This is a genomic window from Xanthobacter cornucopiae (assembly GCF_043195065.2).
Classification (GTDB): domain Bacteria; phylum Pseudomonadota; class Alphaproteobacteria; order Rhizobiales; family Xanthobacteraceae; genus Xanthobacter.
The window spans coordinates 2,912,478-2,968,042 of the sequence record NZ_CM195531.1; the positions used below are offsets into that span (position 1 = coordinate 2,912,478).

At 70.0% G+C, this 55,565-nt stretch carries 52 protein-coding genes and 2 pseudogenes (2 of these 54 cut by a window edge); 24 read left to right on the forward strand and 30 right to left on the reverse strand.

Annotated elements, in window-relative coordinates:
- Nucleotides 1-2,651: the 3' portion of a heavy metal translocating P-type ATPase gene (locus V5F53_RS12810; protein WP_393997960.1), read on the forward strand. Its footprint begins 208 nt before the window's first position; the window shows 2,651 of its 2,859 coding nt (coding positions 209-2,859); its start codon lies off the left edge, out of view; its stop codon occupies nucleotides 2,649-2,651.
- A 254-nt stretch (nucleotides 2,652-2,905) separates the two neighbouring features.
- Here the strand turns inward: V5F53_RS12810 and hemW are convergent, their stop codons facing one another.
- The 3 genes from hemW to rph are packed head-to-tail and all read right to left on the reverse strand — an operon-like array spanning nucleotide 2,906 to nucleotide 5,465.
- On the reverse strand, nucleotides 2,906-4,120 hold the full coding sequence (gene hemW, locus V5F53_RS12815; protein ID WP_393997959.1) for a radical SAM family heme chaperone HemW: 1,215 nt from the start codon (nucleotides 4,118-4,120) through the stop codon (nucleotides 2,906-2,908).
- Nucleotides 4,117-4,752, reverse strand: a complete 636-nt coding sequence (rdgB, locus tag V5F53_RS12820) for an RdgB/HAM1 family non-canonical purine NTP pyrophosphatase (RefSeq protein WP_393997958.1) — start codon at nucleotides 4,750-4,752, stop codon at nucleotides 4,117-4,119. Before rdgB ends, hemW begins: the two co-directional genes overlap by 4 nt.
- On the reverse strand, nucleotides 4,749-5,465 hold the full coding sequence (gene rph, locus V5F53_RS12825; protein WP_393997957.1) for a ribonuclease PH: 717 nt from the start codon (nucleotides 5,463-5,465) through the stop codon (nucleotides 4,749-4,751). Before rph ends, rdgB begins: the two co-directional genes overlap by 4 nt.
- Before the next feature lie 261 nt (nucleotides 5,466-5,726).
- Here rph and hrcA point away from each other — a divergent pair, with 261 nt between their 5' ends.
- The gene (hrcA, locus tag V5F53_RS12830; RefSeq protein WP_393997956.1) at nucleotides 5,727-6,827 is read left to right on the forward strand and encodes a heat-inducible transcriptional repressor HrcA; all 1,101 of its coding nucleotides are present in this window, start codon (nucleotides 5,727-5,729) and stop codon (nucleotides 6,825-6,827) included.
- Nucleotides 6,828-6,941: 114 nt separating this feature from the next.
- A complete protein-coding gene (gene grpE / locus V5F53_RS12835) occupies nucleotides 6,942-7,568 on the forward strand; it encodes a nucleotide exchange factor GrpE (protein WP_393997955.1) in 627 nt (208 codons plus the stop codon).
- Nucleotides 7,569-7,763: 195 nt separating this feature from the next.
- On the opposite strand, the gene V5F53_RS12840 is transcribed toward grpE, so the two are convergent.
- Together V5F53_RS12840 and efp are read right to left on the reverse strand one after the other, a co-directional pair.
- On the reverse strand, nucleotides 7,764-8,174 hold the full coding sequence (locus V5F53_RS12840; protein ID WP_393997954.1) for a response regulator: 411 nt from the start codon (nucleotides 8,172-8,174) through the stop codon (nucleotides 7,764-7,766).
- 262 nt (nucleotides 8,175-8,436) lie between these two features.
- Nucleotides 8,437-9,006, reverse strand: a complete 570-nt coding sequence (gene efp, locus V5F53_RS12845) for an elongation factor P (RefSeq protein ID WP_393997953.1) — start codon at nucleotides 9,004-9,006, stop codon at nucleotides 8,437-8,439.
- Nucleotides 9,007-9,218: 212 nt separating this feature from the next.
- Here efp and epmA point away from each other — a divergent pair, with 212 nt between their 5' ends.
- The gene (epmA, locus tag V5F53_RS12850; protein ID WP_509213011.1) at nucleotides 9,219-10,208 is read left to right on the forward strand and encodes an EF-P lysine aminoacylase EpmA; all 990 of its coding nucleotides are present in this window, start codon (nucleotides 9,219-9,221) and stop codon (nucleotides 10,206-10,208) included.
- A gap of 41 nt (nucleotides 10,209-10,249) precedes the next feature.
- Here the strand turns inward: epmA and V5F53_RS12855 are convergent, their stop codons facing one another.
- The 8 genes from V5F53_RS12855 to V5F53_RS12890 form a co-directional block, all read right to left on the reverse strand.
- Nucleotides 10,250-10,552, reverse strand: a complete 303-nt coding sequence (locus tag V5F53_RS12855) for an STAS domain-containing protein (protein WP_393997951.1) — start codon at nucleotides 10,550-10,552, stop codon at nucleotides 10,250-10,252.
- Nucleotides 10,542-12,179, reverse strand: coding sequence for a Na/Pi symporter (locus tag V5F53_RS12860; RefSeq protein ID WP_393997950.1), 1,638 nt, complete (start codon nucleotides 12,177-12,179; stop codon nucleotides 10,542-10,544). Before V5F53_RS12860 ends, V5F53_RS12855 begins: the two co-directional genes overlap by 11 nt.
- Before the next feature lie 220 nt (nucleotides 12,180-12,399).
- A complete protein-coding gene (locus V5F53_RS12865) occupies nucleotides 12,400-12,849 on the reverse strand; it encodes an ATP-binding protein (protein ID WP_393997949.1) in 450 nt (149 codons plus the stop codon).
- A 9-nt stretch (nucleotides 12,850-12,858) separates the two neighbouring features.
- Entirely contained in the window at nucleotides 12,859-13,221 is a 363-nt protein-coding gene (locus V5F53_RS12870) for an STAS domain-containing protein (RefSeq protein ID WP_393997948.1), read from the reverse strand.
- A gap of 230 nt (nucleotides 13,222-13,451) precedes the next feature.
- Nucleotides 13,452-14,135, reverse strand: coding sequence for a GNAT family protein (locus V5F53_RS12875; protein WP_393997947.1), 684 nt, complete (start codon nucleotides 14,133-14,135; stop codon nucleotides 13,452-13,454).
- Nucleotides 14,132-15,148, reverse strand: coding sequence for an ABC transporter substrate-binding protein (locus V5F53_RS12880; RefSeq protein ID WP_393997946.1), 1,017 nt, complete (start codon nucleotides 15,146-15,148; stop codon nucleotides 14,132-14,134). The genes V5F53_RS12875 and V5F53_RS12880 overlap by 4 nt, the downstream gene beginning before the upstream one ends.
- On the reverse strand, nucleotides 15,148-17,136 hold the full coding sequence (locus tag V5F53_RS12885) for an MFS transporter (RefSeq protein ID WP_393997945.1): 1,989 nt from the start codon (nucleotides 17,134-17,136) through the stop codon (nucleotides 15,148-15,150). The genes V5F53_RS12880 and V5F53_RS12885 overlap by 1 nt, the downstream gene beginning before the upstream one ends.
- Nucleotides 17,133-17,825 carry a hypothetical protein gene (locus tag V5F53_RS12890; RefSeq protein WP_393997944.1) on the reverse strand — a complete coding sequence of 231 codons (693 nt, stop codon included), beginning with the start codon at nucleotides 17,823-17,825 and terminating at the stop codon, nucleotides 17,133-17,135. The genes V5F53_RS12885 and V5F53_RS12890 overlap by 4 nt, the downstream gene beginning before the upstream one ends.
- A 162-nt stretch (nucleotides 17,826-17,987) precedes the next feature.
- On the opposite strand from V5F53_RS12890, the gene V5F53_RS12895 reads away from it, so the two are divergent.
- The 4 genes from V5F53_RS12895 to V5F53_RS12910 all read left to right on the forward strand — a co-directional run bounded on the left by V5F53_RS12895 (nucleotide 17,988) and on the right by V5F53_RS12910 (nucleotide 23,036).
- Nucleotides 17,988-18,734, forward strand: a complete 747-nt coding sequence (locus V5F53_RS12895) for a hypothetical protein (RefSeq protein WP_393997943.1) — start codon at nucleotides 17,988-17,990, stop codon at nucleotides 18,732-18,734.
- Nucleotides 18,724-19,638, forward strand: coding sequence for a hypothetical protein (locus tag V5F53_RS12900; RefSeq protein ID WP_393997942.1), 915 nt, complete (start codon nucleotides 18,724-18,726; stop codon nucleotides 19,636-19,638). The genes V5F53_RS12895 and V5F53_RS12900 overlap by 11 nt, the downstream gene beginning before the upstream one ends.
- Nucleotides 19,638-21,692, forward strand: coding sequence for a SpoIIE family protein phosphatase (locus V5F53_RS12905; RefSeq protein ID WP_393997941.1), 2,055 nt, complete (start codon nucleotides 19,638-19,640; stop codon nucleotides 21,690-21,692). Before V5F53_RS12900 ends, V5F53_RS12905 begins: the two co-directional genes overlap by 1 nt.
- A gap of 111 nt (nucleotides 21,693-21,803) precedes the next feature.
- Nucleotides 21,804-23,036: an MFS transporter gene (locus tag V5F53_RS12910; protein WP_393997940.1), complete on the forward strand. Its 1,233-nt coding sequence runs from the start codon at nucleotides 21,804-21,806 to the stop codon at nucleotides 23,034-23,036.
- Nucleotides 23,037-23,471: 435 nt separating this feature from the next.
- Here the strand turns inward: V5F53_RS12910 and V5F53_RS12915 are convergent, their stop codons facing one another.
- Nucleotides 23,472-24,923: an FAD-binding oxidoreductase gene (locus tag V5F53_RS12915; protein WP_393997939.1), complete on the reverse strand. Its 1,452-nt coding sequence runs from the start codon at nucleotides 24,921-24,923 to the stop codon at nucleotides 23,472-23,474.
- 158 nt (nucleotides 24,924-25,081) lie between these two features.
- Here V5F53_RS12915 and V5F53_RS12920 point away from each other — a divergent pair, with 158 nt between their 5' ends.
- The gene (locus V5F53_RS12920) at nucleotides 25,082-25,507 is read left to right on the forward strand and encodes an OsmC family protein (RefSeq protein WP_393997938.1); all 426 of its coding nucleotides are present in this window, start codon (nucleotides 25,082-25,084) and stop codon (nucleotides 25,505-25,507) included.
- Between the two features lie 74 nt (nucleotides 25,508-25,581).
- A complete protein-coding gene (gene rimM, locus V5F53_RS12925) occupies nucleotides 25,582-26,133 on the forward strand; it encodes a ribosome maturation factor RimM (RefSeq protein ID WP_393997937.1) in 552 nt (183 codons plus the stop codon).
- 266 nt (nucleotides 26,134-26,399) lie between these two features.
- Here rimM and ahcY read toward each other — a convergent pair whose 3' ends face one another.
- On the reverse strand, nucleotides 26,400-27,797 hold the full coding sequence (gene ahcY / locus V5F53_RS12930) for an adenosylhomocysteinase (protein ID WP_393997936.1): 1,398 nt from the start codon (nucleotides 27,795-27,797) through the stop codon (nucleotides 26,400-26,402).
- Nucleotides 27,798-28,368: 571 nt separating this feature from the next.
- Here ahcY and V5F53_RS12935 point away from each other — a divergent pair.
- Nucleotides 28,369-28,956, forward strand: coding sequence for a CarD family transcriptional regulator (locus tag V5F53_RS12935; protein WP_393997935.1), 588 nt, complete (start codon nucleotides 28,369-28,371; stop codon nucleotides 28,954-28,956).
- A gap of 139 nt (nucleotides 28,957-29,095) precedes the next feature.
- Entirely contained in the window at nucleotides 29,096-29,290 is a 195-nt protein-coding gene (locus V5F53_RS12940; RefSeq protein WP_393997934.1) for a hypothetical protein, read from the forward strand.
- Nucleotides 29,291-29,380: 90 nt separating this feature from the next.
- Here V5F53_RS12940 and V5F53_RS12945 read toward each other — a convergent pair whose 3' ends face one another.
- Nucleotides 29,381-30,988, reverse strand: a complete 1,608-nt coding sequence (locus V5F53_RS12945) for a gamma-glutamyltransferase family protein (RefSeq protein ID WP_393997933.1) — start codon at nucleotides 30,986-30,988, stop codon at nucleotides 29,381-29,383.
- Between the two features lie 203 nt (nucleotides 30,989-31,191).
- On the opposite strand from V5F53_RS12945, the gene V5F53_RS12950 reads away from it, so the two are divergent.
- Nucleotides 31,192-31,437 (forward strand): hypothetical protein, encoded by a 246-nt coding sequence (locus V5F53_RS12950; protein ID WP_393997932.1) that lies wholly within the window; start codon nucleotides 31,192-31,194, stop codon nucleotides 31,435-31,437.
- 6 nt (nucleotides 31,438-31,443) lie between these two features.
- Here V5F53_RS12950 and V5F53_RS12955 read toward each other — a convergent pair whose 3' ends face one another.
- A complete protein-coding gene (locus tag V5F53_RS12955; RefSeq protein ID WP_393997931.1) occupies nucleotides 31,444-32,091 on the reverse strand; it encodes a nitroreductase family protein in 648 nt (215 codons plus the stop codon).
- A gap of 577 nt (nucleotides 32,092-32,668) precedes the next feature.
- Between V5F53_RS12955 and V5F53_RS12960 the strand changes: the two genes are divergently transcribed.
- The 3 genes and pseudogenes from V5F53_RS12960 to V5F53_RS12970 all read left to right on the forward strand — a co-directional run.
- Nucleotides 32,669-33,343, forward strand: a complete 675-nt coding sequence (locus V5F53_RS12960; protein WP_393997930.1) for a cold-shock protein — start codon at nucleotides 32,669-32,671, stop codon at nucleotides 33,341-33,343.
- A gap of 340 nt (nucleotides 33,344-33,683) precedes the next feature.
- Nucleotides 33,684-33,875: a hypothetical protein gene (locus tag V5F53_RS12965; protein ID WP_393997929.1), complete on the forward strand. Its 192-nt coding sequence runs from the start codon at nucleotides 33,684-33,686 to the stop codon at nucleotides 33,873-33,875.
- Between the two features lie 1,118 nt (nucleotides 33,876-34,993).
- A pseudogene (locus tag V5F53_RS12970) lies at nucleotides 34,994-35,245 on the forward strand (alpha/beta hydrolase); the annotation flags it as partial.
- Nucleotides 35,246-35,558: 313 nt separating this feature from the next.
- On the opposite strand, the gene V5F53_RS12975 reads toward V5F53_RS12970, so the two are convergent.
- The 6 genes and pseudogenes from V5F53_RS12975 to V5F53_RS13000 form a co-directional block, all read right to left on the reverse strand.
- Nucleotides 35,559-35,807: a transposase gene (locus V5F53_RS12975; protein ID WP_393997927.1), complete on the reverse strand. Its 249-nt coding sequence runs from the start codon at nucleotides 35,805-35,807 to the stop codon at nucleotides 35,559-35,561.
- A gap of 388 nt (nucleotides 35,808-36,195) precedes the next feature.
- A pseudogene (locus V5F53_RS12980) lies at nucleotides 36,196-36,869 on the reverse strand (IS5 family transposase); the annotation flags it as partial.
- A 269-nt stretch (nucleotides 36,870-37,138) separates the two neighbouring features.
- Complete coding sequence (gene yihA / locus V5F53_RS12985) at nucleotides 37,139-37,801, reverse strand: ribosome biogenesis GTP-binding protein YihA/YsxC (RefSeq protein WP_393997926.1); 663 nt, start codon at nucleotides 37,799-37,801, stop codon at nucleotides 37,139-37,141.
- A 66-nt stretch (nucleotides 37,802-37,867) separates the two neighbouring features.
- Nucleotides 37,868-39,256 (reverse strand): ATP-binding protein, encoded by a 1,389-nt coding sequence (locus V5F53_RS12990; RefSeq protein ID WP_393997925.1) that lies wholly within the window; start codon nucleotides 39,254-39,256, stop codon nucleotides 37,868-37,870.
- Nucleotides 39,253-39,975 carry a response regulator gene (locus V5F53_RS12995; RefSeq protein ID WP_393997924.1) on the reverse strand — a complete coding sequence of 241 codons (723 nt, stop codon included), beginning with the start codon at nucleotides 39,973-39,975 and terminating at the stop codon, nucleotides 39,253-39,255. Before V5F53_RS12995 ends, V5F53_RS12990 begins: the two co-directional genes overlap by 4 nt.
- Before the next feature lie 171 nt (nucleotides 39,976-40,146).
- Nucleotides 40,147-40,707 carry a MarR family winged helix-turn-helix transcriptional regulator gene (locus tag V5F53_RS13000; RefSeq protein ID WP_393997923.1) on the reverse strand — a complete coding sequence of 187 codons (561 nt, stop codon included), beginning with the start codon at nucleotides 40,705-40,707 and terminating at the stop codon, nucleotides 40,147-40,149.
- Nucleotides 40,708-40,953: 246 nt separating this feature from the next.
- On the opposite strand from V5F53_RS13000, the gene V5F53_RS13005 reads away from it, so the two are divergent.
- Entirely contained in the window at nucleotides 40,954-41,847 is an 894-nt protein-coding gene (locus V5F53_RS13005; protein ID WP_393997922.1) for a branched-chain amino acid aminotransferase, read from the forward strand.
- Between the two features lie 162 nt (nucleotides 41,848-42,009).
- Here V5F53_RS13005 and V5F53_RS13010 read toward each other — a convergent pair whose 3' ends face one another.
- The 3 genes from V5F53_RS13010 to V5F53_RS13020 all read right to left on the reverse strand — a co-directional run bounded on the left by V5F53_RS13010 (nucleotide 42,010) and on the right by V5F53_RS13020 (nucleotide 43,761).
- Complete coding sequence (locus V5F53_RS13010; protein WP_393997981.1) at nucleotides 42,010-42,726, reverse strand: SDR family NAD(P)-dependent oxidoreductase; 717 nt, start codon at nucleotides 42,724-42,726, stop codon at nucleotides 42,010-42,012.
- A 343-nt stretch (nucleotides 42,727-43,069) separates the two neighbouring features.
- The gene (locus V5F53_RS13015; RefSeq protein ID WP_393997921.1) at nucleotides 43,070-43,534 is read right to left on the reverse strand and encodes a hypothetical protein; all 465 of its coding nucleotides are present in this window, start codon (nucleotides 43,532-43,534) and stop codon (nucleotides 43,070-43,072) included.
- Entirely contained in the window at nucleotides 43,531-43,761 is a 231-nt protein-coding gene (locus tag V5F53_RS13020) for a hypothetical protein (protein ID WP_393997920.1), read from the reverse strand. Before V5F53_RS13020 ends, V5F53_RS13015 begins: the two co-directional genes overlap by 4 nt.
- Before the next feature lie 197 nt (nucleotides 43,762-43,958).
- Here V5F53_RS13020 and V5F53_RS13025 point away from each other — a divergent pair, with 197 nt between their 5' ends.
- Together V5F53_RS13025 and V5F53_RS13030 are read left to right on the forward strand one after the other, a co-directional pair.
- Nucleotides 43,959-44,585 (forward strand): 2-hydroxychromene-2-carboxylate isomerase, encoded by a 627-nt coding sequence (locus V5F53_RS13025; protein ID WP_393997919.1) that lies wholly within the window; start codon nucleotides 43,959-43,961, stop codon nucleotides 44,583-44,585.
- A gap of 204 nt (nucleotides 44,586-44,789) precedes the next feature.
- Entirely contained in the window at nucleotides 44,790-45,239 is a 450-nt protein-coding gene (locus V5F53_RS13030) for a hypothetical protein (RefSeq protein ID WP_393997918.1), read from the forward strand.
- Nucleotides 45,240-45,525: 286 nt separating this feature from the next.
- Here V5F53_RS13030 and V5F53_RS13035 read toward each other — a convergent pair whose 3' ends face one another.
- The gene (locus V5F53_RS13035) at nucleotides 45,526-47,118 is read right to left on the reverse strand and encodes a B12-binding domain-containing radical SAM protein (protein WP_393997917.1); all 1,593 of its coding nucleotides are present in this window, start codon (nucleotides 47,116-47,118) and stop codon (nucleotides 45,526-45,528) included.
- Nucleotides 47,119-47,232: 114 nt separating this feature from the next.
- The gene (locus tag V5F53_RS13040) at nucleotides 47,233-48,189 is read right to left on the reverse strand and encodes an alpha/beta hydrolase (protein WP_393997916.1); all 957 of its coding nucleotides are present in this window, start codon (nucleotides 48,187-48,189) and stop codon (nucleotides 47,233-47,235) included.
- A gap of 130 nt (nucleotides 48,190-48,319) precedes the next feature.
- Here V5F53_RS13040 and V5F53_RS13045 point away from each other — a divergent pair, with 130 nt between their 5' ends.
- From V5F53_RS13045 to V5F53_RS13065, 5 genes are all read left to right on the forward strand, one after another.
- Nucleotides 48,320-48,787, forward strand: coding sequence for a secondary thiamine-phosphate synthase enzyme YjbQ (locus V5F53_RS13045; protein ID WP_393997915.1), 468 nt, complete (start codon nucleotides 48,320-48,322; stop codon nucleotides 48,785-48,787).
- Nucleotides 48,788-48,932: 145 nt separating this feature from the next.
- Nucleotides 48,933-49,601, forward strand: a complete 669-nt coding sequence (locus V5F53_RS13050) for a response regulator transcription factor (RefSeq protein WP_393997914.1) — start codon at nucleotides 48,933-48,935, stop codon at nucleotides 49,599-49,601.
- A gap of 219 nt (nucleotides 49,602-49,820) precedes the next feature.
- Nucleotides 49,821-51,182, forward strand: coding sequence for an AmpG family muropeptide MFS transporter (locus tag V5F53_RS13055; protein ID WP_393997913.1), 1,362 nt, complete (start codon nucleotides 49,821-49,823; stop codon nucleotides 51,180-51,182).
- Between the two features lie 252 nt (nucleotides 51,183-51,434).
- On the forward strand, nucleotides 51,435-52,478 hold the full coding sequence (locus V5F53_RS13060; protein ID WP_393997912.1) for a sulfate ABC transporter substrate-binding protein: 1,044 nt from the start codon (nucleotides 51,435-51,437) through the stop codon (nucleotides 52,476-52,478).
- A gap of 248 nt (nucleotides 52,479-52,726) precedes the next feature.
- Nucleotides 52,727-53,095, forward strand: coding sequence for a (2Fe-2S) ferredoxin domain-containing protein (locus V5F53_RS13065; protein ID WP_393997911.1), 369 nt, complete (start codon nucleotides 52,727-52,729; stop codon nucleotides 53,093-53,095).
- A gap of 550 nt (nucleotides 53,096-53,645) precedes the next feature.
- Here the strand turns inward: V5F53_RS13065 and leuB are convergent.
- A complete protein-coding gene (leuB, locus tag V5F53_RS13070) occupies nucleotides 53,646-54,758 on the reverse strand; it encodes a 3-isopropylmalate dehydrogenase (RefSeq protein WP_393997910.1) in 1,113 nt (370 codons plus the stop codon).
- Between the two features lie 262 nt (nucleotides 54,759-55,020).
- Nucleotides 55,021-55,565, reverse strand: partial view of an aromatic amino acid exporter YddG gene (yddG, locus tag V5F53_RS13075; protein ID WP_393997909.1) — the 3' portion only. It continues 319 nt past the right edge of the window; 545 of the gene's 864 nt are visible here — the last part of the coding sequence; its start codon lies beyond the right edge, outside the window — the gene reads right to left on this strand; its stop codon occupies nucleotides 55,021-55,023.

The window sequence follows — 55,565 nt, forward strand, 5'->3', positions numbered from 1 at the left end:
AGACCTATGTGTTCTGCTGCGAGGGCTGCAAGCAGACCTTCGACGCCGACCCCGCACGCGCCCTCGCCAATACCCCACCGCCGCTCGCCCTGCCGCCCCGGCCCGCCAAGTCTGCGGTCATCGCGCCTGCGGCGGGCGATGACCCGGCTGCCGCCGCCTGCTGCGGTGGACACGATCACGCAGGACACGCCCCCGCGTCGTCCGCCCCCCCGGCCAAGGTCAAGGACCCGGTCTGCGGCATGGACGTGGACCCCGCGCCGGAGGCCGGCAAGCCCTTCAACCTTTACAACGGCCGGTCGTTCCATTTCTGCTGCAACGGCTGCAAGGCCAAGTTCGAGGCCAATCCCGAGCCGTATCTCGCCCCGGTCGTCGATCCGGTCTGCGGCATGACGGTGGAGCCCGCCGGCGCGAAATACGCCGCCCGCCACGCCGGCAAGACCTATTTCTTCTGTTCCGCGTCCTGCGAGACCAAGTTCAAGGCCGATCCGGCGGTCTACACCGGCGAGAAGGCGCCACCGCCGCCGGCCTCCGTGCCGGAGGGCACCATCTACACCTGCCCCATGGACCCGGAAATCCGGCAGGTGGGCCCCGGCATCTGCCCCATCTGCGGCATGGCGCTGGAGCCGGAGATCGTCACCCTGGACGAGGGACCCAACCACGAGCTTGCCGACATGACGCGGCGGTTCTGGATCGGCTTGGCGCTGACCCTGCCGGTGTTCGTGCTGGAGATGGGCCAGCACCTCGCCGGCCTGCACCTGCTGCCGCAGCAGACCTCCAATTATGTGCAGGTGCTGTTCGCCACGCCGGTGGTGCTGTGGGTGGGCTGGCCCTTCCTCGTGCGCGCGGCGCTCTCGCTGAAGACACGCTATTTCAACATGTTCACCCTCATCGGCATGGGCACGGGGGTGGCTTATCTCTATTCGCTGGTGGCCACCTTCCTGCCCGGCCTGTTCCCGCCCGAATTCCACACCCATGACGGCGGCGTGCCGGTCTATTTCGAGGCGGCGGCGGTCATCACCGTGCTGGTGGCGCTCGGCCAGGTGCTGGAGCTCAAAGCCCGCGACCAAACCTCCGGCGCCATCAAGGCGCTGCTGTCGCTCGCTCCCAAGACCGCCCTCGTCATCCGCGCCGACGGTACCGACGCCGAAATCGCCCTGGAGCTGGTGGCCCCCGGCAATGCCCTGCGCGTGCGGCCCGGCGAGAAGGTGCCGGTTGACGGCACCGTCACCGAAGGCCGCGCGGTGGTCGACGAAAGCCTCGTCACCGGCGAATCCATGCCGGTGTCCAAGGACGTGGGCGAGAAGGTCATCGGCGGCACGGTCAATTCCTCCGGCGCCTTCGTGATGCGCGCCGACAAGGTGGGCCGCGAGACCGTGCTCGCGCAGATCGTGCAGATGGTGGCCGCCGCCCAGCGCTCGCGCGCACCCATCCAGCGCCTCGCCGACCAGGTTTCCGGCTGGTTCGTGCCGGCGGTGGTGGCCGCCGCCGCCGTCGCCTTCGCGGTGTGGCTGGCGGTGGGGCCGGAGCCGAGCCTCACCTTCGCTCTCATGGCCGCGGTGTCGGTGCTCATCATCGCCTGCCCCTGCGCGCTCGGGCTTGCCACCCCCATGTCGATCATGGTGGGCGTGGGCCGCGGCGCCCAGCTCGGGGTGCTGGTGAAGAACGCCGAGGCGCTGGAGCGCATGGAGAAGGTGGACGTGGTGGTGGTGGACAAGACCGGCACCCTCACCGTGGGCAAGCCCAGGGTGGCGGCGGTGCAGCCCCTGCGCGGCTTCGAGGCCGCCGACGTGCTGCGCCTCGCCGCCAGCCTGGAGCGCGCCAGCGAGCATCCGCTCGCCACCGCCCTGTTGGCCGAGGCCAAGGCCCGCAACCTGCCCCTCGCCGCGCCCACGCAGGTGGAAAGCCCCGCCGGCAAGGGCATCAGCGGCCAGGTGGACGGCCACGCCGTGGTCATCGGCCACGCCGCCTTCCTGGGCGAACATGCCGTGCCCACCGACCACCTCACCGCCGCCGCCGAACGCCACCAGCAGGACGGCGCCACCGCCGTGATGGTGGCGGTGGACGGGCGCGCCGCCGGCGTCATCGCCATCGCCGATCCGGTAAAGGAAACCACCGACGCCGCCCTGAAGCGCCTCGCCCGCGAGGGCGTGCGCGTGGTGATGCTGACCGGGGACAACCGCACCACGGCCCTCGCCGTGGCCAAGCAGCTGGGCATCACCGAGGTGGAAGCCGAAGTGCTACCCGCCCACAAGGCGGCCGTGGTGGAGCGCCTGCGCAAGGACGGCCACGTGGTGGCCATGGCCGGCGACGGCGTGAACGACGCCCCGGCCCTGGCGGTCGCCGACGTGGGCATCGCCATGGGCACCGGCACCGACATCGCCATGGAAAGCGCCGGCATCACCCTGCTCAAGGGCGACCTGTTGGGCATCTCCCACGCCCGCGCGCTGTCGAAGGCCACCATGTCCAACATCCGCCGGAACCTGGTGTTCGCCTTCCTCTACAATGCCGCCGGGGTTCCCATCGCCGCCGGCATTCTCTATCCGGTGCTCGGGCTCCTGCTCTCGCCCATGGTGGCGGCGGCGGCCATGGCCCTGTCGTCGGTGAGCGTCATCACCAACGCCCTGCTGCTGCGGGCGTGGCGGCCCCACTGAGGAGCGCCACCGGCGCGGCCGGAACGGAAGCGGGGCGGCAACATCGGCGCGCGGACCGCGCCCGGCAGGAGGTGGCCGGGCGGCGGTGCCGGGAAGGACCCTCCCCCTGCCGCGCACCGCTGAGCGGAGCCGCCCCCTTCGCCCGCGCCCATGCCCCCCCGCGCGCCGTGCGACCCCGAAGCGCAACGCGACGCGACGGCGAAGCACCCCCCGGGTGGGCGCGGCCATCGGCACCGGGCCGGAAGCCACCGGCTTCAGTTCCCCTCCGCCAGCGCCGCAATCACCGCGTTGAGCACCGGGAAGCCAGCCTCCGTCACCGCCAGCCGCGCGCCCGCACGCCGCACCATTCCCATCTCCGCCAACGCCGCGATGCGGGGCTCGGCGAGGGGGCGGCCGACGAGGCGGGCGTGGCGATCAAGGTCCACCCCCTCCTTCAGGCGCAGGCCCATCAGCAGCATCTCGTCCGCCTGCTCGGGGCGGGTCAGCGGCTCGTCGGTGACGATGCCGTGGCCGTTCCGCTCCACCGCCGCCAGCCAGGCGTCGGGCATGCGCTCCACATAGGTGGCGCGGCGCACGCCATCGACCGCGATCCGCCCGTGGGCACCGGGGCCGATGCCGGCATAGGTGCCGTAGCGCCAATAGACGAGATTGTGCCGCGCCTCCTCGCCAGCGCGGGCATGGTTGGAAATCTCATAGGCGGGAAGGCCAGCCGCCGCCGTCACCTCCTGCGTCACGTCCCACAGCGCACGGGACAGGTCGTCGTCGGGCAGCAGCAGCTTGCCGGCGCCATAGAGGCGCTCGAACGGCGTCCCCGGCTCGATGGTGAGCTGGTAGAGCGACAGATGGGAACAGCCCTCGGCCAGCGCCCGCCGCAGCTCCCGCGCCCACGCGTCCGGGGTCTGGCGGGGGCGGGCGTAGATGAGATCGAACGACACCCGCTCGAAGGCGGCGCGGGCGATGGCCACGGCGGCCAACGCCTCGTCCACCGTATGCATGCGGCCGAGGCCCTTCAGGTCGCCGTCCTCCAGCGCCTGCACGCCCAGCGATACCCGGTTGACCCCCGCCGCCCGATAGCCATGGAAGCGCGTGGCCTCCACCGAGGTGGGGTTAGCCTCCAGCGTCACCTCGGCGCCGGCGGCGAGCGGCCATGCCGCATCGATGGCCTCGAGAATGCCCGCCACCGTCTGCGGCGTCATCAGCGAGGGGGTGCCGCCGCCGAAGAAGACCGTATCCGCCCGCCGCGGCCCGGTGAGGGCCCGCATGTGGGCAATCTCGCGCCGGTAGGCCGCCAGGAAGCGCGCCTGGTCGGGCTCCGCCTTCCGCACATGCGAATTGAAATCGCAATAGGGGCACTTGGCGAGGCAGAACGGCCAATGCACATAGACGCCGAAGCCGCCCTCCGCGTCCGCCCCCGCTGCATCCGCGGCGCGCGCGGCGGGCGGCGCCGGCGTATTCGCGTCCGCGCTCACGCCCTCAGCACCGCCTGCGACAGCTTCAGGAACGCCCGCGCCCGGTGCGACAGGCCGAAGCCCTTGGGCGGCATGGCATGCTTCTCGTCCGCCGTCATCTCGGCGAACGTGCGGGCGTGGTCCTCGGGCACGAACATGGGATCGTAGCCGAAGCCCTTGGCGCCGCGCCGTGGCCACACCAGCGTGCCTTCGACCACACCTTGGAACTCCTCCAGGTGTCCGTCCGGCCAGGCGATGCACAAGGCGGAAACAAAGCGGGCGCGGCGCTGCTCGGGCCGGGTCGCGCCCACCTTCTGCAGTTCCGCCTCCACCTTCTCCATGGCCGCCTCGAAGTCGCGGTCCGGCCCCGCCCAGCGGGCGGTGTGGATGCCCGGCGCGCCGCCGAGCGCGTCGATCACCAGCCCCGAATCGTCGGCGAAGGCGGGGAGCCCGGTCGCCTGGGCGGCCGCCTCCGCCTTCAGCCGGGCGTTGCCCTCGAAGGTCTCGGCGGTCTCCTCCGGCTCGGCCAGGCCCAATTCGCCGGCGGACACCGCATCCACCCCGTGCGGCGCCAGCAGCATGCGCATCTCGATGAGCTTGCCGGGATTGTGGGTGGCGACCACCAGCCGCCCGGTGAGAAGGCGATGGGTCATCCGGCGATGGCCTGCTTCTGCAGCGCCACCAGCTGGTCGACGCCGCCCTTGGCCAGCCCCAGCAGCGCCAGCAGCTCATCCTGGGAGAAGGGGGTTTTCTCGGCGGTGCCCTGGATCTCGACGATGCCGCCGGTACCGGTCATGACGAAATTGGCGTCGGTCTCGGCCACCGAATCCTCGGCATAGTCGAGGTCGAGCACCGGCGTGCCCTCATAAATGCCGCACGACACCGCCGCCACGTGCTGCCGAAGCGGCATCTCCTTGATCATGGAGCGCGCGCGCATCCAGGCGAGGCAATCGTAGAGGGCGATCCAGGCGCCGGTGATGGAGGCGGTGCGGGTGCCGCCGTCGGCCTGGATGACGTCGCAATCAATGGTGATCTGCTTCTCGCCCATGGCCACGAGGTCGGTGACCGAGCGCAGCGAGCGGCCGATCAGCCGCTGGATCTCCTGGGTGCGTCCGGAGGGGCGCCCGGTGGTGGATTCGCGCCGGGTGCGATCGTGGGTGGCGCGCGGCAGCATGGAATATTCGGCGGTGACCCAGCCCCGGCCCTGCCCCTTCAGCCACGGCGGCAGGCGCTCTTCCAGGGTGGCGGACACCAGCACATGGGTGTCGCCGAACTTGACGAGGCAGGAGCCCTCCGCGTGGCGCATCACGCCCCGTTCAAAGGAAACGGCGCGCATTTCGTTGCTCGCGCGTTTGCTGGGGCGCATGGTGTCTTCCTTCAGGTACGAATGCTTTCGGGCGCTCCTTTTAGGGGGCGCGGGGGCGAAACCGCAAGGGCGCGGGCGCAACAGCACTGGCACACCGCCGCACCCGCCGCGCCAACGGGCTTGAAGCCGACGGCGGAAGGCGACACATAATAAGCCACCGCCGCAGCGGCAGGCGCGCGCGGCAGGTGCGCGCGGCAGGTGCGCGCGGCAGGTGCGCGCGACTGGCCCGAAGGAAGGCCACAAGGAAGGCGAGTGTTCCCCGTGGCGATCGACCCCCTCCTGTCCATCGGTTCCGGCGCGCTGGCGCAGATCGACGCGCGGGCGCGCGAAATCTTCCGCCAGATCGTGGAAAGCTATCTGGCGACCGGCGAGCCGGTGGGCTCGCGCAACCTGTCCCGCCTCATTCCCATGACGCTGTCGCCGGCCTCGGTGCGCAACGTGATGGCCGACCTGGAGGCGGCCGGCCTCATCTATGCCCCCCACACCAGCGCCGGACGCCTGCCCACGGAACGCGGCCTGCGCTTCTTCGTCGATGCGCTGATGGAGGTGGGCGCCGTCAACGAGCGCGACCGCACCAATATCGAGACGCAGGTGATGGCCGCCGCCAAGAACACCACCGTGGAAGGGGTGCTGAAGGAGGCCTCCGGGCTGCTCTCGGGCCTCGCCCGGGGCGCCGGGGTGGTGACCGCCACCAAGACCGACCCGCGCCTGAAGCACGTGGAGTTCGTCACCCTCGATCCCGGCCGGGCGCTGGTGATCCTGGTCTCCGAGGACGGGCAGGTGGAGAACCGCGCGGTGGCGCTGCCGCCGGGCCTGCCGGCCTCCGCCCTGGCCGAGGCCACCAACTTCCTCAATGCCCACATTCTCGGACGCACCCTGAGCGAGGCGCGGGCGGAGATGGAAAACCTCCTGGCCGAGCTGCGGCGCGACCTCGACGCCCTCACCGCGCGGGTGGTGGAGGAGGGGCTCGCCTCCTGGTCCGGCGACGAGCCGGCCGAGCGCAAACTGATCGTGCGCGGGCAGGCCAAGCTGCTGGAGGACCTCCACGCCCTGGAGGACCTGGAGCGCATCCGCCTGCTGTTCGACGATTTCGAGGCCAAGAGCGAGGTGGTGGACCTGCTGGGCCGCGCCGAGGAGGCGCAGGCGCTGCGCATCTTCATCGGCTCCGAGAACCGCCTGTTCTCCCTGTCCGGCTCCTCGACCATCGTCGCCCCCTATCGCGACGGCCAGGGCCGGGTGGTGGGCGTGCTGGGCGTGATCGGCCCGACCCGGCTCAACTACGGGCGCATCGTGCCCATGGTGGACTACACCGCACGCCTGGTGAGCCGGGTGCTGGGCGCGCCGGGCGGCGACAGCGCCTGAGGGGACCACATCTGATCGCGCAGGCTTGATTTTTGCGCGGCGGGCTCCGATATGCCGTGTGACTCACGGCAGGCCCCATCGGGGGCGTAAATCCAGCCAAAAAGGAAAGACCGGATGAGCGAGCAGACGCGCGCGCCCGAGACCGGCGACGGGATCGAGGACACGGCCTTCAACCCGGCGGGGACGCCGGATGCCGCCGAAGCCAATGGACAGCCCTCGCTCCAGGCGGAAAAAGAGCGCCTGGAAGCGGAGATCGCCGGGCTGAAGGACAAGTACCTGCGCGCCTTCGCCGAGGCGGAGAACGTGCGCCGCCGCGCCGACAAGGAGATCGCCGACGCCAAGGTCTATGGCATCGCCTCCTTCGCCCGCGACATCCTGACCGTGGCCGACGATCTCTCCCGCGCCCTGGTGGCGGTGGACGACGAGACCAAGGACAAGGCGGAAGGTCCGGTGAAGGCGCTGCTGGAAGGCATCGAGATCACCGAGCGCGGCCTCGGCCAGGCGCTGGAAAAGCACAAGATCCGCCGCATCGAGCCGCGCGGCGAGAAGTTCGACCCCAACCTGCATCAGGCCATGTTCGAGGTGCCGGACCCCTCGGTGCCGGCCGGCACGGTGGTGCAGGTGGTGCAGGCCGGCTACGTCATCGGCGAGCGGGTGCTGCGCCCGGCCCTGGTGGGCGTGGCCCGCGGCGGCCCGAAGGCCGAGGCCCCGGTCGAGGCCAAGCCCCAGGACGAGGCCTGACGACACCCCGACGGGCAGGATCGGCGCCCGGCGCGAACCCTGGCAGGGCTCGCGCCGGAGGGCGACGGGCGCCGCCGGAGGCCCTCGCCCGCGCAGTGGCCCTCCGGGCCTTCGCGGGGCGATATGATGGAACCCGACAAGGCCCCGCTCATGCGGCCGTGCACGGGATGGAACGGGTGTGAGCTCCGGGACGGTTCAAGCCCGGTCCCGGGCCGCCGCGAGGGTGCCGAAACCCGCGAACCGCGCCGGCTCAGACGTGCGCGCCGGATGGTCCAGCACTTTGGCAAGGGCGGCGGCGACGATGGAGCCCGTAAATGGCTTCGACACCCGCGGCCGGTCGGCGAACTCGCGCGGCATGCGCTCGCGACCGGTGAAGGCGGAGCAGAAAACGAAGGGCACGGCCCGCGCCGCCAGCACCGCGGCGGCGGGAAACACGGTTTCTCCACCCAGGGCGACATCGAGCAGCGCCGCGTCCAGCTCTTCCCGGCGGGCCGCCGCCATGGCCGCCGACAGGCTGGCCACCGGCCCCACCACCTCGCATCCCAGCGCCCGCAGATCGCCGCCCAGCCCCAGGGCCACCAGGAACTCGTCTTCGACGACAAGCACCCGCAATCCTGAAAGATCCATCGCCCCATGCCTTTTGCCGGCCCTCCGGCGGCGCGGGCGCATCCGGGGGCATCTCATCGACCTTGGACGGTATCCGCCGACGAAGATCATTCGTCAGCGGGCTGTGGACCGGCTTCGGCCGTTTTCCCGATGAACGGGCGGCGATGGCGAAAGTTCCCTCCACCTTTAGGCGAAGGATGCCGCCCGGCACGACATGGCGCGCCGGCGCGGCGGAGGCGGATGCGGCGGGAGGGCGACCTCCTCAGTCCTTGGCGCGCTCCACATAGGAGGCGTCGGCGGTCATGATGACCACGCGGGTGCCGGCGGCAATGTGCGGCGGCACCATGGTGCGCACGCCATTGGAGAGCCTGGCCGGCTTGTAGGACGAGGAGGCGGTCTGCCCCTTCACGGTCGGCTCGGTGTCCACGATCTCCAGCGTCACCCGCGCCGGCAGCTCGATGGCGATGGGGTTGCCGTTATGGGTGGAGAGCATGCATTCCATGCCTTCCTGCAGATAGACCGCCAGGTCGCCCATCACGTCCTTGGGGACCGTGACCTGCTCGAAATTCTCGGGATTCATGAAGGTGTAGCCCTCCGAATCCTCATACAGGAAGGTATGGGGGCGATCTTCCACGAAGGCGCGCTCCACCTGCTCGGTGGTGCGATAACGCTCCGAGATCTTCACGCCATCGGAAATCCGGCGCATGTCGAGCTGCGTGACCGGCGTGCCCTTGCCGGGATGGATGTTCTCGGCGGTGAGCACCACATAGAGCTTGTCGTCGATATCGACCACATTGCCTTTGCGCAGGGAGCTGGCGATGACCTTGACCACGTCGCGTCTTCCTTGAACTTCACGCGGCGGCGTGCCGCTTATCTTCGTCGGGCCGCACCATACCCATCTTCGCGCCGAGCGCCACCCTCGCGGCGGGGTTTCGGGCGCGCAAACCCATTTGCGAAGGACGTTTCTCCGTGAAATTGGTATCTGGTTCCGGCCAAAGTCCCTGGTGGGACCGCGAGGTCCATGCCGATCGGCGCCCCTTCCTCATGGCGCGGAGCCGGATCACGGCCGCCACCCGGGCCTTTTTCCTCGACCGCGACTTCGTCGAGGTGGAAACGCCGGTGCTCCAGGTGTCGCCGGGCAATGAAGCGCACCTGCACGCCTTCGCCACCGAGCTGATCGCGCCCGATGGACGCCGCGCCACGCTGCACCTGCGCACCTCGCCGGAATTCACCGCCAAGAAGCTGCTGGCCGCGGGCGAGCCGCGCCTGTTCGAGCTGGCCCGCGTGTTCCGCAATGGCGAGCGCGGCCCGGCGCACCATCCCGAATTCACCATGCTGGAGTGGTACCGGGCAGGCGTTTCCTATGCCCAGCTCATGACCGACTGCACCGAGCTGCTGCGGCTGGCCGCCCACGTCGGTGGCGTCGATGGCTTCACCTATCGCGGCAGCGTGTGCGATCCGTTCGCAGAGCCGGAACGGCTGACCCTCACGGAGGCCTTCGCGCGGCATGCCGGCATCGATCTGCCCGCGACCCTGCCCGCGCCCGGCGCCCCCGCCGATCCGGCGGCGCTGGCGGCGGCGGCGCGGGCGGCGGGCATCCGCGTGGCCGCCGACGACGGCTGGGCGGACATCTTCTCGAAAGTGCTGGTGGAGCGCGTCGAGCCCCATCTCGGCCGGGGCCGACCCACCTTCCTGTGCGACTACCCCTTGAGCGAGGCGGCACTGGCGCGGCCGAAGCCGGACGATCCCCGCTTCGCCGAGCGGTTCGAGCTGTATGCGTGCGGCCTGGAGCTGGCTAACGCCTTCGGCGAGCTGACCGATCCCGAGGAGCAGCGCCGGCGCTTCGACCATGAGATGGCGCTCAAGGAGCGCCTCTATGGCGAACGCTATCCGCTGGACGAGGACTTTCTCGCGGCGCTGGGACAGATGCCGGACGCGGCGGGCTGCGCCATGGGCTTCGACCGGCTGGTGATGCTGGCGGCGGGCGCCCGGCGAATCGAGGACGTACTGTGGGCGCCGGTGGCGATGCCCTGAGCACGACCACCGGGAAGGTTGCCGGCGCGGCCGCGCGCCGGTCAGGAAATCTCGAACAGGGTCGAGAAGCCGGAGATGTCGAACACCTCGCGGATCTGCGGCTGGAGGGAGGTGAGAGCCAGCCGCCGCTTGGCGTTGCGCATGGCCTTGCCGGCCACCAGCAGGGCCCTGAGGCCGGAGGAGGAGACATAGTCCACCCCGGCGAGATTGACGACGATGGGACCGCCGGTCACGGAGACCACTTCCATCAGGCTGGTCTCGAACGGCTTGGCATTGGGGGTGTCGAGCCGCCCGGCCACCTTCAGGTGCACCTCGCCATCAACCTGTTCACGCTCAATGTGCATGGATGTCTTTCCGCTCCGCGGACACCGTTTGGTCCCCCGGCTTATCGTCATTCGCCGCAGGGCGCAACGCCACGGCGATCCGGCGGATCAGCCAGGTGGCGCGCTCGAACAGGCTGGTGGCGAGCAGGAGGCGCCGTGCATCCTCGCCGCTCCCCAGCGAGGCGCCCACCAGGCCCCGGCGGATGCGGTTGAGCAACTCGCTGCGATCGGCGGTGAGGGCGGCGATCACCTCATAGTCGTCGGGATTGTCGGCGTCGGCCAGGGACAGCACGATCGTCCGCAGCGATTCGGACAGGTTGAAGGCGAGCTGCGGCACCGCGTCGTAGCTTTCCACCACCTCCGCGAGATCATGCAGCGTGTCCTGCAGCAGGCGGATCAGCTCCATCAGCCCCTGCTGGCCGAGGGCGATGTCGAGGCTCTCGCGTTCCATGGCGCGGCCGATGAGATCGGACAGGAACTGGTCGGTGGCGGCGGCGATGGCGGCGGCGCCGCGCCACAGGGCAAGCCGCTCGCCGGCGCCTCCGGCCTCGGCCATGTCCAGATCCGGCAGCAGCGTCGGCAGCAGCTGGATCAGCCGGCGGATCTCCCGGTCCGACAGATCGAGGGCGGTGGCGGGCGCCTCCAGCGCGCGGTCGTGGATGTAGCGGGGCCGGGAGGCCCCATCCTCCAGGGTGGGCGGACTGAAGTGGATGGCCACCGCCTCGGTCCAGCCGCGCGCCATGGCCACCGGCACCGCGCCGGCCACCTGCAGGGCCAGGAACAGCAGCGAGATGGCGACCGAGGCCTGCCCTCCACCGAGGCCGGCGAGCCCGCCCTCCGGATCGGCCCCCGCCAGCGCCACGCCCCCCCAGAGCGCCAGCATCAGCAGGCAGCCCAGGCCCTTGACCAGGATATGGACATAGCACAGCTGCCGGCCGGTGCCCTCCAGCCCGCCGGCGGCGATGAGCGTGGCGAGCCCGGAGCCGAGGTTCGCCCCCACCACCACGAAGAAGGCGGTGTCGAGCCCCATCATCCCCGACTGGAGCAGCGCCAGCACCAGGATGGTAGGCGTGGACGAGGACTGGCTGAGCGCCGCCGCCGCGAGCCCGGCAGCGAAGCCGACCAGCGGCGCCAGCCCGACATCGAGCCCCCCGGCCAGGGCCGACAGCGCCGCCGGGTCCAGAGCACGCGGCCCCTGCTTGATGAAATCGAGGCCCAGCAGGGCGAGCGCGAGGCCGAGGGCGACCCCCATCCATTCCCGGCCCGGCGGGCGGCGGTCGAGCCGGAACTGAAAGCCGAAGCCCACCAGCGCCAGGAAATACAGCACCACCAGCCGAAAATCGAAGGCGGCGACGAACACCAGCGCCGCGGTGCCCACGTTGCCGCCCGCCACCACGGCGATGGCATCCCGCGTGGTCAGCACCCCGCCCCGTACCAGATTGCCGCAGATGATGGCCACGGCATTGCTCGACTGGGTGGCCGCCCCGGCGAGGCTCCCCGACAGCAGACCCGCCACGGGCGAACGGGTGGCGCCGCGCAGCAGCCGGCGCACGCCCCGGCCGGTCGCCTGCTGGAGGTGGGAGGACAACAGCTTGAGACCGACGAACAGCAGCCCGAGGCCGGCGAGGATTTCCGCCAAGATCGTCATGGAATCATCCTGGAACTCACCATCGGCGGACGCGGGGCCCAGCATCGCCCGCGTGCGCGCGCCCCGGCGACGGCCCGCCGCGGAACGCGTGCGGGCCCGGGCGCAACGCGCGCAGGGTCTTTGAAACGGCGCTGAACTAAAGGGCGGTGCTTAGCACCCACTCATGTCAGGCATGCGACAGCGCCCAGGGACCGGGACATCGAGGCACACCGCCGCGCGCCTACGGCGCGGCCGGCGCCGCCACCAGGGTCAGCTGGTTCTCGTTGCCCTCGCGCCGATAGGCGAGGCTTTCCAGGAAATGGCGCATCAGCTGCACCCCATGGCCGCCGATCCGGGCCTCCTCGATGCTGTCCACCGCCTCGGGCTCGGCGATGGTGGTGGGATCGAAGGGGATGCCGTTGTCGATCAGACGCAGCGCCACCCGTCCCGCCGCCAGCCGGTGCGCCTCCAGGCGGATGGCGGGATCGTCGGTGGCGCTCGAGAAGCCGTAGGAGATGACGTTGGTGAGCGCCTCCTCCAGGCTCAGCTCAAGGCCGAATCGCATGGCGCCGGGCCAGCCTTCCCGCTCGGCCAGATCGGCCAGCCAGGACGTCGCCCGGGAGATGGAGGCGATGTCCGCGCCGACCCGCAGCGCAGAAATCAGGGTATCGGCTGCGGGGGGCGTGGTCATGGCCGCCGGTCAGGTCGCCGTGCCGCCGGTCGCGATCGTGCCCACCTCGGCCAGCGCCGCCTCGCGCGAGGGCACCAGGGCGATGAGCTGGTCGACGCCGGTCGAGCGCAGCACGCGCTCCACCTGCGGGTCGCAGCCGCACAGCAGCATGCTGCCGTTTCGCCGGCTGAGCGCCTTGGCATTGGCCAACAGCAGGCGGATGCCGATCGAGGCGACGAACGGTGTGTCCGACAGGTCCACCACCACCACGCGCGCCTTGCTCGCCTGCGCGCCGAACTCGCCTTCCACCTGCGCAGCTCCGGCGATGTCGAGCCTGCCGCTCAGGCAGACGAGCAGGACGTCCGGCGCCAACGATGAGGTCTCGATCTTCATGTCCGCGGTTCTCTCGAACTTGGGGCCACCCAGGTTGGACCACCCGGATTTGAGCCACCGCGCATCAACCGGCGCGGCGGTGTGGCTTCCCGCTTACCCCGCGCGGCGCAATCTAGAGCATTTCGCCGCGCCGAAGAACCGCAAAAAGCGCTAGGGCGTTGCCCCGGCGCGTTTTCCCGGCCGAAAGGTCAGGAGCCCTGCCGCGTTGACCGCCCCGCGCGGGGCCACCTTCAGGCACCGGGCGGGCGCGGGCGCGCGAACAGGACGCCAGGCTCGCCGCCCGGCAGGACCGCGCGCGCATAGCCCCGCCAGCCATCGGCGAACAGCGTCTGCTGGCGGGGAAAGTCGCGCGGATCGACCACCACGGCCGTGTCGGGGTCGTGGTCGGCGGCGGCGCGCACCATCACATAGCGCGCATAGCCGCCGAAGAAGCGCTCGATGCCGACGATGGGAAAGCCCCCCGACAGGAGGTTCGACCAGCTCGGCGCATTGACCGGCGCGGCGGTGGAGAACAGCACCATGTGCGGCGGCGCCGCGGCCACCCGTTCGGCGATGACCCGCCGCTGCAACCCGAGGCCTCTGTAGTCGGGATGCACCGAGGCCCCGGCCAGGCGCCCCACCGCGGTTTCCACAGGCAGCTTCAGCAGGCGGTGCGGACCGTCCGCGGGCGTGTGGTCGTGCTGCAGGATGCCATAGGCCACGAGGCGCTCCCCCTCCAGCAGCCCAACGACGCGGCCGCGCCCCGACAGGATGCCTTCGAAATAAGCGCGGCTCTCCGGCTTCACGATCTCCGGCCGCGCCACCGGGCCGACGGCGAGGCGGTGCAGATGCTCGACCGCGTCGAGATGCTCCGGGCCGAGGTCGCGGGCGCGGAGCGAAACGGCCGGGCTGGCGGCGCTGAGGGCCATGGTCACGTGATCACTTCCGCATAGTTGAGCATCGCGATGGGCGGGTAGATGCCAAGCTGCTTGGCCACGCCCATGTTGATGATGAGGGCGAAGCGGCGCAGCGTCTCAATGGGAATGTTCCGCGGCGGCACATGCTCCGTCAGGATCTCGGCCGCCTTGGAGGCGGCGAGCTGGCCGACCGAGTAGTAGCGGCTGACAAGCCCCACCAGGCCGACGCCCTCGCGCAGGAAGAACTCGGTGGCGCCGAAGGTGGGCAGCTTCACCTTGAGCGCGGTGGGCCCGACCCGGTCGAAGATGGAGGCGAGGAAAGTGTCCGCCGGCAGGTACAGCCAGTCGGCACCCTGGTCCTTCAGGCTGCGCACGAAGCCCTCCACCCCCTCGCCGGTGGCGCGGGTGCCCTGCACGGCCAGCGGCTGCGCCAGCACCTCGATGCCGCTGGCGCCGCAGAAGGCGCGCATCTCCTCGATGATGGCGACCGAGTTCTTTTCGTTGGGGGAATAGATCACCCCCACCTTCTGGAACGGCTTGTAGCTCTGCATGGCGCGCATCTGCACGTCGGTGGGCACCACGTGCACGGCGCCGGTGACATTGCGCCCGGACGAGGCCAGGGACGGCGCGATCTTCACCTGCACCGGCGCCGCCACCAGCGCGAACACCACCGGAATGTCGCGCACGAACGGCGCGTCGGGCGGGGCGTCGTAGGGGCCCACGACCGCCAGGGTGTTGGGCGTCCCGTAAGTGTAGATCAGGTCCGGCTTGAAGGTGGGCAACACCTCCTGGAGGATCGGCCGCACCCGCGCCGCGTCTCGCTCCACGTCCTTGGTGAGGAATTCGACGTTGATCTCGTTGGCGGCGAAATAGTCGCGAAAGCCGCGCTCCACGTCGGTCTCGCCGCGGAACGTCAGCATCAGGATGCGAAACGCGCGGGACGCGCCGTCGGCGCGGGAGGGCCCGGCACGACCCAGAAGGCCGGCGGCGCCGGCACCGAGGCCGAGGGAAAGAAGCGTACGGCGATCCATCACACGGGGCTCCCTTCGGAGGTGGCCGCGCGGGTGGCGCGGCGCGAGCCGGACGGCGCGGCGGCGCGGCGTCCCGATAGCGCGAAAACCACCGCGCCCGCCACAACCACGGCGCCCATCAGCGCCGTTGTAACGGAAAAACCCGCCGCCGCCAGCAGAATGCCCGCTCCCGCCGGCCCGGCGGCGTTGCCGGACCGTTCCACCAGCCGGAACAGGCCGAGCACGCCGGCGGCACTGAAGCCGGAATGGGCGGCGGTGTCCGCCACCAGCGCCGATTGCGAGGCGATGGAGAGCGCCTGCCCGAGCCCCAGCATCGCCAGCGCGAACACGATCAGCCCCACCGAGGGATAAAGCGGCACCGCCAGCGCCCCCAGCCCCGACACCAGGCCGCCGGCCACCACGAACGCCGCCCGCGCCTTCAGCCGGTCGGCAAGCGCGGCGAACACCGGCACCGCCAGCACCATCACCAGCGGATAGATCATCTGGAAGCGGCCGATGGCCGCCGCCGAATAGCCCTGGCGCTGCAGCTCCAGCGGCACCAGCAGCAGGCACAGCGCCGCGAACAGCAGCTTGGCGGGAAAGGCGCAGCCCACCAGCAGCGCCATCAGGCGCGGCGCCCGCGTCGCCCGCAGCAGGTCGCCCACCGACAGCGTGGCGTGAACCGCGCGGGGAACGCCGCGCGGCACCACCATCAGCACCACCCCCAGCGCCACCAGGGCCAGCGCCGCCGACGCGCCGAGCGCCGCCGACGGCCCCAGCCGGTCGGCGATCACGCCACCGATGGGCGGCCCGCACAGGCAGGCCACCATGATCGCCCGCACGAACACCGCCAGCGCCGCGCTGCGCCCGGCGCCGTGGGAATGATCCACCACATGCCCCTGCGCCGACACGAACACCAGGGCATAGCCCACGCCGGCCACGATCCGGGCCCCGAGGAACAGGACATAATCGTGGCTCACGGCCGAAAGGGCATAGCCCGCCGCCGCCAGCAGCGCCCCGGCCGCGAAGCCCGAGCGGCGGCCCAGCCGTTCGGACAGGCCGGCGAAGGGAATCTGGAAAGCCGCCACCACCGCCATGAAGGCGACGATGGGCAGGCTCGCCGCCGTGTCGGGGCTGAGCCCGCCGCCGGCCGGCGCCAGCGCCTGGGCGAGGCGCGGCAGAAACGGACGGGTCAGTTCCTCCGCCAGCATGAACAGGAACAGCGCGGGGCGGATGGCGCCGGCGAGCCGGCTCTCGGTGGCCACCACCTCGCCGAGGCCGGTACGCTCCGCCAGCGCGTCGAGGTGGCCGGCCAGCGCCGCGTCGCCCCGTTGCCCGGCCTCGGCGCGGGCCCGGGCGTGGCGCGCGCCAAGGCGCGCCACCTGGGTGTCCACGGGCTCCAGCAGCGGCTCGGCGCCGGTTCCGGCGCCGCTCTGGTGCAGGCTGAGGCGGCCCCGGGCCAGCGCCCGCAACCGCTGCTCCACCGCCGCCACCGCCTCGATGCCGCGCGTGCCCACCACCAGCGCCACCAGTTCCAGCGCCACCAGCAGCGCCACCACGCCGATGAAGGCCACGTCGAGCAGCACCGCCGCCACCTGCCGCCCCACCACCGACGGATCGATGGTGATGGCGATCTCGCCCACCGGCGCCCCCGCCCGCGTCACCGGCACCCGCACCACCGTCGCCGCGCCCAGCCCCTCCGCGCTGCCGGAGCGCGCGGCCTCGCCGGCGCCGGCGAGGCTGAGGCGTAACTCGGCGAACTCGGCATTGGCCGCGCGCAGCTCGTCGAAATAGGCGGCGACCCCGACCAGGTGGTCGAGCGGAATGCCGGCCGCGTCCGCCCGCTCCACCAGCGCCGCCGCGGAGCGGCCGACGCTTTCCGCCTTCACCAGGATGGCGGGAACGATGGTGTGCTCCGCCGCCCGCTGCGCGCCCCAGCCGATGAGGCCGAGGGCCGCGCACAAGATCGCCGCGATGGCGATGGTGATGCCCGCCCGCAGACCGATCATCGCCCGCCCTCCCGCCTCGCGACGGCGTCCTTCAGGCCGGCCGGCGCATCATGCCCGCCGTCGAGAAACGCATGGGCGAGATCCACGTCGGCGAGCGCCGCGCGGGCGGCGGACGGCCACCGGGACGGATCGGCCGCCCGCCGCGCGGCGCGGCGCAGCGCCACCGCCAGCAACAGCCCCACGGCCAGGGTGGCCGCGGCGGCGCCGATCAGCGACGGCCACGCGACGCGCCACAGATCGGCGCGCAGGGCGGCGCCTCCGGCGTCGAGCACCTGCGGGTCGTAACGCATGACCACCCGCGCGATGGGCTCGTCGAAATCATTGAGGGCGGTGCGCCGCACGGCGTGCGGCGACGCCGGCTCCGCGGCGGTGCCGACCCGGGCCGGGTCGCTCGAGAACAGCACCACGCCATGCTCGTCCACCAGATCGATGGAGCGCAACGCCGGCTCGATGCGTGCTTCGCTGGCCAGCAAAGCGGCCAGCGTCGCCTGGGCTGGCGGCGCGATGCCCAGCGCCGCCGCGCGCTCCACCACCCCGGCCAGACGCTCGGCGGTCATGGCGAAGCGGGACTCCACCGCCGAGCGGTGGGCATTCACCAGCGTCACGGTCGAGAAATAGGCGCCGAAAGCGACGCAGGCGGCCGCGATCAGCGCGAACACGCCGATGAGCCACAGCGCTGTGCGCGTCATCCCACAGTTCCCCCAAGTGGAGTGCCCCACACCATGTCAGGCTCGGATGAAGATGGGAAGCACCATGACATTGCAGGTTTTTTTGCTTTCGTGCGGTTTTTTCTGGTTTGGCCGCGCAGGGGCGTCTAACGTCCCGGCCATCGGTTCAGCAAAGTATATTCCATGACGTTCGTGAGCCGGCTGGCATTGGTCGTGATCTCGGCGGTGGTCGCCACGGTGGTGGCCGTCGCCCTGATCTGTTTCGCCGCGAGCGAGCGCGTCGGCGTCGAGATCGAGCGGGCGCGCGTGGCGAATCTGCTCACCACCCTGCGCACCGCCACCGAGGCCAATCTCTCCATCGGCCTCACCCTGGAGCAGATCTCGACGCTGCAGGAACGAATCGAACGGGAAAAGGCGGGAGACCCCTCCGTGCTCGCCATCGACATCTTCAACGCCGCCGGCCGCGCCCTTTATTCCACCGACCGCGGCCTGATCGGCGAGAGCGTGGCGCCGGACTGGGTGCGGCGGCTGGCGAGCACCGGCATCTGGCAGGCGGTGGAGCGGGGCGACACCGTATTCGGCACCCGCTTCGAGAACGATCTCGGGCTGGCGGGGGGCATATCCGTCACCGTCTCCGACCGCGCGCGCCTCGCCCGCGCCGAATCCCTCAGCCTCAGCCTGGCCGGCCTCGCGCTCGCCCTCGTCGCCGGCGGCGCGGTGACCGCCGCCATCGCCGCCCTCATCTTCAGCTTCCTCATGTCGCGACCGTTCGAGCAGGTCGCCCGCATCCTGTCCGGCGAGACCGCAGGCCCGGCGGCCGAGGGCTCGCTGCCCCAGCTCGCCATCGACGCCCAGCACAGCTGGATCGAGGCGGAGGCGCGGGTGGACCGCGGTCTCGGCCAGCTCGGAGCGCTCGACGATGCGGCCTGATGATCCCGGGCGGGCGCGGCTGATCACCAGCATCGTCGCGTTCGTCGTCACCCTGCTGGTGGGCGGCATCGCCGCCGCGACCCTCACCACCGCCTATCAGGCCCGGGTGGAGGGCAGCGCCCGTCGCGACGCGCTGGTGATCGGCACCTCGGTGGCGCGGGCCTTGGCCCAGCAATTCGAGAAGGCCGCACGCTTCGGCATTCCCCTGAAGCTGCTGCCGGGGGTGGAGAGCCACCTCACCGAGACCCTGGCCGGCACGCCGGGCATCACCCAGATCGTGCTGCGCGGCACCGATGGCCGGGAGATCCGCGCCGCCGTGGGCTCCGACCCGGGCCTCGATTCGGCGAGCGCGCCGGTGGTCGTCAACGGCGCCACCATCGCCACCGTGGAGGTGGTGACCAATCCCGCCGCCCTCTCCGACGAGTTCGCCAATGTGGGCGTGAAGGCGGCGGTGGCGGTGTTCATCTTCGCCGCCCTCGCGGCCCTCGCGGCGGGGGTCACCGTGGGTCTCGCCCTCGACCGCGCCGAGGCCCGGCTCGGCGCCGCGCTGCGCCGCGCCATCGATGGGGATTTCGAGCCGGAGAGCGCCAGCAGCCGCGCCACCCTGCCCCGCGGCACGGTGGGCCGCGCGTTCCGCGCCCTCGCCCACGGCAACCGGCACGTGCGCGAACGCCGCGCGGTGTTCGAAGCCTACGCCGAGGAATTGCTGGCCGTGGATTTCGACGGCAGCATCCGGCCCGACCTGGAACGCCTGCGGCGGGACGTGCTCGGACCGGACCGGGAGCCGTCCGGAGCGCCGTCCCACGCAGCGCGGCCGGGCCACGACGACGGACAGCCTCCGCGCCGGATCACCGACGCCGAGCTGGAGCTGTCCGCCGGCCACGAACCGGCACGGGGCGACTGATGCTGCTGCGCACCCGCATCACCCTGATCGTCGCCCTCGGCTTCCTGGCCCTGATGCTCGGCGTCTGGTCGGTCACCATCCTGCTCGACCGCGTGGCGGAGACGCGCGAGGGCGAGGTCGCCATCGCCGGCGAGAGCGTGCTCTGGCGTGAGATCGTCGCGTTCCAGACCTCCAACCTGTCGCGCATCCTCGAGCGGGTGGACGGGTCGTCGGCGTTCCGCATCGCCCTCGGCTTTTCCGACCGCCCCGGGATCTCCGCCGCCCTGAAGGATGCCGGCGTCGACACCTCCGATCCCGACACCTCCTTCGAGGTCGTGGGCGCCGATCACGAGCTGCTGTTCAGCGTCGGCGGCGCCGCCCACAACCGCAGCATCCTCGATGCCGACAGCCTCGACCGGGCGCTGAAGGGCGAGGCGGTCGGCGGCCTCCGGCAGATCGCCGCCAACCGCATCATCGTGCTCGCCACCCGCACCGTGGTGCTGCCTGGAAAGGGCATGTCGGTGATCGTGCTCGGCCGCGACGCCAGCATCGGCATGGACCGCTTCGCCCGCGGCATCGGCGCGTCCACCACCCTCGTCACCGTGCGCGGGCGCGTGGTGGCCAGCACCGACATGCGCCTGTGGGAGCGCGCCAAGCTGTCCATCACCCCGCGCCGGCCGCTGGCGGAGCGCATCACCCTCGATTCGCGCAACTACAATCTCGTCTCCATTCCCGTGGAGGACATCGGCGGCAGCACCATCGGCGCGCTGGTCAGCCTCATCGACACCACCGAGACGCTCAAGGCCTCGAACTTCATCCGCCAGGCGGCGGGAACCGGGGCGATCATCCTCGTCGTGCTCGCGGTGATCGGGCTCAACGTGTTCCTGTGGTACAGCTTCCGGCCGCTGGAGGCGGCCATCGACGTGCTGCAGGCGCTCGCGCGCGGCGACACCTCGGTGACCGTGGACCACGCCGGCTCCGACGAGATCGGCCGCATTGCCTCCGCGGTGGTGGCGCTGCGCCGCAACGTCCAGGCCCTGGCCGAGAGCCGGCGCCAGCGCGAGCGCGTGCGCCGCCGCCAGGAGGGCGTGATTTCCGGCGAGCTCAAGGCACTGGCCGATTCCATCGATCCCACCGACCGCGAGGAAGTGCTGGCGCTGCTGGCCAACGGCTCCAAGGCCGAGCAGGACGACGAGCTGAAGCGCGTCGCCCGGGTGCTGCACGATCTCTCCCGGCGCATCGTCGAGCAGCACACCCGCCTGTCCTCCATGGTGGTGGAGCTGCGCGAGGCGCTGATCACCAAGACCAAGCTCGCCGGCCTCCAGCAGGAGCTGGAGATCGCCCGCCAGGTGCAGCTCGCCATCCTGCCCAAGGAGTTCCCGCCCGACTCCCGCGTCGCCGTGCACGGCCAGATGACCCCCGCCCGCGAGGTCGGCGGCGACTTCTACGACTACTTCATGATCGACGAGAGCACGCTCGGCTTCGTGGTGGCGGACGTCTCGGGCAAGGGTGTGCCGGCGGCCCTGTTCATGGCCATCTCGCGCACCCTGCTGCGCTCCACCGCGCTGTTCGAGCGCTCGCCGGCCGGCTGCATCCGCCGCCTCAACGACCTGCTGGCGGTGGAGAACGAGCAGATGCTGTTCGTCACCGTTCTGTACGGCGTCATCGACCTCGACACCGGGCGCGTCTCGTATGTGAACGCCGGGCACAACCTGCCCTATCGCGTCACCCGGGCCGGCGAGGTCACCACCGTGCCCAGCACCCGGGGCATGGCGGTGGCGGTGCTGGAAGGCTTCGTCTACGCCCAGGGGACGCTCGACCTGGAGCCCGGCGACACCTTGTTCCTCTATACCGACGGCGTCACCGAGGCGTTCGACGTGGACGAGCAGGCCTATGGCGAGGACCGCCTGGAGACGCTCCTGAAATCCGGCGCCAGCGACTGGTCGGTCCCGGAGCTGTCGGAACGGGTGCTGGCCTCGGTCCATGTGTTCGAGCGCGGCGCGCCGCAGGCCGACGACATCACCTGCTTGACCTTGCGCTACTTCGGCGGCAAGGGAACCAAACGCACCGCCTGAACATAAGGGCGGGCTGAAGATATCGACAGTCCAGGGGCACATCCGCGTGTGCGCAGCGGCATCGCCGCGGCGCGCGCTCGCCTTTGCGCAAGGCGCCAGGGAGGAAGCCAAGTGTCCGTGGACGTCCAGGAAAGCCCCCGCCTGCCCGGGGAGCTCACGACCATCAGCGCGGTCGGGCTCGCGCACTTCACCAGCCACATGCTGCAACTGGCGCTGGCGCCGCTGTTCCTGTTCATGCGCGACGACCTCGGCACGTCGTTCGTGGAACTCGGCCTCATCCTCTCCATCTATTTCCTGTGCTCCGGCGTGGGACAGGTGCTGGCCGGCGTCCTGGTGGACCGCTTCGGCGCCGACCGGCTCCTGATCGGCGGCATGCTGCTGCAGGGCGCCGCCACCGTCGCCATGGGATTTGCTCCGCGCTATGAGGCGCTGCTGCCGCTTGCCGCCCTCGCCGGGCTGGGCAACTCGGTCTATCACCCGGCAGACCTGTCCATCCTCACCCACCGGGTGGACCACAGGCGGCTGGGGCGGGCCTTCGCCACCCACGTCATCTGCGGCAACATCGGCTTCGCCTTCTCCCAGCTCACCTCCGGCAGCCTGGGCCTCGCCTTCGGCTGGCGCGCCGCGCTCATGGTCATGGGCGGCGGCGCGGTGGTGGTGGCGCTCGGCCTCCTCACCCTGCGCCCGGCCCTGCACGTCGCCCCGCACGGGGCGGACGGCGCGGCGCCCGGCCGCTCCGGCGCGCCATCGTTCCGGCAGGTGCTGGCCATGCCGGTGGTGCTGATCGCCTTCATCTATTTCGTGCTGACCTCGGTGGCGCTGTCGGGCGTGCAGGGCTTTTCCGTGGTCACCCTGCAGGAGGGCTTCGGCGCCTCCGTGATGCTGGCGACGCTCGCGGTGACGCTCTACCAGCTCGGCAATGCCGCGGGCGTGGCGCTGGGCGGCCATGTTGCGGACCGCGCCCTGCATCACCACCGGGTCGCCATGGGCGGACTCGCGGCGGCGGCGGCGCTCGGGTTCGCGGTGGCGCTGGCCCAAGTGCCGCCGGGGATCACGGTAGCGCTGCTCGCCGCCATGGGCTTCAGCGTCGGCCTGACCATGCCGTCCCGCGACGTGCTGGTGCGACGGGCGACCCCCGATGGGGCCACCGGCAAGGTGTTCGGCGTGGTCTATTCGGGCTATGACGTGGGAGGATTGGTGGGCCCGCTGGTCTACGGCCTGCTGCTCGACCACCATGAGCCACGGCTGGTCTATGTGGTGAGCGCCACCGCGCTGGCCCTGTGCACGGTGACCGCCTTCGGCGTGCGCCGGCCACCCCGGCCCCCTTCGCCGCGAGGCCCATAGGCTCGCCCCTCACAGCCTCCAAGCCGCCGTCACGCGGGCACGTCCGCTGAAGTCCCCCGGCACTCCACGGGCGTCCACGAGGGCGTTCACGAGGGCGTTCACGAGGGCGTTCACGACGGGCGTTCACGGGAAAACCCACCGGGCAGCGCTGGCCCTGCGCAGGGTTTGTCGCGGCGGGAGGTTCCGCACGGGGCCGGCCGCCCCCGCGTGGGCTGGAGGCGAGGGCTCCAGGGACTGGCACCCGACGACCGGCGCCCGGCGTCAGGCGCTACGCCGGGCCCGCCGCCAAAGCCCATAGCCCGCCCGGCTCCGCCATCGCCCTGAACCGCCCGGCGTACCAGACGATGCCCGGCGCGACGGCATGTGAAAGGCGTGCGCCTGGCGCATGCCGCGGAGCCACCCGGTTGTTCGCCGCCACCGGGGGCGGCCCCGGCCTCAGGCCGGGGGCAGCACCTTGCCGGGGTTCATGAGATTGGCCGGATCGAGGGCGCGCTTCAGTGCCGCCATCACCTCGATCGCCACCGGGTCCTTGTAGAGCTTGATTTCCTCGCGCTTCAACAGGCCGATGCCGTGCTCGGCGGAAATGGAGCCGCCGAGCTTCGCCACCAGGTCATGGACGAGCCGGTTGAACTCCTCCCAGGTGTCGAGATAGGCCTGCTTGTCCATGCCCACGGGCTGGCTGATGTTGAAATGGATGTTGCCGTCGCCCATGTGGCCGAACGGACAAGGGCGCAGGCCCGGCATATGCGCCACGCACAGCCGGCTCGCCTCCTCGATGAATTCCGGCACCTTCGACACCGGCACCGAGACGTCGTGCTTGATGGAGCCGCCCTCGAACTTCTGGGCGTCGGAGAGGGATTCGCGCAGCTTCCACAGGGCCTGGGCCTGGGCCTCGCTGGCGGCGATCACCGCGTCCTCGATCTCCCCGGCCTCGAACGCCTCGCCCAGCACGCTCTCGGCCAGGGTGGCGAGATCGTCGTCGCGACGGGTGGAGGTCAGCTCCGCCAGCACATAGAAAGCGTGGTCGCCGGCCAGCGGGCGGGTGGTGCCCGGAACGTGCTTCAGCACCGTTTCCAGGCCAAAGCGGGGCAGGAACTCGAAGCCGGTGAGCGCGTCTCCGGCCACGTTGCGCAGCCGGTTGAGCAGCGCCAGCGCGGCCTGAGCATCCACCAGGCCGATGAAGGCGGTGGCCCGCGCCCGTGGCGCCGGATAAAGCCGCAGCGCGGCGGCGGTGATGATGCCCAGCGTGCCCTCGGCGCCGATGAAGAGATCCTTCAGGTCGTAGCCGGTGTTGTCCTTGCGCAGCCGCGACAGGCCGTTCCAGATGCGCCCGTCGGGCAGCACCACTTCCAGCCCGAACGCCAGCTCCCGCATGTTGCCGTAGCGCAGCACGGCGGTGCCGCCGGCGTTGGTGGCGAGGTTCCCGCCGATCTGGCAGGTGCCCTCGGAGGCGATGGAGAGCGGGAACAGGCAGCCCTTGTCGGCCGCCGCCTGCTGCACCTGGTGCAGGGTGCAGCCCGCCTCCGCCACGATGGTGAGGTCGGTGGCGTCGAGGTCGCGGATGCGGTTGAGGCGCGACAGCGACAGCAGCAGCGCGCCGAACGGCACCTGCCCGCCCACCAGCCCGGTGTTGCCGCCCTGCGGCACCAGGGGCACGCCCGCCGCCGCGCATTCCGCCACGATGAACGCGACCTCGGCGGTGTCCGCCGGCTTCAGCAACGCCGGCGTGGCGCCCTGGTAGAGGCCGCGGCCTTCCACCAGGTGCGGCGCCACCTCATCGGCATCGGTGACGACGTGCCGGGCGCCGATGCGCGCGGCGATGCGGTCGAGCAGGGCGGTGAGGCGCGCGGCGTCGAGAAGCAGGGGAGCGGGAGCAGCTGTGGACATGGCGGCAAAGTGCCCGAACCCCCGCGCCTTCGCAAGCGCCCCCCTGCCGCACTCGACTGCCGCACTCAAGCGCCGCAGCCGCACCGGAACCGGGCGCCACGCCCGGCGTTCAGGCCAGGCGCGGCCGTGTCGCGCGGAACCGGCTGGGAGCCGCATTCATGAAGACTTTCGGACGCGCCGCCTGGAGCGGCGGCATCAAGGACGGCAAGGGCGCCATCTCCACCGCCAGCGGGGCACTGAGCGACTATCCCTATGGCTTCGCCAGCCGGTTCGAGGGCAAGCCCGGCACCAATCCGGAAGAGCTCATCGGCGCCGCCCATGCCGGCTGCTTCACCATGGCCCTGTCGCTGATCCTGGGCGAGGCGGGGCTCACCGCCGCGCGCATGGAGACCCGGGCCGAAGTGACGCTGGAGAAGCAGGCGGACGGCTTCGCCATCACCGCCGTGCACCTCACCCTGCGGGCGCAGATCCCCGGCGCCACGGCCGAGTCCTTCCAGGCGCTGGCGGCCAAGGCCAAGGCCGGCTGCCCGGTGTCCAAGCTGCTCAGGGCCGACATCAGCCTCGACGCCGCGCTGGAGCCCTGAGCCGCCTTCGGGCTTCCAATTTGCCCTGTCTTGGGGAAGAAGATGCGGCGGTTTCATCAGCCCCGGAGTGCCCCGTGACCGACCGCATCCTCATCGCCCGCATCGGCGCTCCCCATGGCGTGAAGGGCGAGGTGCGGCTGTTCATCTTCGCCGAGGACCCGGGCGCGGTGCTGGATTATGCCCCGCTCACCGACGCCGCCGGCCGCCGCAGCTTCGCGATCACGACGCTGCGGCCGGCCAAGGATCACTTCGTCGCCCGCCTCAAGGGGGTGGACGATCGCAATGCCGCCGAGCTGCTGACCAACGTGGACCTTTACGTTCCGCGCGAGGCTCTGCCCGCCCCGGAAGACGAGGACACCTTCTACCATGCCGACCTGATCGGGCTGCGGGTGGAAAGCGAGGCCGGCGCGGCCATCGGCACCGTCATCGCCCTGCACGACTTCGGTGCCGGCGACGTGCTGGAATATGCCCCTGTGGAAGCCGCGCGCGGGCGCACCCTGATGGTGCCGTTCACCCGGGTGGCGGTGCCGGTGGTGGATGTCGCCGGCGGGCGGGTGGTGATGGCCGCCGACTTCATCGACATCGCTCCGGAGCGGCCGGAGCCGGGCGAGGACACCGGCGACTGACACCACGCGCCGAGGCCCCCAGAGCCGGAGCGCCAAAAGCTGAGGCGCTTGAAGGCCCGTGCGCCAGCGGCTGGCGCGTGGGTGCCGGGCCTTCGGTTGCATCCGCGGGACGCCTGAGCCCGGCCCGGCATGCACGCGCCGCCCGCCTGGGGCCGCAAGGCCGAGCCGGTGGGCAGGCCCGCTTCCGCCGGCCCGTCCGCCGGCGCCGGAGCGCAAACGAAAACGCCGGCCCGAAGGCCGGCGTCCGCATCCGCGCGAAACGCGGATCAGTAGCGATAATGCTCGGGCTTGAAGGGGCCGGTCTGCGGCACGCCGATATAGGCCGACTGCACGTCCGACAGCTTGGTGAGCTTCACGCCAATCTTCTCCAGGTGGAGCGAGGCCACCTTCTCGTCGAGCGACTTGGGCAGCGTGTACACCTTCTTCTCGTACTGGCCGGGCTTGGTGAACAGCTCGATCTGGGCCAGGGTCTGGTTGGTGAAGGAGGCGCTCATCACGAAGCTCGGGTGGCCGGTGGCGTTGCCGAGATTCACCAGGCGGCCTTCCGACAGCAGGATGATGCGGCGGCCGGTGGGGAACTCGACCTCGTCCACCTGGGGCTTCACATTGTGCCACTTCAGGTTCTTCAGGCCGGCGACCTGGATCTCGCTGTCGAAGTGGCCGATGTTGCAGACGATGGCGCGGTCCTTCATGGCCCGCATGTGGTCCACGGTGATGACGTCCAGGTTGCCGGTGGCGGTCACGAAGATGTCGGCGCGGGGCGCGGCATCTTCCATGGTGGTCACCTCATAGCCTTCCATCGCCGCCTGCAGGGCGCAGATGGGATCGATCTCGGAGACCATCACCCGGCAGCCGGCATTGCGCAGCGAGGCGGCCGACCCCTTGCCCACGTCGCCGAAGCCGGCAACCATGGCCACCTTGCCGGCCATCATCACGTCGGTGCCGCGGCGGATGCCGTCCACCAGCGACTCGCGGCAGCCGTAGAGATTGTCGAACTTCGACTTGGTGACGCTGTCGTTCACGTTGATGGCGGGCCACAGCAAGGTGCCCTTCTTCTGCATCTCGTAGAGACGATGCACGCCCGTGGTGGTCTCTTCCGTCACGCCGCGGATGTTGTTGGCCAGCTGGGTGTACCAGCCGTGCTTGTGCTTCAGGCGGCGCTTGATGGCCGCGAACAGCACTTCCTCTTCCTCATTGGTGGCGCCGTCGAGGAAGGCGGTGTCGCCCTCTTCCGCGCGCTTGCCCAGATGGACCAGCAAGGTGGCGTCGCCGCCGTCGTCGAGGATCATGTTCGGCGTGCCGCCGTCGGCCCACTCGAAGATGCGGTGGGTGTATTCCCAATACTCTTCCAGACTCTCGCCCTTCACGGCGAACACCGGGGTGCCGGCGGCGGCTATCGCGGCGGCGGCATGGTCCTGGGTGGAATAGATGTTGCATGAAGCCCAGCGCACGTCGGCGCCCAAGGCCTTCAGCGTCTCGATGAGGACGCCGGTCTGAATGGTCATGTGCAGCGAGCCGGCGATGCGGGCGCCCTTCAGCGGCTGCGCGGGGCCGTATTCGGCGCGGGTGGCCATGAGGCCGGGCATCTCGATCTCGGCGATGTCCAGCTCCTTGCGGCCCCAGTCGGCAAGGTTGATGTCTTTGACCAGGTAATCGTTGCTCATGACTTAAGCTCCGCAAGAAATCGGCCGCCAGGACACCGCGCAGGCAAGGACGGGACGCGGGATCGGGCTCTGGAGCGGGCAATTAGCACGTCGGAGGAGAGACGGCAATCAACACATAAAGAAATGTTTATATCGATTCCATGAACGGGTTCATGAACGGGGCCGAAGTCCCTGGGAGCGCCGCTGCGGCCCATGCGCCGCTGGTCGGATTGACGACAGGCGCGCTTTGATTCTTACAAAAATTGTGATATACGGCACTTTACAGTCGATTGCTTCCACGAAATGCTGCAGGCGCGTTGACCTTCGCGCGATCTCGGGAACACCCAACTGACGGGAACAGGGCCCGCGAGACCCCTTCATGGGGCTGTCGCGGAGAGATTTGCGTGTCAGCCGCGAGATGGCGTGACGCGGCAGCTTGTTTATGGCCTTCGGCTGAAAGAGCGGGTCGTCGGGCGTCCGGCCGCGACCCATGTCCACAGCGCACGGCGCGCCACGTCCCGGTAACCGGACCAGGGACGTCCCGCGCGCCAACAGATCCGGCCCCCGGGCCGGATCGGGAGTGGTCAAGAGCATGACGACCAAGAAGAACGCGCAGACCCGTCTCGGCTTCAAGACGGGTGAGCACATTGTCTACCCGTCGCATGGCGTCGGCCGAATCATGGCCATTGAGGAACAGGAAGTCGCCGGTTTCAAGCTCGAACTGTTCGTTATCTCCTTCGAAAAAGACAAGATGACGCTGCGGGTCCCCGTTCCCAAGATCGCCAGCGTCGGCATGCGCAAGCTCTCCGAGACCAATATCGTCGAGAAGTCGCTCGAGACCCTCCAGGGCCGTGCCCGCATCAAGCGCACCATGTGGAGCCGCCGCGCCCAGGAATACGAAGCCAAGATCAATTCCGGTGATCTCGTCGCCATCTCCGAGGTGGTGCGCGACCTGTACCGCTCCGAGACCCAGCCCGAGCAGTCCTACTCCGAGCGGCAGCTCTACGAGGCCGCCCTCGACCGCATGGCGCGTGAGCTTTCGGCGGTGCAGAACCTGACCGAGACCGAGGCGGTGAAGCTCATTGAGCAGAACCTGCTGAAGGGCCCTCGCCGCAACGCCGCCAAGGCGTCCGAGGAAGCGGAGATCGACGGGGACCTGGACACGGAAGAGGCCGCCTGAGACGTCCTCCGTTCCTGCGTGTTCCCCTCAAGGCCCGGCACCGCCGGGCCTTTTGCTTTTGCAGCCAGGACCCGGACGGCGGCGGAACCCTCCCGGCCCCGGCGCGTTGCCTATGCGGGGCTTAGTTGGAGCATCGAACATGACCATGCGCGACCAGGAGCAGCGTCCCTCGTCATCCAACCCGAACCAGAAGCCGCAGACTCCGGCCGCTCCGCGTGACGCCGGGCGGCAGCAGCAACAGGCGCAAGTTCCCGGCCAGAAGGGGGCGCAGCCCCAGCAGGGTGGCCACGCCAATCCGCAGAAAAAGGACGACCCGAGTCACGGTCAGCGCTGACCGGCCTCAGGCCATGCACCGTCCCCGGCAGCCGCCGGGGACGGTCCCCCGGGGGTCACCGCGCGGGCTTCGGTCCAAGGCCTTCCCGTCTCACGCCCCCGCCGCGCCGCCATCGGCGCGCGGATCATGGGCGCCCTCGAGGCCGCCACGGGCATGCAGCACCACCGCGCCGGCATGGCCCATGGTGTCGGAATACGCTTCCGGTAGCACCACCAGATCATGCCCCGCCGCCTCCAGGCGCGCCACCAGCCCCTCCTCGAACCGCGATTCCAGGCGCAGCCGCGTTTCCGCAGCGCCCCAGGTGCGCCCCAGCAGCCAGCGTGGCCGGGCGATGGCCTCACCGAGCGGCACTTGAAACAGCACGTGACGGGTGAACACCGCCGCCTGGGTTTGCGGCTGGCCTTCCCCACCCATGGTGCCATACCCCATCACCCGTCCGTCCTTCAGCACCGCCAGCGCCGGATTGAGGGTGTGGAACGGCCTCCGGCCCGGGGCCAGGGCATTCAAGGCCTTGGGATCCAGGGAGAAGCTGGCGCCGCGATTCTGCATCAGCACGCCGGTGGCGGGCAGCACGCACCCGGAACCGAACTCGAAATAGATGGACTGGATGTAGGAGACCACCAGGCCCGAGGCATCCGCCGCGCCAAGCCAGATGGTATCCCCCGGCTGCGCCCGACGCGGCCACGGCAACGCCCGCGCGGGATCGATGCGCGCCGCGCGCGCATCGATGTCCGGTGCCGACAGCAGCCGGCCGAGGTCCGCCGTCACCCGATCAGGATCGCACACCACGGTGTCGCGCACCAGGAACGCCTGCTTGGTCGCCTCCACCAAGCCATGGATATGGCTGAAGGTCTCCGCGCCCTCGTTCTTCAGGCGCGCGAACAGGCCGAGGATGAGCAGCGAGGCCAGCCCCTGGGTGGGCGGCGGCGCGTTGAACACCTCCCCCTGCGGCAGGCTCACCCGCAGCGGCGGCCGCTCGCGCGCCGCGAAGGCGACGAGATCCTCCCGCCGGACCGGGCTGCCGATGCGCTCCAGGTCCGCGCCCAGTTCCCGGCCCACGTCGCCGCGATAGAAGTCCTCAAGGCCCGCCCGCGCCAGATGCTCCAGGGTGTCGGCCAGCCGCTCCTGGCGCAGCGGCGTGCCCGGCGCCGGCACCCGGCCACCGGGCAGGAACACTTCGGCAAACCCGGGCGCATCCCTCAGCTCATCCGCCTTCTCGGCGGTCAGGCGCGCCTGCGAGCCGGTCACCGGACTTCCCTCGCGCGCATAACGGACCGCTGTCTCCAGCAGGCGCGGCAAGGTCATCCGGCCGCCATGGGCCCGTGCCGCCTCCAACGCCAGCCCCCAGCCACCGACGGCGCCCGGCACCGTGAGCGCCGCCAGCGGACCGCGAAAGGGAATCGCCTCGTGCCCCAGGTCCCGGTAATGGGCGATCGACGCCTCCCGGCCGGCGAGACCGCAGGCTTCCAGATACCGCACGCGGCCGGACGGCTCGCGAATCAGCCAGAAACCGTCGCCGCCCAGGTGATTCATGTGCGGATACACCACGGCGACGGTGGCGGCAGCCGCCAGCGCCGCCTCGATGGCATTGCCCCCCTCCTCCAGCACCTGCCGCCCCGCCTCCACCGCCAGGGCATGGGGCGCGGCGACGACGCCATGGCGCGCGTGGACACTCTCATGGGCGCTGGCAGGCAGCATGACGACGGTCTCCAGACGGACAGGAAGGAGGGACGGCAGGCGCAACGCAAGCCTTGACCGCGCGCGGTCGCCGGGCCAAGGTCCGCGCGGATTGCCACGGCTGCGCGCCCTGTGTGTAACTGGTCGCGGGCACGGCGTGAAGGCCGGGCGCCAGCGCGGCGGGAGAGCGGCGACGGACGCGGCGACAGGACGAGGAGAGACGCATGACGCAGCCGGCCGGTTCGGGCGCGATCAACTGGAACAACGTGCTGACCGTGGGCAGCGCGGCGATTCTCATCGCCACCCAGGCCGTCGCCACCGCCGTCGCCGCCGGCTGGGCCGTGGCCGGCCTGCTCAACCTGGGCGACCTCGGCGAATACGGCCTGATGGCGCTGTTCGGCCTGGTCGGCGTCTACGGGTCGGTGGCCTATTTCCGCAAGGCCGCCAAGGCCGAGCCCCTGCGCCGGTAGGCCTGGTCACGGCGTGAAGCGGGTCACCACCTGATCGAGCGCGGGCCGCGGCCGATCAGCGACCCGCTCCGCCGGACGGCCGATGTGGAAGAAGCCGGCCACGCTCTCGCCGGCGCCGACGCCCAGCAACGCCGCCGCCTCCGGGTCGCGGCCCGGCCACTTGAGCAGCCAGAGCGCGGAGAAGCCGAGCGCCTCCGCCGCCGCCATCAGGTTCATGCCCGCCGCGCCGGCCGACAGCACCTGGTTGAACACCGGAATCTTCGCTGCTGTGTCTGGCCGGCTCACCAGCACCACCGTCACCGGCGCCCGCAGCAGGTAGTCGCGCCACATGTGCGCCTTCTCCGCCGGGCGCTCGAGAGTCTGCCGCGCATAGAGGGCGTCGAGCCGGTCCCCGGCCACCACGCGCGCCGCGCCCTCCAGGACGATGAAGCGCCACGGGACAAGCCGGCCATGGTCGGGCACCCGGGCGGCGACGGCGAGCATGCGATCGAGCGTGGCGGCATCAGGCCCCGGCCCCACCAGAGATCGCAGCGGAAGGGAGCGCCGGCGCTCCAGCAGCTCCAGCGCCTCCGGCACCGGCTGGATGGGAAGCGGCTGGCCACCGTGGGCCGGCGGGGTGGCAGAGTGCGCATGGGGTTGTGATCCGGCGCTCATAACGAAGCCTTTCCAATCAGGGGCGATCAGTGGCCGACCCCACGGCCATGTGCAAGGCCTCATCCAAGGGATCAACTTTTCGTGATAACCCCATCGGCGGGACTCCGGATAAACCCGGAAGGCGATACGCGAGCCACACTGTGAATAATCAGCCAAGCCGCTGAAACAGCGTTGGATTGCAGGGCCATGCGTCGCCGGGGCCCGCGTGTCGCCCGGCCCGGATCTCATCCGGCAACCCTCCCTTTGCCGGCACATGACCGGCTTCCGCCTGCCACTCCCGCCGGAAATGCCCGCGGGAGTGCAAGACTTCAACATTCATGTACCAAATGGAACCAAATGTGTGTTAGCTTCTCAGCTGGCCGGCAGGAATGTGCACGCGAGTTGTTTGGGCACTGAAATCCGGCCTTGTCCATTAGGCTACGAGGCAAGAAGCGGGTGGCTGGGTTGAGCGTTATGCGAAGGCGGAAGTTGAAACGCCCGGGATGTGCAAGTTGAACTGCACAGTAGACGCATTTTAATTCAGCAGTGGTGGATGGCCCTAAGCCCAAATTGGCGACTGACCTCAACGGAAATACACATGAGCCGTAACCGAGACTTCCGAGAGCCGCGCCGCCGTGGCTTTGACGACGACTTTGCGCCGCCGCGTGATCGCGGCTTCGGAGGGGACCGTCCGTTTTCATCGCCGAGCAGCTTCAGTGCCCCTGCCCCGTCCGGCCCGCCCATCGACGCCACGGTGAAGTGGTTCAACCCGGAGAAGGGTTTCGGCTTCGTCGAGCTGTCCGACGGGTCGGGCGACGTCTTCCTGCATGCCCGTGCCCTGGAGGCGGCGGGCCAGGAGAGCGTGCCTCCCGGCTCCAAGCTCTCCGTGAAGGTGGGCCAGGGCCAGAAGGGCCGCCAGGTCACCGAGGTGCTTGAAGTCGACACCTCCACGGCCGAGGCTCCCGCCCCGCGTCGTAGCTTTGGCGGTCCCGGCGGCGGCGCCGCTCCGCGTGCCGGCGGCTTCGGCGGCGCCGGCGGCTCCCGCGCCCCCAGCGGTCCCACCGAAGAGCGCGTGGGGACCGTGAAGTGGTACAATCCCGACAAGGGATTCGGCTTCATCGCGGTGGAAGGCGGCGGCAAGGACGTGTTCGTGCACGTCACCGTCATCTCCCGCTCCGGCCTCACCGACCTCGCCGAAGGGCAGCGGGTCGTGGTGCAGGTGGGCCAGGGTCCGAAGGGCCCCGAGGCCCGCGGCATCGAGCTGGCCGACTGAGTGTAGAGACCAGTTTGCGCGCACCATCGGCAACGGTGGTGCGCGCAGGCATTTCGACTGGCGGTGCGACACGGCCCAGCGGCGGTGTCGCAGGGGCGCCATGGCGGATGCGCGACACCGCCGCGCCGGGGAAGCCAGGCCTCGCCATCCAAGCCTGAGCGCAGCCTCGCGCGCGCTCAGTCGCGGCAAGTGGCGGGCGGCAGCCTCGGAGCGGAGCATGAGGCCCGCGCGGGATCCAACGGGCTTCAGGGCGGCCCGGACAATCCCGGCGCAGGACACACCAGGCGGCAGGAACACGCTGCGGTTCCCCTCGCCCTCTCTTTCGGAGTACCAAAACAACATGACGCAAACGGTAGAGGCCGATCTTTCGCGTCTCCTTGAACGTCTCAAAACAGCCCAGCGCGACCTTCTTCTGACTGCCGCCAAAAGCAACACCCTTCCTTCCGACGGCATGCTTCGCAAGATCTCGGAACTCGAGGGCGCGATCGCCGCCGCCGAGGCCCTGATCCAGGAAGAGCACGAAAGTCCCTGAGCTCGACGCCCTGAGACGGAGGGGCTCTCGCGGCCGCCATAGGGCCGCCGAGCCCCTTCCGCGTTTTGACGTACCCGCACGGGGCGATGTGACACCCTCTCGCCACCCGGCCCCATCGGCGGATCGCACCCGAGCGCCGATATCCCGCGTGCCGACATCCCCCCGGTGAGCCTCGCCTTCTCAAGGCCCCGCCCGAGACCCACGCACGGGCCACCTTCGATCAGACAGCCGGCGGCCGGCCCCTTGCCTTGCCGCCACGTCCGCAGCCACCTCACTCCAGTTCGTCCCTCACGCGCGGCACAGCGGCGGGACGGCGACGACTTGCCGGGGCGCCTGCTCCATCCCGCTCCGCTCATCCCTGCCCGCCCCACGCCTGCCGACGGTCGAAACACCGGACGCTCCCAGAGGACCGCGCCGCAATCGCAGCCGCGGAGCCTTCACAGCGCGTGCCGACCATCCCGGACGGGCAAGCGAGCCCCGCACGCCCCCGGCACAAACGCGAGGCGCGCAAGGCAAGGCGCGCAAGGGCGCCGTGCTCCAGAGTCGCCGGTAGAGACTCCGCGAGGTGCCCCCAGCCGCCCAAAGAGACGGCGGACGACGGCGCCCCACCCAGGATGGCCAACCACTCGCCCGCCGTCTCGTCCTCGCCCATCGAACCGGAATTTCCCGGCCCCGGCATGGCTCTGGCCCGCGATCTCCGCGTGAGACCATCACCGCACCGCCGAAGCCCACAGCCCGCGAGGTCTGGCGACCAGGCGACGCCCGCCCGCACCCGCGACACTGGCGCCTCCGGCGACGGGCGGACGCAACACCAGGCCGAACATCGCGCCGGGCGGCCAGCCGGTGCCAGCCGAACATGTCCTGCCATGAGGTCAGGATACCAACCAGACGCGCAGCCGGGTTCCTCGCGGGACCGCACCAGGGTAACCCCTCAACGGCTCGCCCCAGATGGTGTTGCCGCAGGCCCGAGGGCGGGGAGGAAATTACCGGGCCTGCGATCGCACCGCGTCGCGCGGCCGCGCGCGGGTTTGATGCGGTTGAAGCAGCGTTCGACGGCGTTGCGCAGATTGTGGCGCCGCCGGCTGACGGCATAGCTCCGCTTGCGGGTGAACGGGGCGGCCAACCTGAAGGGGCGGCCCAAGGCGCTGTTCACGGTGGGCACCCGCGATCCGCTCCTCAACGACACCTTGTTCATGGCCAATGCCTGGTTCATGGCCAATGCCTGGTTCATGGCCAATGCTTGGCTCGCCGCCGGCAACGCCACCGAGCTCGCTGTCTATCCCGGCGGCTGCCATGTGTTCACCGGCTTTCCCGGCTCCATCACCGAGCAGGCCCTGAAGCCGGTGGATGCCTTCCTGTCCGATTTCTGATGACGCCGCTCGGGTGGAGCGCCTGCGCCCCCCATTCGCGCAAGCCTCACTCCAGCCGTGGTCTTAAGCGCGCCTAACCAAACCTGCAGAGGGCTCTGAAGCCTATGATAGCAGCGGCGTGGCCGCATAAGGCGCGGTAGAGATCGGCGGTGCGCCCGTTGCGGATGGCGCGGCGGCGGAACGGGTTGATCCGGGTGAAGGTGCGTCCGACCATCAACAGTGCTTGCCGAGATGCTCTGAATTTTCGATGCCGCGACGGGCGATGGGGGCGTGACGGCGCACTTGCGCAGGTCTTTGCGGCAACGGGCAAAGTCTAAGCCTTGTCGGCATCGAACTTTTCAGGCCGCTTGCGGGGCCGGCCGCGCGGTTGGCGAACGGGATGGACCACGTCGACCACCGAGGTCAGCGCCCTGCTGTCGTCCCGGCAGGCTCCGGTCAGGACGACGGCGAGAGGCAGGCCCCTTCGGTCGACCACGATGTGCCGCTTGGTACCCGTCTTGCCGCGGTCGGTCGGGTTCGGCCCGATCGCGCCGCCTCCTTTTGGCGGGCACGGAGAAGACATCGACGCTGGCGCGCGACCCGCCGGTCCCGCCGGCGAGGTTCAGCCGCTCCAGCATGCGGGGGTGGATCTCGTCCCACAGGCCGGCATCCTGTCAGGCCCGCAGCCGTCACCAGCAGACCATGCCAGAGTATCTAGCCACCTCTAACGGCAGCCGTTCCCACGGGATCGCGGTGTAGGTTGTGTCTGCATTTCGCGTAGCCAGATCATTGGGCATGCGAGATGGGCGAACCCCATGAATGCGGAGATCGTTTTGTCGCAGCGCAGGGCAATCCGACGGAAGCGTTTGATACCATCGGCCCCGGTCTTCGACCGGTGCCAAGTGGGTCCGCTCAAGCGCCGCGCGGGCTTGACCAAAGGCCCATGAGTCACGCTCATGGGCCTTTGGTATGAGTTTGTTGAAGAAGCACTCGACCTGATGGCGCTCTTTGTAGAGCCGCCAGTCGATTATAGGCTTTCGGGTCCGGCTGGGATTGGCCTTGATCTGCGCCGTTGCGCCGAGATCATCGGCAATGAAGATGCGCAGCGGATCGGCATCGGAGGCAGCATCGGCGATGACGTGACCGACGCCACGCCGGCCTTTCAGGAGATCCAGCGCCTGTGGAGCGTCGCCACGTTGTCCCGGCGTCGGGTGAATACGGATCGGCAGTCCGATGGCATCGACCGCAGCGTGTAGCTTGGTCGTCAGCCCGCCACGCGAACGGCCAATCGCGGCAGCTTCAGCCCCCCTTTTGCGCCACTTGCATCGGCGTGGACCTTCGAGATCGTGCTGTCGATCAGGACGTATTCGAAGTCCGGCGTGTCGGCCATCGCATGGAACAGCTTCTCCCAAACGCCAGCGTGCGACCAACGGCGGAACCGCGCATGGACCCCGCTCCATGTGCCGAACACCTCCGGCAGATCACGCCAGCGTGCTGCATTGCCCGCCCTCCACAAAATGGCATCCACGAACAGCCGATTGTCGACCCCGCTGCGCCCACGCAGCCCATCCCGGCCAGAAAGCCGGCCAGGACGATGGTTCGCAATCCGCTCCCATTGATCGTCCCTCAGCGTGCGTCTGCCCATGAGCTGGCTCCTTCGCCAGCCTTGAATCAGAACTCACCCATGATCGGAATCATCAAATGCAGACAGGCCCTAGGGCACGAACAGGATGCCGATCAGCGCCTCGCGGTTCCCCACCAGCGTCCGCCCGCCCTTCGGCGTGGCGCTGTGGCAGGAAACAACAGAGCGATTTCCGCCCACAAGGCATCGGGCAGGAGCGTCTTGACCATGCCCGAGGCTCGGCCAAATTGGGTTAACAAATGGTTTTGGCGGGTGTTCTAAGGGGACGCCGCCTAGCTGCGCTCCGCCACCAGCCGCGCCATGGCCGCGCGCAGGGCGGGAAAGCCGGCTCCGGTCTCGCTGGAGGTGGGAAACACCTGCGGATAGGCGGCCGGACGCCGGCGGATCTTGTCCTCCACCCCGGCGATCACCTGCGGCAGCGCGCTCGGCTTCACCTGGTCGACCTTGGTGAGCACGATGGCGTAGGACACCGCCGCCTTGTCCAGCAGGTCCAGGATGTCCTCGTCCACCGGCTTGATGCCATGGCGGGAATCGATCAGCACGAACACCCGCCCAAGGTTCACCCGCCCGCGCAGATAGGCGCGGATGGTGCGGGTCCAGGCATCCACCTTCTCCTTCGGCGCCTTGGCGAAGCCGTAGCCGGGCATGTCCACCAGCGTCAGCTCGGGCTGGGCGCGGAAGAAGATGAGCTCCTGGGTGCGGCCCGGCGTCACCGAGGTCCGCGCCAAAGCCTTGCGGCCGGTCAGCGCGTTCACCAGGGACGACTTGCCCACGTTGGAGCGCCCCGCCAGGGCCACCTCGACCCCCTGCATGGGCGGCAGCACGTCGGTGGTGGGGGCGGCGGCGATGAACTGCCACTCGGCCGCGAACATCAGGCGGCCGGTTTCCAGGAACGGATCGTCCCCGGGCACGGTGTCGGAAGCGCTTTCGGTCATGGCGCCTTATCCTAGAGCCGGAGCGACAACGCAAGGCGCGCGCACCACGGCGCCACCCCGGCGCGGTCAGACCGGGATACGCACCGTGGCGCGCAGGCCGCCAAGCGGGCTTTCGGCCAGGACGATGTCGCCGCCATGGGCCCGCGCCACGTCGCGGGCGATGGACAGGCCCAGCCCCGACCCGCCCTCGTCCTGGTTGCGCGCATCGTCGAGGCGCAGGAACGGGCGGAACACATCGTCCCGCTTCTCCTCGGGAATGCCCGGGCCGTCGTCGTCCACGGTCACGATCAGCCAGCGGGCGTCGCGGGCGCCGGAAATCTCCACCGTGTCCGCGTGGCGCACGGCGTTGCTCACCAGATTGCCGATGCAGCGCTTGAGCTGCTCGCCCTTCACCTCCACCAGCGGTGGCCCCATGAAGCTCGCCCGCGCCGTGGCACCGTCCCGCTCCGCGTTCTGGCGCAGATCCTCGATCACCGCTCCCATGTCGGTCAACGCCGTCTGCTCGCCGGGGTCGCCGCGGGCGAAGGCGAGATAAGCCTCCAACATGCCCTGAAGCTCGTCCACGTCCTTCTTGAGCGCAGCGGTGTCGCCATTGTCGGGCAGGAAGGCCAGTTCCAGCTTGAAGCGGGTCAGGATGGTGCGCATGTCGTGCGACACGCCGGCGAGCATGGTGGTGCGCTGCTCCATCTGCCGCTCGATGCGCCGCTTCATCTCCAGGAAGGCGACCGCCGCCCGCCGCACCTCGCGCGCGCCGCGGGGACGGAAGTTCTCCACGTCCCGCCCCTTGCCGAACGCCTCCGCCGCGTCCGCCAGATTCTCGATGGGCCGGATCTGGTTGCGCAGAAACAGGATGGCCACCGTCAGCAGCACCAGGGAAGTGCCGACCATCCACAGCAGGAAGATATGGGAATTGGAGGCATAGGCGGTGTTGCGCTGGGCGAAGATGCGCAGCACCGCGTCATCCATCTTCACCCGCACCTCGATGAGGTTGGAGCGCCCCACCGTATCCACCCAGAAGGGCTGGGTCACCCTCTGCCCGATCTCCCGCGACAGGGCGCTGTCGAGCACGGAGAAGAAGGGCTTGGGGCCGGCCGGCGGCAGCGGGTCGGGTGGCAGCACCGCCACGTTGAGCTGGAGATTGCGCCAGGAGATGCGGCGCAGGGCGGCATAGTCGTCGGTGGGCGGCAGCTCGCGATAGAGCGCCACCACCGCCGAGATGTCCTGGCTGACGGCCGCCGACAGGCGCCGTGTCACGGTGTTGTAATGGCGTTCCATGAACACGAACGCCACCACCGATTGCAGCAGCACCATGGGCGTGACGATGATGAGCAGCGAGCGCGGATAAAGCCCCTTCGGCGTCACCCGGTTGAACCAGTGGCCGAAACGGTGGTTGGCCTCCTTCAGGGCATGGCCCACGCCCTTCAGCCCCGACCGGCCGCGCGCCCCGAGGCTCAAGGCGTGACCACCAGCCGGTAGCCGATGCCCCGCACCGTCTGCAGGTAGACCGGATTGGCTGGGTCCCGCTCCAGCTTGCGACGCAGGCGGTTCACCTGCACGTCCACCGCCCGCTCGCTGGTGGCGCCGCCGCCGGCCAGGGCCAGGCGCGGCACCGTCTCGCCGGGCTCCTCGGCCAGGGTGCGCAGCATGTCGCGCTCGCGCTCGGTCAGGCGCACGATCTCGCCGTCGCGCGCCAGCTCGCCGCGCTCCAGATGGAAGGTGAAGTCGCCGAAACGCACGCTCTCGATGGCCTTTTGCGGCGGCGGCAGGGCCCGTTTCAGGATGGAGCCGATGCGCAGCAGCAGTTCGCGCGGCTCGAACGGCTTGGCGAGATAATCGTCCACCCCGGCCTCCAGGCCGGTGATGCGGTCCTCGGTCTCGGCGCGGGCGGTCAGCATCAGGATCGGCACCGCCGAGGTCCGGCGCAGCGCGCGGGCAAGATCGATCCCGTTCTCCCCCGGCATCATCACGTCCAGCACCAGCAGGTCGAAGGTCAGCCCCTCCAGCCGGCCGCGCGCCTCGGCGGCTGAGGCGGCGGTGGTGACGCGGTAGCCGTTCTCCACCAGCAGGCGCGACAGCAGGGTGCGGATGCGGGTGTCGTCGTCCACCACCAGCAGATGGGGCACGTCGTCCGGCAGCTGCGGCGCAGGGCGGGTCTCGGCCGTCGGCTCAGACATTACGGGGCTCCCTCATGGACCAGTGCGGGTGGACCGGCGCTGTGGGGCAGCGCTGCCGGGCCGGAGCGCCGGCCCCGGGGTGGCTCCGGCTGTGCACGGCGCGGGCGCTGCGCGTCAAGCCGGCAGAGGCGGTTTCAGGCGTCCGGAGCCGCTCAGCCCCCTTTTCGCCCCTTACCCCCCCTGGGGGCCCTTGGCCCGGCGGGCGCGATCGGCCCGCTGGATCAGGCGTTCCACCGAAGCGCGATCCTCCGGATCGATCATGGCGAGAAGAAAGCGGCGCACGGTTTCTTCCGATCCCGGGCCGCAGGCATCGAGCGCGCGGGCGATGCGCCGGCTCTGGATGCCGAGGAAGTCCCGCGCCAGCTGCTCCGCCTTCGCGGTGGGATAGAGCAGGCGCTGGCGCCGGTCGGCGGCGCCGGCCCGGCTCTCCACGAAGCCCTCGTCCACCAGCTCGCGCAGCACCCGTCCGAGACTCTGCTTGGTGATCCGCAGGATGTCGAGCAGATCGGTGACGCGCATGCCTGGGTTGCGGTTCACGAAGTGGATCACACGATGATGCGCCCGGCCGAAGCCGATGGGCGCCAGGATCTCGTCCGGATCGCCCACGAAGTCCCTGTAGGCGAAGAACAAAAGCTCGACCAGATCGACCAGCGGCACACCGTCCCGGATGTCCTCCGACGCGGTGCGCGCGGTGGGATCGGCCGGCGCGAGGGCGGTGTTTATGTCAGCCATATTGACTTTTTCGGTGTGATCGTTACTTAGAACAGCAGTTTCGCGAAATGATCGGTCGCCGTCGAGCCCGAAGGCGAGCGATCATTTCGCGGCGCAGCCCGCTGGTTGCCAGACCCTGGAGCCGGCGTAAAGATATTCCCACGGACGACCGCTGCAAAGGCTCCGCGCCACATGCTGGCGCCGGTACTGGCGGAAGACGTGGGAGAAAGCCGCGCGGACGACGCGGCCTGAACAGGAGCGAAGAAAATGAGTGCACCGGGTGTCCCCTTCGATCAGCGCGATGGCTGGATCTGGTACGACGGCGCCTTCGTGCCGTGGGCGGACGCCAAAGTGCACGTGCTCTCGCACGGCCTGCATTATGCCAGCACCGTGTTCGAGGGCGAGCGGGCCTATGGCGGCGAGATCTTCAAATCCATCGAGCATGCCGAGCGCCTACGCCATTCGGCGGAGCTGCTGGACTTCACCATCCCTTATTCCATGACCGACATCGTCGCCGCCAAGAAGGCGACGCTGGAGAAGAACGGCCTCGTGGACGCCTATGTCCGCCCGGTGGCCTGGCGCGGCAGCGAGGCCATGGGCGTCGCCGCCCAGCACAACACCGTGCACCTCGCCATCGCGGTGTGGGAGTGGCCGAGCTATTTCGATCCCGAGCAGCGCCAGAAGGGCCTGCGCCTCGACCTCGCGGAGTTCCGCCGGCCCGATCCGGCGACCATTCCGTGCAAGGCCAAGGCGGCCGGCCTCTACATGATCTGCACCATCTCCAAGCACCGGGCCGAGCGGCGCGGCTTCGCCGACGCCATGATGCTGGATTATCGCGGCTACGTGGCCGAATGCACCGGCGCCAACATCTTCTTCGTCAAGGACGGGGTGATCCACACCCCCACCCCCGACTGCTTCCTGGACGGCATCACCCGCAAGACCGTGATCGGCCTCGCCCGTCATCACGGCATCGAGGTGATCGAGCGCCACATCAAGCCGGAGGAGCTCTCCACCTTCTCCGAATGCTTCGTCACCGGCACCGCCGCCGAGGTGACCCCGGTGGGTGCCATCGCCGACTGGCACTTCACGCCGTCGGGCATCACCCACCAGCTCATGGACGCCTACACGGCCGCAGTCCAGCCGAAGAAGCAGGCGGCCTGAGCCGGCCTGCCCCCGCATCCGCCGCCCACCCCGGGCGGCGGCACAGGCCGGGGGTACCGGGAAGTGACATGACGTTCCGCCCCGCGTCCGGACCTCCACCGGGCGCGGGGCTTTTCCGTTGTGGAGCTTTTCCGTTGCGGACCCTGGCCGGTGCCGCCGGCCTCAGACGTGCTGGCCGCCGTTGATGTGGATCTCCGCGCCGTTGAGGTAGGAGGAGATGTCGGTGCACAGCACGTAGATGATCCGCGCCACCTCGTCCGGCGTGCCCAGGCGCTGCATGGGAATCTGCGCCACGATCTTATCGGTGCCCGGGGACAGGATGGCGGTGTCGATCTCCCCCGGCGCGATGGCGTTCACACGGATGCCCCGGCGGCCGAAATCGGAGGCCATCTCCCGCGTCAGCGCCGCCAGCGCCGCCTTGGAGGTGGCGTAGGCGGCGCCTGCGAACGGATGCACCCGCGAGCCGGCGATGGAGGTGACGTTGACCACGCTGCCCCGCGCCCGCTCCAGTTCCGCCGCCAGCCCCCGCGCCAGGATGATGGGGGCGAAGAAATTCACCTGGAACACGTCCACCCAGGTTTCGAGATCCGTGTCGAGGGTGCCGAGCCGCGAGCCGCCCTCCCCCTTTGGAGAGATGGCGGCATTGTTGACCAAGGCGTGGAGGCGTCCATCCGGCAGGCGGCGTTTGACCTCGGCGACGGCGGCCAGGGTGCTGGCCGGGCTTGAGAGGTCCACCTGCAGATGGTCCTCCGGCCCCGCCCCCCAGGGGCATTTGTCCGGAAAGGCATGGCGCGAGCAGGTGAGGACCCGCCAGCCGGCGGCCGAGAACTGCTTGACCGTGGCATGGCCGATGCCGCGCGAGGCGCCGGTGAGCAGCATCACCGGCTGCGTTCCGTCCACGGCCATGGCCGGACCCGGCGCGGACTGCCCCCCCGGTCCGCCCCCCGCCCCGCCGTGGGCCACCGGACAGCGCGGCCCTTCAGGCGCGGAATTTTCAGGAACCTGAGCCCCGGGCATGCCGGCCGACGGAGCGAACGCCTCGGACCCGGCGCCTGCGGCGGCCGCTGAAGCATGGGGGCAGGCGGGCTGATCGGTCATCGGGGGTCCTCGCGAGGTCGGTCCGGCACCGCGCGCCAGACGGCGCACGACTCCGCGCTGCAGCTCCCGGTGCCGCAGCGGGATGACGCGGTCAAGGGGTGGACGGGGCTCCCGCCCCGTTCCCTCAGTCCTTCCGGCGAAAGCCCTTGAGCACAGTGTTCAGCACGGTCAGCGCCACCGCCGGCAGGGCGCTGTCCAGCGGGTTGCGCACGAAGGCAGCGAGGCGCGACACGCTCGCCCCCGCCGTCTTCAGATCGGCGTTCACCGCCGCCAGCGCCGCCGCATGCACCTCGGTGGCGAGCCCCAGCTCGCGGCCCGGCTTGACCCGCGCGCCCAGGACCGCCAGCAGAGCCGCCAGCACCAGCGCGCCGGCGCCGGTGAGGGTGGCGGCCAGGATCGGCCCGTAGATGCTCTCCAGCGCCAGGAAGCCGGCGATGCCAAGCATCACGAGGCCGAACCCGCCCACCACGCCGGCAACGGCATAGAAGCCCGACTTCGCAGCCGCCCGGCGCAGATGAATCTCGGCGATGATCAGGTCGGCGCGCAGCAGCACGCGCACGTTCCGCGCCAGGGTATCCAAGTCGCTCATTGTCCCCCGCCCCGCTTCCACAGGCCGCCGATGACGAAGCCCAAGGCCAGGCACACCCCCACCGCGGCGAGCGGATGAGCCCTCACCCACGCTCCCGCATCGGCAAGGTCGCGGGCCGCCGCGGCCTTCACCCGCTGGGCCGCCTCCCGGGCCGCCGCCTCCGGGCCGGCGGCGGCGATATCCGCCCGCAACGCCGCCAGGCGGTCGGCCATGGTGCTGTCTGTCATGCCCGTCTCCCTCGACACGCGGCGCGCGCCCTGGCCATCAGCATGGACCGCCACGCCGGGTGGCTGTCAAGCGCCGGGGCCGCTCGCGAGCACGGCGGCACGGCCGGCGGCGAACGGGAGGCCTCGCCCTGCGTCATGGTTCCATCATAGGCGGCGGCTCCAGCGCTGCTATAAGACAGCAGTCACGGGAGGATCGCATGACGCGGCGCATCGATTATTACTTCTCCACCATCAGCCCCTGGAGCTTCATCGGCCACGCCCCCTTCATGGCGGTGGCGGCCCGGCATGGCGCCGAGGTGGCCTATCACCCCGTTTCCCTCGGCCCGGTGTTCGCCGAAACCGGCGGCCTGCCGCTCGGCCAGCGCGCGCCGCAGCGCCAGCGCTACCGCATCCTGGAGCTCCAGCGCTGGCGGGTGAAGCGCGGCATCGACTTCCACATCCACCCCGCCTTCTGGCCGTTCGACCCGACCCTGGCCGACCAGACCGTCATCGCCGCCCTCCAGTCCGGCTATCGGGTGGACAGCCTGCTGCCGGCCCTGTTCGCAGCCGCCTGGCAACTCCAGCAGAACCTGGGCGACCCGGCGATCATCGCCGCCGCCGCCGACGCGGCGGGCCTGCCCGGCGCCGAGCTGCTCGATGCCGCCACCGGCGAGACCGCCATCGCCGCCTATCTCGACAACCGCGCCAAGGCGGTGGCCGCCGACGTGTTCGGCGCCCCCGCCTATGTGCTCGACGGCGAGGTGTTCTGGGGCCAGGACCGCATCGAGCTCTTGGACGACGCCCTGGCCAGCGGCCGCGCGCCCTTCCTCGCCGACGTGGACTGAGGCCATCGGTCCCGGTCCTTGACCGGCGCCGCGTGGATTCGCCCAGGCGCGGCGAGGCCTCCGGTTCGAGCCCTCGCCCTCCACCGGCTCCCGCCCGGCGACGCCCCGCTTCAGCCCCGATCGCGGCGGAAGCTGTCCGCCGGCGGGGTTCGGCGCCGGCCTTGACGCCGGACAGGCCCCACACAGGCCGCCTCAGGAGACGCCATGACAACGCCACCCCTCGCCGCGTTCGCCCTGATCGCCCTTGCCGCGCCCGGCCTTGGAGGGCTTGCCGCCCCCGGCGCGGCGCTCGCCCAGTCCGACACCTCGGTGATGCCGCGTCAGTCGCGCTACGCCTTCGCGCCGGTGCCCGGCGGGGCGCTCAAGCTGGACACCCAGACCGGCCAGGTTTCCTTGTGTACCACCGGCGCCACGGGCTTCGCCTGCATCGCGGTGCCCGACACCCGCGACGCCTATGAAGCGGAAATCGCGCGTCTCCAGGACGAGATCGCAACCCTGAAGCAAGGCGCCGCGGCCGACCAGGCCCGGCCGCCCGCGCCCCCGCCCGCCGTCTCCGACCTCGACACGGCGCTGAGCTATGCCGAACGCTTCTATCGCCGCTTCAAGCAGATGATCGACGACTTCCGCGCCCCGGACCCGAGCGAGAAGCTCTGAACGCCGCCCGCGAAGTCGGACTGCCCGGCCTGCGCGCGGCAGGCTGCCCCCCGATGCGCGCCACGGGGGCGGCATCGTGGCCCTGCGTAATGGCATGGCCGTACCGGCAGTCCTCGACCATCGGCCTTCCACGCTGATCCGGACCCCCTCGCCGTCGCCTTGGAGACCCGCCGCATGGGCAAGTCCGCCGGCGACGGAGACGGATCCGCGTCAGTGGATGCTCGCGTGGACCTGCGATCCGGGAACCGGCACACCGAGCAGGGCGTGGTAATCCACGTCGAACCGCTCAGCCAAGTCCCGCCACCAGGCGTCCCGGGCGAAGATGTCGAGCGCGCGCCGCATGGGTGGCCGCCTGGGCCTCGTCACCCAGGGCACGATGGCACAGCGAGACGTAGAGATGCCCGAAGGCGTGGTCGTCGTATTTGGACACCACGTTCTTCATGTAATGGAGGCTGACCTCGTAGCGTCCGATCTTCATGTTGTGATTGTGGACGAAATTCACCTTGAGCTGGGTTTCGTAGGCATAGGCCTCAAGCTTCACCGGATCGACTCCGGGCGCGCGGATAACCGATTTCGTCACCACGAAATCCCCGGCGTTCGTGTTGTCGATATAGCCGTTCTCGACACAGATGTCATAAAGCCGGCTACCGAAGATCGGTATGGCGAGATAGACATGGGTCCAGTCGAAGCCGTTCTCCAGCAGCATCTCCAGTGTCTCCTGGCGATGCTCGTCCTGCTCGCCCGGCAGCCCGGTCACAATGAACACATGCGAACGCACGTTGAATTTGCGCAGCGCCTCCACTGCCGGCTTGATGAGGCGCTTCTTCAACGGCTTCTTGATGATGTGGTTAAGCACGTGGTCGGACCCCGATTCCACCGCCAGCGCCACCGCCGAGACCCCAGCCTTGGCGAACAATTCCGCCACCTCGTCGTCGACGGCATAGACCGCGACCCCGTTGGGAAACTCGCAGCGGATGCCAAGATCGGCGAGCGCGCGCAGCAGTGTCTTGGCCCGGGCCTTGTCGTGGAAGAAGTGGTCGTCCTCCAGCATCAGCACTGTCATGCCGAACACGTCGCGCATGCGCGTGACGTCGGCGACGATCCGCTCGATCGACATGAAGCGCACATCCTGGCCGTGCAGCGACGGGTTTGAACAGAACACGCACAGGAACGGACAGCCGCGCGAGGTATGGATCCCCATTTCACGCTTCGGCTGGTTCGCATAACGCTTGTCGATGCCACGATTGTCGTAATGGCCGAGATTGATCATCTCGTAATTCATCTGCGGAATGTCATCGAGATTGACGATAAAGGTGTGTTGCGGCTGCTTCCCGCGCGCGATGCCGTCACGGGTGATCCACGACTTGTGGGTCGCCAGCACCTCCAGCCGGTCGTCGGCGTCGATCAGATCCTTGAGCGGAAGCTCGCCCTCGCCCTTGCAGATGGCGTCGAGGGCGGGGCAATGATCCAGCGTGATCTTGAAGGCAGCCGAGGGTAGCCCGCCGCCGGCGATGGTCAGGATCGACGGATCGCATTGCTTCACCACCGCCGCCAGATCCTCAATGTAGCGCGACGACGAGTTGAAGAGCCCGGAGATGCCGACGATGTCCGGCTGGAACTCCGAGATGATGGCCTGGAGTTCGGCAGCGAACACCGCCTCGAAGTCCCCCACTGCCCGCTCCTCCACCAGGCGTTTCAACGTCACATTGAGGTCCACCAGGCGCACCGCCTCCAGCCGCGTGCAATGGGCGGTCAGATAAGCCTCCATGGACAGGATGCCGTACGGAATAGTGAATGCCGGCAGGACAGCGGCCCGCGACTTGTCGAGATAGTCCGCCGCATTGAAATAGGGCGGGATGACAAAAAGCAGCTTGGTCATGAGCGGATCCTATGGCAGGCACGGAGCGAGCGCTCTTGCCCTTAGGTTATTCGCCACGGCTGGAGCGAGGCTTGCGCGGGTGGCGCGCGCAGGCGCGCCACCCGCGCGGCGTCATCAGAAATCGGACAGGAAGGCATCCACCCGCTTCAGGGCCTGGTCGGTGATGGAGCCGGGAAAGCCGATGAACACATGGCAGCCGCCGGGATAGACATCGAGCTCGGTGGCGTTGCCGGCGGCGAGCCAGGCATTGGCCATGAACAAGGTGTCGTCGATGAGCGGATCGCGGGTGCCCACCGTGAACAGCGCCTTCGGCAGCCCCTTCAGGTTGGCGAGCAGCGGCGACACGTCGGGATCGCCGGCGCGGCCCTCCAGACGCAGGTAGTTTTCCACGAACCGCTCGATGTCGTTGCGGTTGATGACCAGAGGCAGGTCGCCCCAGTTGCGCACCGAGGGGGTGAGGCGCAGGTCGTAGCAGCCGGCGGTCAGGTTGGCCGCCGTGAACGGCCTCAGGTCGTGGCGATCGCGCAGGCGCACCAGGGTGGCGACGGCGAGCGTCGCCCCGCCCGATTCGCCGCCGATGGCCAGCCGGGTGGTGCCGAACCGGTTCTGCGCCTCCCGCACCAGCCACAGCGCCGCCGCCTCGCAGTCGTCCGGCGCGGCGGGATAGGGCTCCTCGGGCGCCAGGCGATAGTCCACCGACACCACGGCAAGGCCGCAGCGCGCGGCGATGCGGTCGGTGAGGTTCTCGTTCTCGCGGGCGGACCCCAGCGTCCAGCCGCCGCCATGGATATGAAGGTAGACGCCCCGAGGCGTCCCGTCCGGCGTCAGGATGCGCAGCGGGATCGGCCCGCGCGGACCGGGAATGGTCTCCACATGGGCCCGCTTGCTCTCGGGCGGCAGCGGGAAGGTGCCCTTGCCGGCGATTCGCGCCGCGCGCACCTGCGGCAGCGGCACCGACCAGCGGTCGGGCAGCGCCAGCATCGCCTTGACGATGGCGTCGTTCACCATGCGCGTGTCCACGGCGATGGCGGAATCCGCGAACACCGCGGAATCGAGAACAAGTTTCGACATGGGGCGTCGGGCCTCGGGCGTTCACATCTGCTTGGTCCGCCGTCGGGCGGCGGTGCGCCGCCAAGGTTGCAGGCCCGGCGCTATGAGGCAATACAGAGATCCGCAACCGACGCAGCCCAGGCCCGCTCCCATGCCCCGTCCCGACCGCACGCCCGCGCGGATCACGCCTGTCGACACCCATGCGGAATGCCGGCTCACCCTGGCCACGCGGGGCGCGGGCTTCACCGATTTCACCGGCGAGGCGGCGGCGTTCCTGGCCGAGGCCGGCGCCCGGGACGGGGTGCTGACCGCCTTCTGCCGGCACACCTCCGCCTCGCTGACGATCCAGGAGAACGCAGACCCGGACGTGCGGCACGACCTCCTCGCCGCCCTCGACCGGCTGGCCCCGCAGCACGCCGGGTGGACCCACGACACCGAGGGCCCGGACGACATGCCCGCCCATGTCCGCACCCTGCTCAGCGGGGTCAGCCTCTGCGTGCCCGTCAGCGGCGGCCGGCTGGCACTGGGCACATGGCAGGGCCTTTACCTGATCGAGCACCGGCGCGCGCCGCACCGCCGGGAAGTCATTTTGACCTTTACCGGCCACGCCGCGATTTGAGGCTTCCGCTTGCCACAGCTTCGCCACGGATCGATGATTGTGGATGACGATTCGTTGCGCGCGTGGCGCGCGGCGGGGAAGATTGTGTCCGGAACCGACCCATCCCGGTCCAAGCCATAACACAGAAGCTTTCAGGGAGGATGCATTGGGTGAAGCCGCTGGAGGTGAATTGCGTCTCGTCATCGCCGACGACCATCCGCTGTTCCGTGGCGCCCTGAAGGAGGCGGTGCTGAGCCATCACGCCCGCGCCTCCATCCTGGAAGTGGGCACGTTCGACGACCTTACCGCGCTGCTGGAGGGTGACAGCGAGTTCGACCTGGTTCTGCTCGACCTCACCATGCCCGGCGCGCGCGGCTTCTCCGGCCTCATCTACCTGCGGGCCCAATACGCGGCGCTGCCGGTGGTGGTGGTGTCCGGCAACGAGGAGCCGGCGGTGATCCGCCGCTGCCTCGACCTCGGCGCCTCCGGCTTCATTCCGAAGACCATGGACGTGCGGCAGATGCGCGACGCCATCGCCGACGTGCTCAAGGGCGAAGCCTTCGTGCCCGCCGACATCGGCCTCGGCGCCGGCAGCGACGGCGAGACCGACGCCATCATCGCCCGCCTCGCCACCCTGACGCCGCAGCAGGTGCGGGTGCTGATGATGCTGGCGGAGGGCCGGCTCAACAAGCAGATCGCCTATGAGCTCTCCGTGTCCGAGGCCACGGTGAAGGCTCATGTCTCCGCCATCCTGCAGAAGCTCGGGGTGGAAAGCCGCACCCAGGCGGTGATCGCGGTGTCGAAGGTGGAAACCGGCCTGTGGACCCAGGCCTGAACCGCCGCTGAGTCCGGCCCGGAACCAGGCGCCGATCGCCCGCCCCCTCCGTTTGGCGCGCCCCCTTGGTGCCCCCCCCTTTGGCGTGGGCGTTTTCTTAACGCGTGCCGGTGTTCACTCCCCGGCGACACTGCGGCAGGGCGGTTTGCTTCCGCCTGCCGCCCTTCGGGGACGATGGCCGCGCCCCCCGGCTGGCCGGAGCCTGCCAGTGGACCCATCATGAGCGACGACACCGCCCCCTCGACCCCTGCCCCCGCGACGCCCGCCGCGCGGCGCCCGCTGCTCGACGCGCTGACCGTCTATGCGCGCCCGAGCGTGCTGGTGGTGATTCTGCTCGGCTTTTCGTCCGGCCTGCCGCTGGCGCTCACCGGGACCACCCTGTCGGTGTGGATGACCGAATCGGGGGTCAGCCTCGGCTCCATCGGCCTGTTCTCCCTGGTGGGCCTGCCCTACACGCTGAAATTCATCTGGGCGCCACTGGTGGATGCGCTCGACGTGCCGCTGCTCTCGCGCTGGCTCGGCCGGCGGCGCGGATGGCTGCTCGCCACCCAGATCGCCCTCGCCGCGGGCATCGTCTTCCTCGGCCTCCAGGACCCCCTCGCCGCCCCTGTCATGGTGGCGCTGGGCGCGCTGCTGGTCGCCACCGTCTCCGCCACCCAGGACATCGTGGTGGACGCATTCCGCGTGGAGCGGCTCGACACCAGCGAGCAGGCCGCCGGCATGGCCGGCTACGTGGCCGCCTATCGCATCGGCATGCTGGTTTCCGGCGCCGGCGTCATCGCCCTGGTGGCGTATCTGGAACTGCGCGGCGCCGCGCGGGCGGATGTCTGGTTCTGGGGCTATGTGGCCGCCGCCGCCTTCGTTCTGGTGGGCATCATCGCCACCTTCATGGCGCGCGAGCCCACGGCGCCGGTCCGCGCCGAGGGCGCGGGCGCGGTGGCGCGGGTGGTCTCCACCGCCGTCGGCGCCTTCAGCGAGTTCCTGGCCCGCGAGCAGGCGCTGGCGATCCTGCTGTTCGTGCTGCTCTACAAGTTCTGCGACGCTTTTGCCGGCGTGCTGACGGCCCCGTTCGTCATCTCCATCGGCTTCGACAAGGCGACCTATGCGGGCATCGTCAAGGGCGTCGGCCTCGCCGCGGCGCTGGCGGGCGGGTTCGCCGGCGGCTTCATCGCCCGCGCCCTGCCGCTGGCGACCTGCCTGTGGGTGGGCGGCATCCTGCAGATCCTGTCCAACCTCGCCTTCACCGCCCAGGCCCTCATCGGCGTGAGCGTGCCGGCGCTCACCGCCACCATCGTGGTGGAGAACTTCACCGGCGCCATCGGCACCGTCATCTTCGTCGCCTACCTGTCGGCCCTGTGCGGCGCCCGCGCCCATACCGCGACCCAATATGCCCTGCTCACGGCGCTGACGGCGGTGGGGCGCACCTTCCTCGCCTCCGGCGGCGGCTTCATCGCCGAGGCCACCGGCTGGCCGGTGTTCTTCATCATCACCGCCCTCGCCGGCCTGCCGGGGCTCGCCCTGCTCGCCATCCTCCAGGCCCGCGGCCATTTCCGGACCCTGGGCCACGAGGACAGAGACTGACGGACCGGGACTGACCTCCCGCCTATCACGCCACACCACAAGCACGGGCACCACGGACATCCCGCAGGCCGCCATTGCTCAGGCCGCGCCCCGGCAGGGCGGAGGCAAGGATGCGGCGCCAAGCCTCCGCCTTAAGTTCACAATGACGATAGGTGATGAGAGGAGTTCACAGCGCCCGTCCCCCATGCTATCTGGAGGTAACGTAAAATACGTTTTTTAACGTATTATGTATGTGAAAATGGGAGTGCATCCATGATCCACCGCCGGGCCCTTCTCGCTTCGGTGCTCGCCGGCGCCCTCGCCGCGCCGCTTGCCGGCGCCGCCCTGCCGGCCCTCGCCCAGACCGCCCAGCCGGCGCCCGGTCCGGACTCCCTGCTCAACGTCTCCTACGACATCGCCCGCGAGCTGTTCGCCGCCGAGAATGCGCTGTTCGTGCCGTTCTGGAAGGACAAGACCGGCCAGCAGATCACCGTCAACCAGAGCCACGCCGGCTCATCGCGCCAGGCCCGCGCCATTCTGGAAGGACTGGAAGCAGACGTTGTGACCTTCAACCAGGTGACCGACGTGGATGTTCTGGCCAAGGGCGGCTTCGTCGCCAAGGACTGGCAGAAGAAGTTCCCCAACAACGCCTCGCCTTATTATTCCTTCCCCTCGTTCCTGGTGCGCGCCGGCAATCCCAAGGGCATCAAAGACTGGAATGACCTGGTGCGCGAGGACGTCAAGGTCATCTTCCCCAATCCCAAGACCTCCGGCAACGCGCGCTATACTTATCTCGCCGCCTATGCCTATGCGCTGGAGCAGAACAAGGGCGACACCGCCAAGGCCGACGCCTTCGTGAAAAAGCTGCTTGCCAACGTCCCGGTGTTTGACACCGGCGGCCGCGGCGCCACCACCACCTTCGTGGAGCGCGAGACCGGCGACGTGCTGGTGACCTTCGAAGCCGAAACCCGCACCATCCAGGACCTCTATCCTGACCGCAAGCTGCAGACGGTGGCCCCTTCCGTGAGCCTGCTTGCGGAGTTCCCGGTGGCGGTGGTGGACAAGGTGGTGGACAAGCGCGGCTCCCGCCCCGCCGCCACCGCCTATCTCGAATTCCTGTATTCCCCGGCCGGCCAGGAGGTGGCCGCCAAGGCTTTCCACCGGGTCGTCAACCCGGAGGTCGCCGCCAAGTACAAGGACCAGTTCCCGCCGGTGCGCCTCGTGACCGTGGAAGAGGTGTTCGGTGGCTGGGACAAGATCCAGAAGGATCATTTCGCCTCCGGCGCCAAGCTGGACGAGGTGTTCGGCGCCCGCTGACGCGCCTGTCGCGCCATCGGAACGGCCGGGCCTTGCGCCCGGCCGTTTGCGTTCATGGCCCGTCCATTCCGGAACACTACACGCGGATGTCTGTCGCACTTCCCCCAGACCGCTGCCCCGCGGGCCGGGCAATACCCGCCGCGACATCGGCCAACGCTTTGCCTGACTTAAGGGATTTCACCCCTACCGCACTGCGGCACGAAATTTGAATGGTTCCAGGCTTCGCGCCCTCAAGTCGAAGAGCCGCCATGTCCGACGTTGCCGCAAGCGCCGAAGAAAACACCGAGGCCCTGGAGATTCCCCAGGTCTACACGCACCATGTGTTCTGCTGCTTCACCCAGCGTCCGCCGCAGCATCCGCGCGGCTCGTGCGGCGCCAATGGCGCCCAGCCCCTGTGGGACCGCCTGGGCAAGAAGCTGGAGGCCTCCGGCCGCCGCGACATCGCCATGACCGCCTCCGGGTGCCTGAGCTTCTGCTCGGCGGGGCCGATCATGGTGGTCTATCCCCAGGGCATCTGGTACACGCCCAAGACCCCCGAGGACATCGACGAGATCGTTTCCTCCCACCTGCTGGGCGGCAAGCCCGTGGAGCGGCTCATCATCGTCCCGCGCATCTGACCCCCGCCGGTCCCGCTCCCCGACCGGGGCCGATGGGTGCTGCTGGCACGCAACGCAGCCGAAAAGGTGGCGCCGCCCCAGGCGGCCTTCGCCGAAGAGATCGGCGCTGCCGGCAACGCGCCGCGCCTCCCGATGGCCCGAGGGAAGCGCTCCGGCCCCGGAAGCCGGGACCCCTGGGGCCCAAGCTCCAGGAGTCTTGGCGGGCACGCCGCGGGAACGGGACCGGCCACCCCGTGGCGCGCCGCTTCCGCACGCCGGCCCATACACGCCCGCCTTCCAGCCCCCGCCTGCCCGCCCGCGCGGCGGCGCGAAAACGCCGCCCCCGCGAACGCGGACGGGCGGCGCTTTTTTCGAGCCGGATGGCCCGGCAATCGTCCGACGGGGCAGCACGCGAGGACCGGCGCCAGGACCGGGCGCCACGCCTCACGCGCGCGCCTGGTGCGACCTGTTGCGGCCAGCGCACCACCCGGATCGCCCTGCCGCAAAGCGGCAGGACCCGCCGACCCGCTGCGCTCCTGGACCGCCCGCGTGCTGGCCCGCGCCGCCGGCGTCAAGCGCTGGCGGCATCCAGCTCGGCGACGATGGCCTCGCCCATGCCCTGGGTGGAGACCACCTCGGCGCCGGCGGTGCGGATGTCGGCGGTGCGCTTGCCGGCGTCGAGCACGCCGGAGATGGCCGTCTCGATGCGGTCGGCCACCTCGCCCTGATTGAAGGAATAGCGCAGCGCCATGGCCAGCGAGCCGATCATGGCGATGGGGTTGGCGATGCCTTTGCCGGCGATGTCGGGCGCCGAGCCGTGCACCGGCTCGTACATGGCCGAGCGCTTGCCGGTGGCCGCATCCACCGCGCCGAGCGAGGCCGACGGCAGCATGCCGAGCGAGCCGGTGAGCATGGCGGCGATGTCGGAGAGCACGTCGCCGAACAGGTTGTCGGTGACGATCACGTCATACTGCTTGGGCCAGCGCACCAGCTGCATGGCGAGCGAATCGGCCAAATGATGCTCCAGCTCGACATCCTTGTAGTCGGCGTCGTGCACCTGGGTGACCACTTCCTTCCACAGCACGCCCGAGCGCATCACATTGTGCTTCTCCGAGGAGGTCACCTTGTTGCGGCGGGTGCGGGCCAGCTCGAAGGCGACGCGGGCGATGCGGTCGATCTCGTAGGTGTCGTACACCTGGGTATCGATGGCGCGCTTCTGGCCGTTGCCGAGGTCGGTGATGGTCTTCGGCTCACCGAAATAGACGCCGCCGGTCAGCTCGCGCACGATCAGGATGTCGAGCCCCTCCACCACCTCGCGCTTGAGCGAGGAAGCGTCGGCCAGCGCCGGATAGCAGATGGCCGGGCGCAGATTGGCGAACAGCTGCAGGTCTTTGCGCAGGCGCAGCAGGCCGGCTTCCGGGCGCGCCTCATAGGGCACATTGGCCCACTTGGGGCCGCCCACGGCCGCCAGCAGCACCGCGTCGGCGGCCTTGGCGCGATCCATGGCCGCGTCAGTGATGGCGACGCCGTGGGCGTCAAAGGCGCTGCCGCCCACCAGGTCTTCCTCGATGGCGAAGGAGGCCAGGCCCTGCTGTTCCAGCCAGGCAATGACGCGCTTCACCTCGGCCGTCACCTCGGGGCCGATGCCGTCGCCGGCGAGAAGAAGAAGCTTATGGGTGGGCATGGGCCTATCCTTGGGTTGCAGCGCGCGGGTCGCGCTTTTTCCGAATACGCGCCTTCCGGCGCGGCCGGGCGGTCTCGTCGGGGGCGGAGGAACCGGCGGGAGTGCTACGGCTTTCGCCTGCCGAGCGCAAGGGTTCGGCCCCGCTGGCGACCGACGGCGGGCGCACGCCCGACCGTGCCGCCGCAATGCCTTGCACGCCCAGGGGGCGCCCAGGGGCACCGAGGGGGCGCCGAGGGCGGTCCCGAACCGCGACGCCCGGGCCTCAGCGCCGGGTCGCGACCCCGGCGCCGCCGACGATGAGGGCGCAGGCCAGCGCCAGCGACAGGCTCGGCGTGGCAAAGCCGGTAGCCACCAGCAGCAAAGTGGACAGGACCGGCGCGGCGTAGGAGGCGACGCCCAGCAGCCGCACGTCACCTTGCTTCATGCCGACGTCCCAAGCGTAGAAGGCCAGCCCCACCGGGCCCACGCCCAGGGCGATCACCGCCGCCCACTCCACCGCCCCGGCCGGCCATACCGTCTGCTCCCAGGCCAGGTGGCACAGCCCCGCCAGCAGCGCCGTGATGAGGCAGAAGCCCGCCACCGCCGCCGTGGGCACATGGGCGAAACGCCGTGACGTGACCGAATACAGGGCCCAGATGAAAGCGCAGGCGAAGGCGGCCAGATAGCCCGGCGCATAGCGGGCCTCGATGCCGGAGAAACCGCCCTTGCCCACCAGCAGCGCCACCGTGCCGGCAAAGCCCATGAGCGCCCCCGCCACATGGGCCGACCGCAGCCCGCCGCCGGGCAGGGTGGCGGAGAGCAGCACGA

Excerpts from the sequence above, each read along its gene's own strand:
- rdgB (WP_393997958.1), bottom strand. The coding sequence starts at position 4,752 with ATGACCCATCGCCTTCTCACCGGGCGGCTGGTGGTCGCCACCCACAAT.
- rph (WP_393997957.1), bottom strand. The coding sequence starts at position 5,465 with ATGCGCCCCAGCAAACGCGCGAGCAACGAAATGCGCGCCGTTTCCTTT.
- grpE (WP_393997955.1), top strand. The coding sequence starts at position 6,942 with ATGAGCGAGCAGACGCGCGCGCCCGAGACCGGCGACGGGATCGAGGAC.
- epmA (WP_509213011.1), top strand. The coding sequence starts at position 9,219 with ATGGCGCGGAGCCGGATCACGGCCGCCACCCGGGCCTTTTTCCTCGAC.
- V5F53_RS12855 (WP_393997951.1), bottom strand. The coding sequence starts at position 10,552 with ATGCACATTGAGCGTGAACAGGTTGATGGCGAGGTGCACCTGAAGGTG.
- V5F53_RS12860 (WP_393997950.1), bottom strand. The coding sequence starts at position 12,179 with ATGACGATCTTGGCGGAAATCCTCGCCGGCCTCGGGCTGCTGTTCGTC.
- V5F53_RS12865 (WP_393997949.1), bottom strand. The coding sequence starts at position 12,849 with ATGACCACGCCCCCCGCAGCCGATACCCTGATTTCTGCGCTGCGGGTC.
- V5F53_RS12870 (WP_393997948.1), bottom strand. The coding sequence starts at position 13,221 with ATGAAGATCGAGACCTCATCGTTGGCGCCGGACGTCCTGCTCGTCTGC.
- V5F53_RS12880 (WP_393997946.1), bottom strand. The coding sequence starts at position 15,148 with ATGGATCGCCGTACGCTTCTTTCCCTCGGCCTCGGTGCCGGCGCCGCC.
- V5F53_RS12885 (WP_393997945.1), bottom strand. The coding sequence starts at position 17,136 with ATGATCGGTCTGCGGGCGGGCATCACCATCGCCATCGCGGCGATCTTG.
- V5F53_RS12890 (WP_393997944.1), bottom strand. The coding sequence starts at position 17,825 with ATGACGCGCACAGCGCTGTGGCTCATCGGCGTGTTCGCGCTGATCGCG.
- V5F53_RS12895 (WP_393997943.1), top strand. The coding sequence starts at position 17,988 with ATGACGTTCGTGAGCCGGCTGGCATTGGTCGTGATCTCGGCGGTGGTC.
- V5F53_RS12900 (WP_393997942.1), top strand. The coding sequence starts at position 18,724 with ATGCGGCCTGATGATCCCGGGCGGGCGCGGCTGATCACCAGCATCGTC.
- V5F53_RS12905 (WP_393997941.1), top strand. The coding sequence starts at position 19,638 with ATGCTGCTGCGCACCCGCATCACCCTGATCGTCGCCCTCGGCTTCCTG.
- V5F53_RS12915 (WP_393997939.1), bottom strand. The coding sequence starts at position 24,923 with ATGTCCACAGCTGCTCCCGCTCCCCTGCTTCTCGACGCCGCGCGCCTC.
- V5F53_RS12920 (WP_393997938.1), top strand. The coding sequence starts at position 25,082 with ATGAAGACTTTCGGACGCGCCGCCTGGAGCGGCGGCATCAAGGACGGC.
- ahcY (WP_393997936.1), bottom strand. The coding sequence starts at position 27,797 with ATGAGCAACGATTACCTGGTCAAAGACATCAACCTTGCCGACTGGGGC.
- V5F53_RS12935 (WP_393997935.1), top strand. The coding sequence starts at position 28,369 with ATGACGACCAAGAAGAACGCGCAGACCCGTCTCGGCTTCAAGACGGGT.
- V5F53_RS12940 (WP_393997934.1), top strand. The coding sequence starts at position 29,096 with ATGACCATGCGCGACCAGGAGCAGCGTCCCTCGTCATCCAACCCGAAC.
- V5F53_RS12945 (WP_393997933.1), bottom strand. The coding sequence starts at position 30,988 with ATGCTGCCTGCCAGCGCCCATGAGAGTGTCCACGCGCGCCATGGCGTC.
- V5F53_RS12950 (WP_393997932.1), top strand. The coding sequence starts at position 31,192 with ATGACGCAGCCGGCCGGTTCGGGCGCGATCAACTGGAACAACGTGCTG.
- V5F53_RS12955 (WP_393997931.1), bottom strand. The coding sequence starts at position 32,091 with ATGAGCGCCGGATCACAACCCCATGCGCACTCTGCCACCCCGCCGGCC.
- V5F53_RS12960 (WP_393997930.1), top strand. The coding sequence starts at position 32,669 with ATGAGCCGTAACCGAGACTTCCGAGAGCCGCGCCGCCGTGGCTTTGAC.
- V5F53_RS12965 (WP_393997929.1), top strand. The coding sequence starts at position 33,684 with ATGACGCAAACGGTAGAGGCCGATCTTTCGCGTCTCCTTGAACGTCTC.
- V5F53_RS12975 (WP_393997927.1), bottom strand. The coding sequence starts at position 35,807 with ATGTCTTCTCCGTGCCCGCCAAAAGGAGGCGGCGCGATCGGGCCGAAC.
- yihA (WP_393997926.1), bottom strand. The coding sequence starts at position 37,801 with ATGACCGAAAGCGCTTCCGACACCGTGCCCGGGGACGATCCGTTCCTG.
- V5F53_RS12995 (WP_393997924.1), bottom strand. The coding sequence starts at position 39,975 with ATGTCTGAGCCGACGGCCGAGACCCGCCCTGCGCCGCAGCTGCCGGAC.
- V5F53_RS13000 (WP_393997923.1), bottom strand. The coding sequence starts at position 40,707 with ATGGCTGACATAAACACCGCCCTCGCGCCGGCCGATCCCACCGCGCGC.
- V5F53_RS13005 (WP_393997922.1), top strand. The coding sequence starts at position 40,954 with ATGAGTGCACCGGGTGTCCCCTTCGATCAGCGCGATGGCTGGATCTGG.
- V5F53_RS13010 (WP_393997981.1), bottom strand. The coding sequence starts at position 42,726 with ATGCTGCTCACCGGCGCCTCGCGCGGCATCGGCCATGCCACGGTCAAG.
- V5F53_RS13015 (WP_393997921.1), bottom strand. The coding sequence starts at position 43,534 with ATGAGCGACTTGGATACCCTGGCGCGGAACGTGCGCGTGCTGCTGCGC.
- V5F53_RS13020 (WP_393997920.1), bottom strand. The coding sequence starts at position 43,761 with ATGACAGACAGCACCATGGCCGACCGCCTGGCGGCGTTGCGGGCGGAT.
- V5F53_RS13025 (WP_393997919.1), top strand. The coding sequence starts at position 43,959 with ATGACGCGGCGCATCGATTATTACTTCTCCACCATCAGCCCCTGGAGC.
- V5F53_RS13030 (WP_393997918.1), top strand. The coding sequence starts at position 44,790 with ATGACAACGCCACCCCTCGCCGCGTTCGCCCTGATCGCCCTTGCCGCG.
- V5F53_RS13035 (WP_393997917.1), bottom strand. The coding sequence starts at position 47,118 with ATGACCAAGCTGCTTTTTGTCATCCCGCCCTATTTCAATGCGGCGGAC.
- V5F53_RS13040 (WP_393997916.1), bottom strand. The coding sequence starts at position 48,189 with ATGTCGAAACTTGTTCTCGATTCCGCGGTGTTCGCGGATTCCGCCATC.
- V5F53_RS13045 (WP_393997915.1), top strand. The coding sequence starts at position 48,320 with ATGCCCCGTCCCGACCGCACGCCCGCGCGGATCACGCCTGTCGACACC.
- V5F53_RS13055 (WP_393997913.1), top strand. The coding sequence starts at position 49,821 with ATGAGCGACGACACCGCCCCCTCGACCCCTGCCCCCGCGACGCCCGCC.
- V5F53_RS13060 (WP_393997912.1), top strand. The coding sequence starts at position 51,435 with ATGATCCACCGCCGGGCCCTTCTCGCTTCGGTGCTCGCCGGCGCCCTC.
- V5F53_RS13065 (WP_393997911.1), top strand. The coding sequence starts at position 52,727 with ATGTCCGACGTTGCCGCAAGCGCCGAAGAAAACACCGAGGCCCTGGAG.
- leuB (WP_393997910.1), bottom strand. The coding sequence starts at position 54,758 with ATGCCCACCCATAAGCTTCTTCTTCTCGCCGGCGACGGCATCGGCCCC.